The organism is Dinoroseobacter sp. PD6, from assembly GCF_028807315.1.
GTDB lineage: Bacteria > Pseudomonadota > Alphaproteobacteria > Rhodobacterales > Rhodobacteraceae > Dinoroseobacter > Dinoroseobacter shibae.
Window position 1 is genome coordinate 110,570 of sequence record NZ_JARAMN010000010.1, and the last position, 56,091, is coordinate 166,660.

Sequence of the window (56,091 nt, forward strand, 5' to 3'; positions counted from 1 at the left end):
CCAGCGGCCCGCGCAGCGCGCAAGCCTCCAGATCCACGGTCATCTGCCGCGCCCCGCGTTCCAGCCCGCGCAGCAGGGCCGCGCCATCCTCGGGCCGCACCTGCACCGGGCAAAGCCCGTTATTCACCGCGTTGGCCGCGAAAATGTCCCCGAAGCTCGGCGCGACCACTGCCCGGATACCAAAATCCATCAGGGCATAGACCGCCGCCTCCCGCGACGAGCCGGACCCGAAATTCCGCCCCGTCACCAGGATCGTGGCACCCGCATTCTCGACCCGGTTCAGGGCGAACTCGGGCCGCGGCACACAGCCATCGCAAAAGCGCAGATCATGCAGCAGGTATCGCCCGTACCCTTCGGCCCGCGGCGTGGACATGAACCGCGCCGGGATCAGTTGGTCGGTATCGACGGCCTCCATCGGCAGGGCCGCCGCGCGCCCGGTGTGCCGGGTCCAGCCGCGCGCGCTCATGCCACCGCCCGCCCGGCCAGAAGGGGCCGCACATCAGTGATCTCGCCGGTGACGGCGGCGGCGGCGACCATGGCGGGCGACATCAGATGCGTCCGCGCCCCCGGCCCCTGCCGCCCCCGGAAATTCCGGTTGGTCGAGGACGCACAGCGTTTGCCCGGCGCCACGAGGTCCCCATTCATGCCCACGCACATGGCACAGCCCGCCTCGGTCCATTCCAGCCCTGCGGCAATGAAGATCTCCGCCAGACCCTCCTGCTCCGCCTGCGCCTTGATCCGCGCGGACCCGGGGGTGACCTGCCCGGGCACCCGTGCGCGCCGCCCGGCCAGCACGGCGGCCGCGGCGCGCAGATCCTCGATCCGGCCATTGGTGCAGGAGCCGATGAACACCTGGTCCACGGGCGTGCCCGCAATCGGCGCGCCGGCCCGTAACCCCATATAAGTTAACGCAGAATTAACCTCGGAACCTTCCCCGCGGGGAAGGTTTTCGGTCACCGGAATGGCCTGGTCAGGCCGCGTGCCCCAGGTCACGACCGGCGCAATCGCCGCACAATCGAGGGTTTCTTCCCGGTCGAACACGGCGTCCTCGTCGCTGCGCAGGGCGGCCCAGTCTTCCACCGCGCGGTCCCAATCGGCCCCGTCGGGCGCATGGGGCCTTCCCCGCAGGTAAGCAAACGTTGTCTCGTCCGGCGCGATCAGGCCCAGCTTCGCTCCGCCTTCGATCGACAGGTTGCAGAGCGTCATCCGCCCCTCCATCGACAGGCGCCGCACCGCCTCGCCGGTGTATTCGATGGCATGGCCGCGCGCGCCGTCCGCGCCCAGGGCCGCGATCCAGGCCAGTGCCATGTCCTTGGCGCCCACCCCCGGCCCGAGCCGCCCGTCAAACCGCAGGCGCAAGGTCTTCGGCCGGGTCTGCCAGATCGTCTGGGTCGCCAGCACATGGGCCACCTCGGTCGCCCCGATCCCGAAGGCCAGCGCCCCGAACGCCCCATGGGTCGAGGTATGGCTGTCGCCGCAATTGATCGTCAGCCCCGGCAAGGTCAGCCCCTGCTCCGGTCCGATCACATGGACGATCCCCTGATCGCGGTCGAAAAGATCGAAAAGCCGAATTTGGTGAACTTCCGCGTTCTCGCGCAGCCGGGCGATCATCGCCCGGATCTCCGGCGTCGCCCCCTCCGCCGCCCGATCCCGGGTCGGCGCGTAGTGATCCATCACCGCAAAGGTCTGCGCCGGGGCGGCCACGGACAGGCCCCGCTCGGCCAGCTTGGCAAAGGCATGGTGCGACCCCTCGTGCAGCAGGTGCCGGTCCACCCACAGAAGCGACGCGGCATCTTCCCGGCGGGTAACCTCATGGGCCGTCCAGAGCTTTTCCAGAAGGGTCCGCGGCGTGCTCATGGGTCGGTCTCCGGCGGCGCGCCAATCACCGGCTGCCAATGGCGATCCTCCCCCGCGCCGACCCGGCTCAGGGTCATGTCCAACCGGTAAAGGTCCGGCCGGTAAAGCGCCGAGAGGTACTCCACCCACTGCCCCTGATCATCGGTCACGATCCGGGTCAGCGCCGTCAGGGCCGACCCGACGCTCACATCGAGCGCCGCGGCCACCTCCGGCGTGGCCAAGGTCGCGGTCACGGACTGGCGCGCGGACGCGATCCGCACCCCGCTGCGCTCCAGCAGGCGAAAGAGCGGCGTTGTCGCGAGATCCGCCTCGGAATAGTTCGTCGCGATCTCGGCGGGCACATGGGTCGTCAGGTGCGAGAACGGCACCCCGCGCAGCAGGCGCACGCGGACCGCGGTCTGCACCGTGACCGCCTCCGCCAGCCCCAGCGCCCGGACCACCGCCGCCGGCGCGGCCCCATAGGAGAAGGCCAGCAGCCGCGCCTCGGTGCGCTGGCCCATCTCCACCAGCTGCGGCATGAGCGAGGCGAGGTTGCCCGCCAGCGGCGTGTCCTGGGCGGCCTCGCGCACGGTGCTGCCCGCGCCCGCGCGCTTGTCGATCAACCCGTCATCGGCCAGGGCCTCCAGCGCGCGGCGGATCGTGACCCGGCTGACACCGTACTGGGCGGCCATCTTCTGCTCGCCCGGCAGGGTATCGCCCGGGCGCAACGCGCCACGGCTGAGCATGTCCCGCAGCTGCAGGTAGACCCGCCGGGCCTTGCCGCCTTCGGGCAGATGGGTGCCGCTGCCACCGTCCACTGAAACCCCTCCTTCTCCACGGTGAAGATTAGCCCGGTCCGCGCAAAGCGCAAGAAATGGCACGACACAGACTACACTTTTGCGGTTTTTGAGATACCATGACCTGTATTGCAAAGCAGACAGGTCACGATCTGCAAGAGGGGGAGGGACGACGCATATGCCGGTTATCGAGGTACATCTGATCGCGGGATACGGGGACGAGGTGAAGACCCGGCTGGGCAAGGCCCTGACCGATGGCGCACGGCTGGTCATCCCGGCCGACCCCGACGGGATCACCGTGCTGACCCATGAGGTCGCGGCCTCTGGCTACATGCGCGGCGGGCAGAACCGCTTCCCCGCGCCGCCCCTGCCCGACCCGGCCGAGACCGTGCAGGCGTACCTCGCGGCGATGGAGGCGCGCGATCTCGACACCGCCGCGGGGTATCTGGGCGCGGAGTTCGAGATGATCTTTCCGGGCGGGGTCCGCATGACCGATCTCGACGCGCTCGTGGCCTGGTCCGCCGAGCGTTACAAGCGGGTCACCAAGACCTTCGAGGGCATCGACACCGCCCCGTCCGAGACCGGCGCGGTGGTCCATTGCCACGGCACCCTGTCGGGCCTCTGGCCGGACGACACGCCGTTCGAGGGCATCCGCTTCATCGACCGGTTCGAGTTGACCGACAGCAAGATCACCCGCCAGGAGGTCTGGAACGACATGGCCGCCGCGATGCAGGCCCGGAAAGACCCTGCATGACCACGCCCGAGATCGACCCGATCACCCTGGCCGTGCTCGCCGGGCGGATGGAGCAGATCGCCGACGAGATGGACGCGACGCTCTTCCGCGCGGCGTTCAACCCGATCATCGCAGAGGCGCATGATGCCTCCCACGGGCTTTACCATGCGGAAACCGGCGACACGCTGGTGCAGGGCAAGTCCGGCCTGCCGATCTTCGTGGGTGTGATGGCCTTTGCGGTGAAGGCGGTGATCGACAAGGCCGCGCGCGACGGCGACCTGGCCGAGGGCGATGTCTATATCTTCAACGACGCCCATATCGGCGGCACCCACCTGAGCGACATGCGGCTGGTGCGGCCGTTCTTCCGGGATGGCAAGCTGGTCTGCTACCTCGCTTCGGTCGGCCATTGGCACGATGTGGGCGGGGCGGTGCCGGGCAACTACAACCCCGCGGCCACGGAGGTCTTCCAGGAGGCCTTCGTCCTGCCGCCGGTGAAACTGGTGCGCGCGGGTGTGCTGCAACAGGACATCGTCGATATCCTGCTGCGCAACACCCGCCTGCCCGCCTCGGCCCAGGGCGATCTGAACGGGCAGTTGAGCGCACTGGATCTGGGCGCAAAACGGCTCGACGCCCTGCTGAACGACTATGGCACGGACACCGTGCAGGCGGCCCTGACCGCCCTGACCGACCGGGCCGAGACCCTGATGCGGGCCGAGATCGAAGCCCTGCCCGATGGGCGGTGGGAGGCGGAGGATTTCCTCGACAATGACGGGATCGACCCGGAGGCGCTGCCGATCCGGGTCGCGCTGGAGGTCATGGGCGACCGGCTGACCCTCGATTTCACCGGCACGGCGGGCGCGGTGAAGGGGCCGGTCAACATCGCCCTGTCCACGGCGATTGCGACGGCCTACGTGGCGATCAAGCACATCTTTCCGAACCTGCCCGCCAATGCCGGGGTGATGCACCCGATCACGGTGACGGTGCCCGAGGGATCGCTGCTGGCCGCAGAGTTTCCGCGGCCCACGGGGGGCTATACCGAGACCATCCTGCGCATGATCGACGTGATCTTTTCCGCCGCCGCCCAGGCCGCGCCAGAGCGGGTGGTTGCCAATGCCTATGGCACGATCAACGCGCTGTCGATTGCCGGGACGCGGGCCAACGGGGCGCGCTGGGTGATGTTTTCCTTCTACGGCGGCGGGCATGGTGGCAGCCTCGAGAGCAACGGGCTGAACCACGGCAATGCACCGATTTCCACCGCCACGATCCCTCCTGCGGAGATCCTGGAGGCGGCCTATCCCGTGATGTTCCGGCAATGGGCGCTGCGCCCCGACAGCGCGGGCGCGGGGGCGCAACGTGGGGGCCTCGGCGCGGTTTACGAGATCGAGTTGCTGGAGGAGGAGGCCGAGGCGTTCCTGTTTGGCGAGCGCGGGCGGTTCGCGCCGCAAGGGGTCGCGGGCGGCGGGGCGGCGGCGCTCAATGTGTTCGCCCATGAGACCGACGCAGGCTGGCAAACCCCGGCGCTGGCCTCGAAAGCCGTGGGCATGAAGCTGCGGCGCGGGCAGCGGGTCCGGTTGGAGACGCCGGGCGGCGGGGGCTACGGCCCGGCGGCGGCGCGCGCGCCGGAACGTGTCGCGCGGGACGTGGCGCTTGGCTATCTGAGCCCCGAGGTGGCGACCGAAACCTACGGTCCCGCCTGGCAGGAGCTGCCGGTATGAGCGTTCTGGTGGGCGTGGACGTGGGGGGCACCTTCACCGATGTGTTCGTTCTCGACGAGGCGGCGGGCACCGCGCGGGTGGCCAAGGTGCCGACCTCGCGGCCCGACCAGTCGGGCGGGTTCCTCGACGGGATCGGCGTGCATGTGGCGGATTTCGGCGCCCTGGGCGCGGTGGTCCATGGCACGACTGCCGGGACCAATGCCCTGCTGGAGCGCAAGGGCGCGAAGGTGGGCGTGATCACCACGCAAGGGTTCCGCGACGTGTTGGAGATGCGGCGCCGGGACCGGCGGCAGACCTGGGGGCTGCGGGGCGATTTCACGCCCGTGGTGCCCCGCGACCTGCGCCTGGAGGTGCCCGAGCGGGTGCTGGCCGATGGCACGGTGCACACGCCCGTGGATCTGGACGCGGTGCGGGCGGCGGCGTTGGAGTTGCGCGAAGCAGGCTGCGATGCCATCGCGGTGCTGTTCGTCAACAGCTATGCCAACCCGGCCAACGAGGCGGCGGCGCTGGAGGCGGTGCGCGCCCTCTGGCCCACGCCCCATGTCAGCGGCTCGGCCGAGATCCTGCCGGAATTGCGGGAGTTCGAGCGGTTCTCGACCACCGCTTTGAACGCGTACCTGCAGCCGGAAGTGGCGGGGTATCTCGACCGGCTGGGCGGGGCGTTGGGGCGCGGCGGCTTTGGCGGCGAGTTCCTGATCGTGCAGTCCAATGGCGGAGTGATGAGCGTCGAGACGGCGTGTGCCCGGCCCGTGCGCACGGCGCTGTCGGGGCCCGCGGCGGGGGTGACGGCGGCGGCCTATATCGCTGAAAGCGCCGGGTTTCCGGACGTGATCACGGGCGACATGGGCGGGACGAGCTTCGACGTGGCGCTGGTCACCGACGGCACTCCGGCGCTGAGCCCGCAGACGGCGATCGATTTCGGCATGGTCGTGCGCACCCCGATGATCGAGATCGCGACCATCGGCGCGGGCGGTGGCTCCATCGCCTGGGTCGACAAGGGCGGGCTGTTGCAGATCGGGCCGGAGAGCGCGGGCTCGACCCCCGGCCCGGTGGCTTACGGGCAAGGCAACACGCGGCCCACGGTGACGGACGCCAACGTGGTGTTGGGGCGGATCGACCCGGATAATCCCATCGGCGGCGCGCTGGACCGGCTGGACGTGGCGGCGGCGCGATCGGCCATCGCGGCCCATGTGGGCGCTCCGCTGGGTCTCGACCCGTTGGCGGCGGCCGAAGCGATCCTGACCGTGGCGAATGCGCGGATGGCGGGGGCGATCCGGCTGGTGAGCATCGAGCGCGGGCATGACCCCAAGGATTTCGCCTTCATGCCGTTCGGCGGGGGCGGCGCGCTCCATGCCGGGGCGCTGCTGCGCGAGGTGGGGCTGGGGCGCGCGATCATCCCGCGCTATCCGGGCGTGACCTCGGCCATGGGCTGCGTGATCGCGGATATGCGGCAGGATTTCGTGCAGACCGTGGGCGGGATGCTGGGGCCGGAGACACCGGGGGTGCTGGCGCCGCTGCTGGAGGCCCATGTGGCCGACGGGATGGCGACCCTCGACGCCGCGCGGAGCCGGTTCGCCCGGCGCGAGGTGGAGGTCAGCCTCGACATGGCCTATCTCGGCCAGACGCATACGGTGGCGGTGCCGATCCCGGTGCGCCATGGTGCGGACGGTGTGGAGCCGCCCACGGTCGACGAGATCGCCGCGGCCTTCGATGCGGCCTATGGCGCGGCCTTCGGACGGCTCTTGCCCGGGGGCGTGCGGCGGGTGCTGAACTTGCGGACCTCGGTGATCGGGCGGCGACCCAAGTTCGACCTCGCCTCCCTCGCCCCGACGAACGCGGCCCCCGCGACCCCGCGCGCCACCCGACCCGTGCATTTCGGCGACCGCTGGCACGAGACGGCCCTTTACGCCCGCCTCGCCCTGCCCGTGGGCACGGTGATCCGGGGCCCGGCCATCCTGGAGCAACCCGACACCACGATCCTGATCGAGCCCGGCCAGACGGGCACGGTGGACAGGTTCGGCAATCTCATCCTGACCTTCTCGCAGCCTGCGGAGCCCGCCCCATGAGCGCCCCCCTCGACCCCAAACGCACCGCCCTGCTGACCATCGATCTGCAGAACGACTTCCTTCACCCAGAGGGCGCCTACGGGCGCGCGGGCCAGACCGCGCCGCACCTGGTGGCCCTGCCCGACCGGATCGCCCCCCTGCGCGACCGGCTGCGCGAAAAGGGCGGAACCTTCATCTCGGCCCAGTTCACCCTGGTGCCCGACCGGGACGGAAATCCGCTGATCGCCGAGCATCTGCAACGCCTGCGCCCCTTCCTCGGGCGCGGGGATTTCCGCCCCGGTGGCTGGGGGCACGGCCTTGTGGACACGCTCGCGCCTGCGGATTTCACCATCGAGAAGGTCGCCTATTCCGCCTTCTACCAGACCCGTCTGGAATACATCCTGCGCGCGCTGGAGATCGATACGCTGATCATCGGCGGGATCGTGACCAATGGCGGCGTCGCCTCCACCGTGCGAGACGCCCATCTGCGCAACATCCATACCGTCCTGCTCGGCGATGGCAGCGGCGCCTTCGACCCGGCGGTGCACGACGCCACCCTGACCTCCCTCGGTACGGTCACCGAGATCCGCAGCTGCGCCGAGGCGGAGGCGATGCTGTGAGCGGCCCGGCCACCCCGAGCTGGGATTTCACCCGCCCCGGCATCGTGATGGCGCCCGGGGTCTATGACGCCCTGACCGCCTCGCTGGCCGAGGCCGCGGGGTTCCCCGCGCTCTACCTGTCGGGCGCGGCGGTCTCCTACACACGGCTCGGGCGGCCCGATATCGGCCTGACCTCGGTGACCGAGATGACCGAGACCCTGTCGCTGATCCGCGACCGGGTCAGCACGCCGATCATCATCGATGCGGACACGGGCTTCGGCAATGCGCTCAATGCCCAGCGCACCATGCGGCTCTATGAGCGCGCCGGGGCCAATGCGCTCCAGATCGAGGATCAGGCCTACCCCAAGCGCTGCGGGCATCTGGCCGACAAGACGCTGATCCCGGCGCAGGAAATGGCCGGCAAGATCCGCGCCATGGCCGATGCCCGCCACGTGGCGCAAACCCTGATCATCGCGCGCACCGACGCGGTGGCGGTGGAGGGGTTCGAGGCCGCGCAGGAGCGGGCCGAGACCTACCTGGAGGCCGGGGCCGACATCCTGTTCATCGAGGCCCCGCAATCGGAAGCGCAACTGACCGCCATCGCCGAACGGTTCCGGGGTCGGGTACCCCTGCTTGCCAACATGGTGGAGGGCGGCGAGACCCCGATGAAATCCGCCCGGGAACTCGAAGCGCTGGGATATGCGCTGGTCATCTTTCCCGGCGGGATCGTCCGGGCCCTCGCCCGCACGGCGGAAGCCTACTATCTGAGCCTGTCGGAGACCGGATCGAACGCGGCCTTCCGCGACCGGATGTTCGACTTCCAGGACCTGAACGCGCGGCTGGGCACGGCGGAGATGCTGGCGCGCGGAAAGGCCTATGAAGGACCGGGCACATGACCGTGACGGCCCCGCCCGAGGACGGGTTTTCGGTCACGGTGGACACGGTGATCGTGGGCGGCGGCGCGGCGGGCATGACCGCGGCCCTCGCCTGCCAGGAGGCCCGGCGCGCCTGCGTGATCCTGGAGCGGGACGCTGTGCAGACCGGGTCGACCGCGCTCTCGGCCGGGCTGATCCCGGCGGCGGGGAGCGCCCTGCAGGCCGAGGCGGGGATCGACGACAGCGCAGAGCGTTTTGCCGCCGATATCCAGCGCAAGGCCGGGGGTGAGGCCGATCCGGAGGTGGTCGCGGCCCTGACCGCAGCCTCGGGTCCGACGCTCGACTGGCTGGCCGGGACCCACGGGATGCCGTTCTCGGTGGTGTCGGATTTCGACTACCCGGGCCATTCGCGCCGCCGGATGCACGGTCTGCCCAGCCGGGCGGGGCGGGAACTGGTGGACCGGTTGCGCAACACCTGCACCGCGCGCGGCATCGACATCCTGACCGGCGCCCATGTCACCACGCTCTTTGCCGATGCTGCGGGCCGGGTGCAGGGTGTCGGCTACGCGCGTCCCGATGGCGGGCTGGAAACCGTGGGCTGCGACCGGCTGATCCTGGCCTGCAACGGGTTCGGCGGCAATCCCGAGATGGTGGCCGCATACACGCCCGAGATCCGCGACGCGCTTTATTTCGGCCATGCGGGCAATACCGGCGACGCGATTCGCTGGGGGGAGGCGCTGGGCGCGCGGATGCGCCATCTGGGCGCCTATCAGGGCCATGGCAACGTCGCGCATCCCCATGGGGTCCTCGTGACCTGGGCGGTGCTTTCGGAGGGCGGCATCCAGGTCAACCGTGACGGCCGCCGGTTCTGGAACGAGCTGCAGGGCTATTCCGAGGCCGCGCGCACCGTGATCGCCCAGCCAGGGGGCGAGGCCTATGCCATCTTCGACAGCCGCATTGCCAGCATCGCGCGCCAGTTCGAGGATTTTCGCGCCGCCGAGGCCGCGGGCGCGATCGTGACCGCGGACACGCCCGAAGCATTGGCCGCGCGGCTCGATCTGCCCGGGGGCGCGCTGGTGGAGACGATGGTGGAGATCGAAGGCACGACGACCTGCAACTTCGGGCGGGTGTTCGACCCGACCAAACGGCTGCGCCCGCCCTATCACGGGGTGCGGGTGACCGGCGCGCTGTTTCACACCCAGGGCGGGCTCGACGTGACCGGCACGGGCCGTGTCAGGCGGGCGTCCGGCGGGCTGCTGCCGAACCTCTATGCGGTGGGCGGGGCCGCCTGCGGCGTGTCGGGGTCGGGCGATGACGGGTATCTGTCGGGCAACGGGCTGCTGAGTGCGGTGGTGCTGGGTCGGCTGGCCGGGGCGGCCTGAGCGCGCCCGGCGGTGCGCCTGTTCGACATTACCCAGCGCAAGACCACCCCACCTTTCCCCGACGCCCGCAATTCTCAAGTCTTCAAATATCCGCGCCGCAGGCAGGCCGGACCGCAGGTCCGGCCCCCGGCGATGGCCGCAGGCCAGCGCAAAACCTCGTGTCCGGGGGCACCAACGGAAACTCAGGCCGGGGTCTGCACCCGCCGCCACTTGCGCGCCCGCGCCTCCCAGGGTTGGACCAGCGCGTATTCCAGCGCCAGCATCACCGCCACGAAACTCAGGGCATAGGCCAGCACGTAGCCAGTCTCGAAGAGCTGGAAATAGAGGTGGATCTGGAAGCCCACCCCGTTGGACCGGCCGAGGAATTCCACCACCAGCACGATCTTCCAGATGACCGCCAGCCCGTTGCGCACGGCGGTGGAGATGAAGGGCGCGAGCTGCGGGATCAGCACGTGGCGCAGGCGTTTCCAGGCCGAAAACCGATAGACCCGCGCCATTTCCGCCACGTCCGGGTCGAGCGAGCGGACCCCTTCGCGCATGATCACGATCACCATGGCGGTCTTGTTCAGCGCCACCGCCACGATCGCCGCGGTCTCGTTCAGCCCGATCCACAGGTAGCACAGCACGATCACCACCAGCGCGGGCAGGTTCAGGAAGAACACCACCCAGGGGTCGAGCCATCGGTCCAGCGCGGGCATCTTGCCCAGCACCACGCCAATCACGCTGCCGATGCCCATGGCGAGGAAAAACGCGGCCGCGACCCGTTTCAGGGTCTGGGTGATGTGGAACACCAGCTCGCCGGAGCGCCACTCGCCCACCAGGATCGCCCAGACTTCCGCCGGGGGGGGCAGGACCGAGGAATCCGCCAGCCCCAACGCCGCGAGTTGCCAGGCGATGCCCAGCATCACCAGCGAGATCAGGGTCGTGCGCGTCTTCTCCGTCTTGGCCTTGATGTCCATGGGCGCAGTCTGGCACCTCGGCGGGCGCAGTCAAACCCTTGTGAGACATCCGGCTTTGCGACCTTGGTCCAATTCGCCCGCGCCGGGCGGGCTCCTAGGGTCGCGGAATGATGTCGGTTCTGATGCGTCTGGCCCTCGTGGCGCTCCTGCTCCTGCCCCTTGCCGGGCGGGCCGAGCCCCTGAGCCGCGAGGAGATGGCCGCGCAGATCCTGCCGCCCTTCACGCTTGGCGAGCCGCTGGGCGAGAACGAGGTGTGGTCGTTGCTCAATGCTGGCGGCACCCAGGCAGGCTACGTGTTCGAGACCGAACCCATGGCGCCCCTGCCGGGCTTTTCCGGCGCGCCGATCAACCTGCTGGTGCTGCTCGATCTGGAGGGGCGGTTCGAACACGTGGTGCTGCTGGAGCATAACGAGCCGATCTTCGTCTCGGGGCTCGGCGAGGCGCCGTTCCATGCGTTTTTCGAGCAGTACCGGGGGCGGTCGATTTCCGACAGCCTCGTGGTCGGCACGCCTTACGGGGGCGGCGATGCGGGGGGCGGGTTGATCTATCTCGACGGGGTGACCAAGGCCACGGCGAGCGTGCGGATCGCCCACGAGTCGATCCTCGCCGCGACGTTGCAGGTCGCACGACAGAAGATGCAGGGCGTGGCCACAGGCCCGCCCGCCTATCCGGACCCAAACAACGCCGAGATCCTGAGCTTTCAGGATCTGATCGATCAGGGCCTGCTGACGCGCACAGTGGTGAGCAACGCCGAGGTACAGGCGCAGTTCGCGGACACGATCTGGGAAGATGACGACCCCGCGGCGCTGGACGAACCCGAGGCGCCCTATCTCGACCTGTGGATCGCGGATCTCGGCCCGCCCGCCGTGGCGCGCGCGCTGCTGTCGGAGGACGGCTATGCGGAGTTGCAGGATTTCCTTGAAATCTCGGGCTCCGACGAGCCGATCCTGATGATCGAGACCGGGCGCCACGGCCTTGTCTCGGAAGATTTCGTGCGCAACACCGCGCCTGCCTGGCTGTCGGTCACGCAAGACGGGTTGCCCGTGGCCCTGCGCGACAGCGATATCCTGGTGGAGCTTCACCCGGATCTGCCCGACGCCCTGCAGGACGGGGTGGCGATGATTCTGCGCACGGACCGGCGGCTGGGCTTCGATCCGACCCGCGAATGGACCCTGGGAGTGGAGGCCGTGCGCAGCCACGGCATGCTGCAGCCCGAAATCGGCAGTGTGACCCTGACCGCCACCTATGCCTCGGACCCGCGCTTCTTCCTGCGGCCCGAGATCACCGGCCCCCTGCCGCCCTGGCAGGAGGCGTTGCTGAACCGCCAGACCGACCTGATCGTGCTGGCGGTGTTCCTGGCGGGGCTGCTGGCGCTCTTGGCGGCGCGGATGAACTGGCTGGCGGGGCTGGCGCAGTTCACGCCTGTCCGGCTGGGGATCCTCGCCTTCGTGACGGTGTTCATCGGCTGGTGGGGACAGGGGCAACTGTCCATCGTCACGGTGCTGGGGGTGCTGCGCACGGCGCTGGAGGGGGCGAGTTTCGCCTTCCTGCTTTATGACCCGTTCTCGCTGGTCATCTGGGGGGTGACGATCCTGGGCTTCGTGCTCTGGGGGCGGGGGCTGTTCTGCGGCTGGCTCTGCCCGTTCGGGGCGCTGCAGGAGTTTGCCCACCATGTCGGACGCAAGCTGCGCCTGCCCCGGATCGAGCCGACAGAGGCCTGGGACCGCCGCCTCAAGGGGCTGAAATACGTGGTGCTCGCCGGGCTGGTCGCCACGGTCCTGATCGCGCCGCAGCATGTGGACACGGTCGCCGAGGTGGAGCCGTTCAAGACCGCGATCACGGTCTTCTTCGTGCGCGAATGGTATTACGTCGCCTATGCGGTGCTGTGGCTGGGGCTCGCCCTGGTGCTGTTCAAGGGGTTTTGCCGCTATGTCTGCCCGCTGGGGGCTGTAATGGCACTAGGCGGGCTGCTACGCGGGCGCGACTGGATCGCCCGGCGGGCGGAGTGCGGCTCCCCCTGTCAGCTGTGCCGGGTCAAATGCGAGTACGGCGCCATCCAGCCCACGGGCGAGATCGCCTATTCCGAATGTTTCCAATGCCTCGATTGCGTGACGATCCATGACAGCAAGCAAATGTGCGTGCCTTTGATCCTGGAGGCGCGCAAGGACCAGCGTGTGAAGGGGGTGGCCGCGAAATGAACCTGCATCGGCGTCGGTTTCTCAGCATCAGCGCGGCGGCCATGGCCGCGGGCCCGGTCGCGGCGGCGGGCGCGGGCTTCACCCGTTGGCGCGGCGAGGCGCTGGGGGCGGAATGCGAGATCACCCTGCACGCCCCCCCGGGCAAGGCGCAGCCAGCCTTGGACGCGGCGCGCGCCGCCCTGCGCGCGGTGGAGGCGCAATTCAACCTCTATGATCCCACCTCAGCGCTGGCGCGGCTGAACGCGACCGGGCGGCTGGAGGCGCCGGAGCCGATGTTCCTGGCGCTGATGGAGTTGTCGCGGCAGATGTACGAGGCCACGGAAGGGCGCTTCGACCCGAGCATCCAGCCGCTCTGGTCCGCATTGGCCCGGGGCCTCGATCCCGAGACTGCACAGGCGCAGGTGGGCTGGTCGCGGGTGCGCTGGGACGCGGGGGCGGTGCGGCTCGCCCCCGGTCAGGCACTCAGTTTCAACGGGGTCGGACAGGGCTTTGCCACGGACCGTGTGGCCGAGACGCTGGCCGCCCATGGCATGGGCCGGTTGCTGGTCAATATCGGGGAGTTCCGCGGCGCGGGCGGGCCCTGGCGCGTGGGGCTGTCGGACCCGGCGCATGGGCTCGTCGGCACGCGGCAGATCACCGATGGGGCGATTGCCACCTCCAGCCCCCGGGCGCTGTCCCTCGGCGGGACGGCACATATTCTGGACCCGCTGGGGCGGCGCGTGCCGCGCTGGTCGACGGTATCGGTGGAGGCAGAGACCGCGGCGGTGGCGGATGCGCTCTCCACGGCGCTGTGCCTGATGCGGCGTGAAGAGATTGGCGCGGTGCGGGCACGGGTGCCCGCCCTGCGGCGGGTCACCCTGATCGATCATGCAGGCGATCTGGTCACCCTGTGAGCGTCGCTCAGTGGACGTGGACCGGCGACATCTCGTTCTGGCGCGCGAGCAGGAAGGCCGCGTCGCGGTCCGTCACCAGCGCTAGCCGCGCGCCGGAGGCGTCGTGCACGGCGTAGAGTTCGGACACATCTTCGAGCTGGGCGCGCACATTGGCGGGCAGCTCGCTCTGATCGACGGGGCGGACATAGACGATCGGGGCCGCCCCGGGGGTGTCGATATCGAAGTCATGGGTCATTTCGCACGTTCCTTCTTCTGGGGGTCCCGGGAAGGGGTGATCTGGATGGTCTGCACGACCGGCTCGGGCACGTCGCGCTTGAGGTCCACATGGAGCAGGCCGTTCTCCATGGTAGCCCCGCTGACATCGACGCCATCGGCCAGCACGAAGCTGCGCTGGAACTGGCGGGTGGCAATGCCGCGGTGCAGGAAGATCCGACCGTCGGTCTCATCGCGCTGACGGCCGCGGATCACCAGTTGCCGGTCCTCGACGGTGATCGAAAGGTCGTCTTCGTGAAAACCCGCGAGAGCGAGCGTGATCCGGTAGCGGTTCTCGGAGGCCTGTTCGATATTGTAGGGCGGATAGCCGTCATTGCCGGTCTTGGCGGTCCGCTCCACCAGGCGTTCGAGTTGATCGAAGCCCAGCAGGAAGGGGTGCGCGCCCAGGGTCATCTTCGTCATGGTCTATGTCCTTCGAAAAGCGACGTGGCGCCCCGGGCCCCGAAAGGCGACCCGGGGGCTGCATCTGAATATGGGGAGGCGCGGCGCGGGCTGCAAGGGTTTGACGCAGGCGCCCGGCGGGGCTTCCCCGGGCCCTGCAAACGCAGTAGACCTTGGAGCGTGGGCGAGAGGGAGTGATGGGCATGAATGGCACCGGCGCGATGAGCCGTGAAGAAGTGCTCAAATACGAGCTGGAGGTGCTGCGGCGCGAGCATCGCGATCTGGATGAGGCGATCGAGGCCCTGGGCGAACGCCCGGCCCCGGATCAGCTGACCCTCAAGCGACTGAAGAAGCGCAAACTGGCCCTGAAGGACCAGATCGCGCGGATCGAGGACGAGCTTTTTCCCGACATCATCGCCTGAGCCGGACGCCCGTGCCTCGCGATTGCCAATGGGGCGGGCATGGGTATAGTGCCGCTTCCCGAAGATGGAGAGGGATATGACCGTACCTGTCGGTATCATCATGGGCAGCCAGTCGGACTGGGCCACCATGCGCGAGGCCGCCGCCCTGCTCGACGAGCTGGGCATCGCCTACGAGACGAAGATCGTCAGCGCGCATCGCACGCCGGACCGGCTGTGGGAGTATGGCAAGACCGCGGCAGGCCGCGGGCTGAAGGCGATCATCGCCGGGGCCGGGGGGGCGGCGCATCTGCCGGGGATGATGGCCTCCAAGACCCGGGTGCCGGTGATCGGCGTGCCGGTGCAGACCAGGGCGCTGTCGGGGGTCGACAGCCTCTATTCCATCGTGCAGATGCCCAAGGGCTTTCCGGTGGCGACCATGGCGATCGGCGCGGCGGGCGCGGCCAATGGGGCGCTGATGGCGGCGGCGATTCTCGCCACCTCGGACGAGGCGGTGGCGGCCCGGCTGGAGGATTGGCGCGCGGCCCTTTCGGCGGCGATCCCCGAGGAGCCCAGCGATGACTGAGCCGCTGGCCCCCGGGGCGGTGATCGGGATCCTGGGCGGCGGGCAGTTGGGGCGGATGCTGTCCATGGCCGCGGCGCGGCTGGGATTTCGATGCCATATCTTCGAGCCGGGGGCCGCCCCGCCCGCGGGCCAGGTGGCCGAGGCGGTGACCACCGCCGGCTATGACGATCTGGACGCGCTGCGCCGGTTCGCCGAGGGCGTGGACGTGATCACCTACGAGTTCGAGAACATCCCCACCGCCGCGCTCGACGTGCTGGAGGCGCTGCGCCCGATCCATCCCGGCCGACGCGCCCTGGCCGTGAGCCAGGACCGGCTGACGGAGAAGGAATTCCTGCGCGGGCTCGGTCTGCAAACCACGCCCTTCGCGCCCGTCGACGACGCCGCGGGGCTGGAGGCCGCCCTTGCCGCCATCGGCACGCCCGCGATCCTCAAGACCCGGCGACTGGGCTATGACGGCAAGGGCCAGGCGCGGCTGACTGCGCCCGGCGACGCGGCGGAGGCGCTCGCGGCCATGGCCGGGGCGCCCGCGATCCTGGAAGGGTTCGTGGAGTTCTCCCACGAGGTGTCGGTGATCGCGGCGCGCGGGCAGGACGGGGCCGTGGCCTGTTTCGATCCCGGCGAGAACGTGCACCGGGACGGCATTCTGGCCACGACCACGGTGCCCGCGCGCCTCAGCCATGCCCAGCGCACGGATGCGGTGCTGCTGGCGGGGCGGATCCTGAACGCGCTCGACTATGTCGGCGTGATGGGGGTAGAGCTGTTCGTGACCCGCGGCGGGCTGATCGTGAACGAGATCGCGCCGCGGGTGCACAATTCCGGCCACTGGACCCAGACCGGCTGCGTCATAGACCAGTTCGAGCAGCATATCCGCGCCGTGGCGGGCTGGCCCCTCGGCGACGGGCAGCGCCATGCGGATGTGGTGATGGAGAACCTCATCGGGTCGGACATGGACCGGGTGCCGGAACTGGCCGCGGAGCGCGACGTGGCCCTGCATCTCTACGGCAAGGCCGAGACCCGGGCGGGCCGCAAGATGGGCCACGCCAACCGGATCATGCGCCCGGGCTGAGCCGGGCCCAAGATCCTTCTAAGGATCTTCGCCCCCCTCGCGCATCCGCCCCGCCCCGGGCGCAAAAGTCTTGAACAAGACTTTTGCCAAAATCCTTGCTCAAGGATTTTGGTCCCGATCAGGCGGGCGGGTTCAGCATCCGCCCCAGGGGACGGCCCGACAGGATATGGACATGCAGGTGCGGCACCTCCTGCACACCGAGCTCGCCCGCATTCGAGATCAGCCGGAACCCCTTCTCGCCCACCTCCAGCATCTCGCAGACCTTCGCGATGGTGCGGGTGTAATCCAGCACCTCTGCATCGGTCGCCGCGGCGGCGAAATGATCATAGCTGACATAGGGGCCCTTGGGGATCACCAGCACATGCACCGGCGCCTGCGGATAGATGTCGTGGAAGGCCAGGGTATGCGCGGTCTCCAGCACCGTCTTGTTCGGCAGCTCGCCGCGCAGGATCTTGGCGAAGATGTTCTCGGGATCGTAGGTATGGGCCATGGGCGTCCTCAGTCGGTGAAAAGATGGTCGGTGCGGGCAAGGCTCTCGGCCCGTATCTCCGGCACGCCGAAGAAGCCTGCAAGGGCCACGGCGTTGGTTTCGGCGGAATGGCTCTCGGACATGCGGTAGACCTCCGGGAAGCCCGCGTCGCGGATCCGCTCCCGCTCGAACGCGATCTCGGCGCGGATCGTGGGCACAAGCTCGCGCAGCACCGTGTCCGGGCTGTGATCGCTGGCCAGGCCCACGCGGCGGGCATGCCCGATCAGGTAGCTGTCGGAAAAGCCGCACTCGATCTCCAGCAGCTTGGTCCGCGACCGGTCGGTGAAGAAGTCCTGCATCAGGTCGATCGCACTGGGATCGATGCAGAGCGCCAGCCGGTCGGTCTGGTAATAGTCGAACAGCATCCGCACCAGGGCGCGGCGATGGCGCGCGCGCTTTTGCAGGGTTTTCTCGATCCCGCCCAGGTCCGGCAGCACGCAATCCTCTTCGTGAAAGGCGAAAGCCACGCCCTGAACGTCCAGCTCTTCCTGCGCGCGGGCGAGCACTCGCTTGGCCACGTGCCATTTCTTGCACGCGATCAGCAGCAGCTCCCGCTCCCGGCCCAGACTGCCCTCGGCCTCCCAGAAGCGCGGGACGTAGCGCCGCCCGACCCGGCCCTGCCCGGTCAGGAAGGCATGGAGCCGCTTGCCTTCCCCCGAGATCGCGAAGCTGCGGCCGGTCTCGGCCCAGAGCGCGCCGAGCCGGTCCTTGAGCTCCTGCGCCTCGGCGGAAATCTTGCGGGCGAAAAGGAAATCCTGCCCCAGCAGCAGGTCGTAGTGGTCGTTGTAGAAGGTCACCGGCATCCCGTAATCGGAGAACATCAGGAAGGTCGGCGTGCGGCTTTCGATCTCCGCCTCGGGGATCAGGTGACGCACAAGGGTCTGGAAGAAGGTTTCGTCCGGAATCCAGGTGGTCGAGAAGAAGCGCACCACATCCGGACGCTCGGCGCAGAAGGCCAGCAGGGTTTCGACCGTGGCGCGGCGCAGGCACCACCATTGCGAGCCGATATGCACCTTGATCCCCTCGGGCACCTCGCGGGCAAGCTTGAGCGCGCGCTGCACCCCGAGGGAGGCGTAGAAGAGCCTCTTTTGCTCGCGTTCGTTGAACCAGTGACGATAGTAGAGCCGGTCTTCCTGCATCCCCGTCCGGATCCAGCCGGAGGTGAAGAAATCAACCGCCTCGATATAGTCGCAGTCGCGCTTGTCCAGAAAGGCGTGGGCATATTCCGCGGTCTTGATCGGCATGCAGTCGCCGGAGACCATGTAGAAATGGGTGGCGTCGGGCCAGGTGGTCACGGCGGCACGCAGAGCCTCCAGCGTCGCGGCCACGAGCGACCATTCCCCCCAACCACATTTGATCCGTCGCCTGGCGAAGACCACGTTGGGCGCGTCCTGCAAGGCCGCGTGAATGGCGGTGAAATCGACCTCCGGGGCGCGCGCGTCGAAATGGATCGCCACGTAGTCGCCGGCCGAGACCAGGCGCCGGGCCTGGGCGATGACCGCGTCCGGGTCCTTGTGACAGAGAAGGATGAAGGCAATTCTTGCCAAGCGCGCGACCTCGGGTTCGCTGTTTTTCCGCTTTCATAGACCGCAAGAGTCCTTGATAAATCAATGATACATTCACGGTTTTCTGCAACCGTGGCGCGCAGAGCGGAGGCAAGATGGGATTTCCCGGGACCTGGATGACCGAAAGCGGCACCCTGATCTACAGGGTGGTGCCGAAATGCGCCTGCTCGACCATCGGGCAGATCATGTATTACTCCGACAATGGCGCGTTTTTCGATGGCGACATCCATGACAGCAAGGACAAGCTGCACAAATGGGGCCAGGAGGACAGCCGCCCGGTGATCGAGGCGGGCATCCGCGCCCATGAGGCGCGCATCTTCACCTGCGTGCGCAACCCCTACACCCGCATCCTGTCGGCGTTTTTCGACAAGATCGCGGGGATACAGCGCAACGGCAACCGATACCGCGGCAAGCTGGTGCCGATGCTGACCCAGAAATATGGTGTCCAGGTGGAGGGCGATTTCGACCAGATCGCGAGTTTCCGGCGATTTCTGCTCTTTGCCCGGGACACGATCCAGTATCGCCGCCCGATGGACCCGGATATCCACTGGTCGGCCATGTCGGGGCATGTCTCGACCCTGGTGACCAATGGCGGGCGCTACGACCAGATTTTCTTCACCGAGAGGTTCCAGGACGGGATGGGCCGCGTGCTGGAAGGGATCGAGACGCCCCATCCGGTCGACCTGCCCCGGATCCCGCGGTTCAACGAATCCGAAGGGCACGGGCCCAAGCGGCTTCATCCGGTGGAGGATTACTTCGACGATCTGTCGATGCACCTGATGCTGGAGATGTACAAACAGGATTTCGAGTTGTTCCGCTACGATTTCGACACCCCCGCGAACAAGATGCCCACGGGAGAGATCGACCTCGACGAAGTGCACGCCAAGCTCGGGCCGCGCGCGGTGGCCTGAGCCGCGCTCAGCCTATTGCGGGGTCAGGGCGTTCTGATAGGCCCGCTGCAAAAGGGCGCGGGCGCTGCCGGGTCCGCCATCGGCGTCCACGTCGGAATTCAGGAACAGCACACCGACCATGGCCGGACCTGCCCCGTTGCCCGCCCCGCCCAGGAAGATCGCCGCCGAGGTACCGGTCTGGCCGCAGCCATTGTCGTTGCACCCGCCCCAGGCGCCGTTCTTTTCCATCCAGAAGCTATTGGAATTGTCGATGCCGAGGCCGCGCATCTGCATCTGTTGCGCCATGGGCGGCGTGATGTCCTCGCGCAGGATCCGCCCGTCCCGTTGCAGCACCGAGGTCAGCACCGCCGCCATGTCCGCCGCCGACACGTACCAGCCCGCGGCTCCGCACGCGTCACGCACATCGCCCCAGTCCATGCCGCCACCGGTCTCGCCGCGATTGTAGCCGAAGGCGTGATCCCCCGTGCCCTGCGGGCGGCAGCCTGTGCCGGTGGCCCCGACGGGCCGGAACACGAAAGTGTTGATCAAGTCCTCGTAGGCGGTGTCATAGGCCCCGGGTGCCGCGATGCCGGTCACCGCCCCGGCCACCCGCGGCAGAAGCACGCGCATGAGCGCGGTGTTGTAGTTGGAATAGCAGGGCATCTGTGCAGTGTTCACCGGGTTCGGCGGGTTCTGCACGTTCGCGGGCTGGCAGGCGGTGGTCCAGCCTGGATCGACCTGCTGCTCCATGAAGGCGCGCAGGGCGGCGAAGTCCTGCTTGATATTGCCGTAATCCATGATGCCCGAGCGTTGGCCGAGCAGGTCGTCGAAGGTCAGGCCCTGGAAATACGGGTCCACGTCCCAGTCGGGCGGAAAGAACGGGCCGATCTGGTCGAAGATGTCCATCCCGTTATCGGCCAGCACCGCGAGGGTGCCGAGCGCCGTGATCCATTTGCTGACACTGGCCACGGTGATCTTGGTCTCGCCGGTGAAGGGCAGACGCCCATCCTCCGACCGCCGCGCCAGCCCGCCGCCACCCGAATGGGGGTACTGACCCAGCGCGAAGCCGTAACCCTGCACCCGCCCGTTCGTGAGCCTGCGCAGCTCTTTCTCCACCGCGCAGCTGGAGGTGCATTGCCCGCCGCTGCACTCGCGGCGATTGGGCGGGATCAGGGCCACGTTCTGCCAGGCGGCCGGCACCAGTGGCGTGATCCGGGTGGGCGAGATCGGGCTCTGGCTGGCGGGGCCTTTCCAGTCCAGCTGCACCCGCAGTTCGGCCCCGCACATCTGCCCGTGGCGCGCCCGCCATGTGCGCACCTGCTGGCGCGCGGGCAGTTGGCTCTCGGCCGGGGGCAGGATCGCGTGCAGCCGAACTTCGCGGACCGTGGCATCGCCGGGCTTGAGCACGGGGATCTCGACCACCTGCTGCTGACGGTAGAGCAGGCTGTTGTCCTGCACGCGCAGGAACATCGGGTCGGTAGGCTGGGAGCCGGCGTTTTCCGCACGGATCGTGACGTCCATATGGGTGTTGTAGAGCTGGGTCAGGCGGATCTGCCCGATACTCTCGGTCTTGCGTTCCAGCGTGACCGTGGGAAACACCGCGCCCGCGCCGAAATCCGTGGGCGGCGCGATGTTGTCCGGGCTGAGCTGGGTGATCCGCACCGGACTGGCGCCGCCACCGATCCTGGCCCCCTGTCCGTCCAGCGGCCAGAGGCGGATCTCGAACTCCACGTTCTGTGCAGGCGGGCTGGGCAACAGGAAGGTGTTTGCGGCAAGGGTGAAGCTGCGCGTGCGGCCCTCGTCGGGAACCGGGGTGAGGATGCCGCTGGCCACCAGTGCGGCGGTATCGCTGCGCGTCACCTCCCAGCGGGCAGAGACGGCGGTGTCGACCCGGACGCCCCATTCGAACCGCAGGGCTTGCGGGGCCGTGACCGACAGGTCCTTGCGCAGCTGGACGAATTCGCCCGAGCCGACGATCAGGTCGAGATCCGCCGACAGCAGGGCGATCGGCCGGTCCGGCAAAAGATCAGGGCGAATTTGCAGGCCCGGTTGCAGTTGCAGGTTCGATTGGGCTTGGACCGGGACGGCGCAGACAATACCAAGACACACGGTCAGAATGCGAAAAATACGCATGACGGTCTCCATCAGAATAAATTGGGCGGGTACGAAAAGTACCCTGGAAATCACTTCTTCAATGCAAGCATCATAGCATGAAAAAGCCCCGGACGCATCCTTGCGGCGCCCGGGGCATTGGCAGTGGCGCGGCTTTGCCTACTGGCCGAGCGCGATGCCTTCGCGGCGCGGGTCGGCGCCGCCGATCAGGGTCTCGCCCACCGCGATGGCGTGCAGACCGGAGGTCAGGCCCCGGGCATTGACCTCGAACCCCAGCTCGGTGAGCGGGGTGGCGAGATCCTCGGCGGTTGTGCCTTCTTCCACATCATAGGTGCCGAAGCGGTTGACCAGGTGCGGCAGCGCCACGGCGGCCTGCGGGTCCATGCCCCAGTCGAGATGGGCGATGATCGTCTTGGCCACGTAGCCGATGATGCGGCTGCCGCCCGGCGAGCCCACGACCAGCACCGGCGCGCCGTCCTGCATCACGATGGTCGGCGCCATGGAGGACCGCGGCCGCTTGCCCGGCTCCAGCCGGTTGGCGATGGGGACACCGTCGCTGTGGGTGCGGAAGGAGAAATCCGTCAACTCATTGTTGAGCAGGAACCCCCGCACCATCAGCCGCGAGCCAAAGCCGTTCTCGATGGTGGTGGTCATGGACAGGGCGTTGCCGTGGCTGTCCACGATGGAGATATGGGAGGTCGAGGGCAGCTCGATACTCTTGTCATCGGCCCAGTTCAGCGCATGGTCGAACTCCGGCGCGCCCGGGGCGACCTCTGCCAGGGCCGCGTCGGTGTCGAGCAGGGCCGCGCGCTCCGCCAGGTAGGCGGGGGCGACGAGCCCCTCGGTCGGGACGGGGACGAAGTCGCTGTCGGCCATGTAGCGACCCCTGTCGGCGAAGGCGAGCCGCGAGGCATCCCCGATCAGGCGCCAGGCCTCCGGGCTGTCGGCGCCCAGCGCGGCCAGGTCATAGCTGTCGAGCATCCCGAGGATCTGCCCCACGGTCAGCGCCCCGGAGGACGGCGGGCCCATGCCACAGACATCATGCGCGCGGTAGACCACGCAGACGGCGGGGCGTTCCTTGACCTCGTAGATGCCGAGATCGGTCATCGACAGGACGCCGGGATTGCCCGGCGCGGTGCGGACCGTGGCGACGATGTCGCGGGCGATCTCGCCGGTATAGAACGGAGCCACGCCCAGGGCCGCGATCTGGCGCAGGGTGTCGGCATAGGCCGGGTTGGTCAGGGTATCGCCCTCGGCCAGCGGGGTGCCGCCGGGCAGGAAGTAATCGCGCGTGGTCTTGAAACGCGACAGCCGCTCGGCGTCGTTGGCCACCAGCGTCGCCAGGCGTGGCGAGACCGGAAAGCCGCCCTCGGCCAGGTCGATCGCCTCGGAAAACAGGCTCGCCCAGTCCTGGTTGCCCCATTTCGCATGGGCCTCGGCCATCAGCGCGGGCGTGCCCGGCGTGCCCACCGAGAGCCCGCCGACCACCGCGTCGAAGAACTGAAGCGGCTCGCCCGCCTCGTCCTGGAACAGGGTCGGCGTGGCCGCCAGGGGCGCGGTTTCGCGCCCGTCGAGCGTGGTGATCTCGCCCGAGGCGCCATCGTACCAAACGAGGAACGCACCGCCGCCGAGGCCGGAGGATTGCGGCTCCACCAGCCCCAGAACGGCCTGCACCGCGACCATGGCGTCGGCGGCGGTCCCGCCCGCGGCCAGAACCCGCGCCCCGGCCTCAACCGCATGGGGGTTGGCGGCGGCGACCATCCAGTCCTGCGCTTGGGTCGGCGTGCCTGCCGCCTTGGCGTCCAGCGCGGCCCGGGCCGCGTCCGAGACCGTGGCGAAAGGCCCGGTGGCCGCAGCCCCCTCGGGGGCGACGGCATCGGCGGCCTCCTGGGCGGAGACCGCGGTCGCGCCAAGGATCAGCGCGGCGATCACTGCTGTCAGATGTGTCATGGTTCCCTCCCGTTTCGACGCAAAGGTACGCGCGGAAGGGTCTTGTGCCAACCGGGATTACCCCGGCGTTAACCAGTTCTTTGCCTTTTGCCGCGAGGCTCGGGCCGAGTTGAGCCCGGGAGTCATCGTGCCACGCGCAAACCTTCGTCGCCGGTTATGGCCATTTCGCTTCGGGCGGCAGGCTCATGAGCACGGCCGTGGCGTCATGCCCGGTCTCAAGCCCGAACTTGGTGCCCCGGTCATAGACCAGGTTATACTCGGCATAGAGGCCGCGATGGACCAGCTGCGCCTCCTTGTCGGCGTCGGTCCAGGGCAGGTTGCGATTGCGCTCGGTCACCGGCAGGAAGGCCGGCAGGAAGGCGCGGCCCACGTCCTGGGTGAAGGCGAAATCCGCCTCCCAGTCGCCGGTATTCCGGTCGTCGTAGAAAATGCCGCCTACGCCGCGCGCGCGCCCGCGATGGGGCACGAAGAAATACTCGTCCGCCCAGGCCTTATACTTGGGGTAAAGCGCCGGGTCATGCTTGTCGCAATAGTCCTGCAACACCTTGTGGAAATCCGCCGTATCCTCGGGTTTCTCGATACAGGGGTTGAGGTCCGAGCCGCCGCCGAACCACCAGGTCTGCGGGGTCCAGAACATCCGCGTGTTCATGTGGACCGCCGGGGCATGGGGGTTGCGCATATGGGCGACAAGGCTGATGCCCGATGCCCAGAAGCGCGGGTCGGTGTCCATGCCCGGCACGCCCTTGCGCGCGGCCATTGCGGCCTGGGCACGCGGGGCCAGCGCGCCATAGACGGTGGAGATGTTGACGCCGACCTTCTCGAACACGCGCCCGCCGCGCATCACGCTCATCAGGCCGCCGCCCGCATCCGAGCCATCGTCCGAGGCGCGGGTCGTTTCCGTGACTTCGAACCGGCCCGGCGCAAGATCGGCGAAGGGGCCCTCGGTCTGGGTGTCCTCCAGCGCTTCGAAAGCGGCCACGATCTCGTCCCGCAGGGTGCGGAACCACGCAGAAGCGCGGGCTTTGCGCTCGGTGAAGTCTTCGGTCATCTCGGTCTCCTTGGTCTGGCTCTTTGGCTAGCAGATTCAAAAATCGGTGTCAGGTGGAAATGACAGCACGAATTTTCCTGCTCGCGCCCCTGCTCGCGGCCTGCACGGTGCCGGTCGAAGACGCCTGTTTCGCGCAAGCCACGCGGGAGCTGGCGACGGTTCACGCGCTGATCGCGCAGGCCGAGGATGCCGCTGCGCGGGGCTACCGCCGGGTGGACGAGACCTGGGTCGATCTGGACGTGTCGGATTGCTATGCGACCCTGTCGCCGCGCAGCATCTGCACCACGCAATACGAGACCCGGCGCGGGCGGGCCGTGGCGGTGGATGTGGCCGCGGAGGAACGGATCGCGGCCGACCTGCGCGCCCGGCTGCCCGGGCTGAAGGCGCGGGCGCGCACGGACTATGACGCCTGCATGGCTAGTGCGCAGGCTCCGTGACCGGGTCGAGCAAGGTGCGCCCGCCGTCGATGGTGATGACCTGCCCGGTGACGAAGCCCGACCCGGCGGAGGCGAGGTATTGCACCGCGTCGGCCACTTCAGACGACTTGGCGATCCGCGACATGGGTGTGCAATCCACGATCTCGCCGCGCAGGGACTTGTTGTCTTTCAGAACGTCCTTGAGGCTGGCACTCATCACACTGCCGAAGGCCACGGCGTTCACCCGGATGCGGTGCCCGGCCAGCGCCACCGCCATGGAGCGCGTCATCTGGTCCAGGGCCGCCGAGGCGATGGAGTAGCCCAGCAGTTGCGCATGGGTCTGGCGCGCAGCGATGGAGGACAGGTTGACGATGGCGCCCGCGGGCTGTTCCTCGTCCTCGTCCTCGGACTGCTTGATCATCCGTTTCGACACCAGCTGGCTGAGCCGCAGGGCAGTCATCAGGTTCTGCTCCAGCATCTCCTCGACATTGTCGTGGTCCGGGTCGAGCGGGTCCGAACTCATCATCTGGCGACTGGCATTCACCAGGATATCGACCCGGTCGAAGGCGTCGATCGTGGCCGAGAGCAGGTTGGCCTGGGTCAGCCGTTCCCGCAGATCCCCGGCATAGTAGCGCGCGCTGCCGCTGTCCTCGCCCATCTTGCCGACCTCGTCCTTCAGCCGCGTCTCGTCGCGATCCGCGAACATCACGTTCGCCCCGTGATCCACGAATTGCCGCGCGATGGCGAGGCCCACCCCGTTCGCCGCCCCGGTCACGATGGCGGTTTTTCCGGAAATAGAGAAGGACATCGGTCGTCTCCAAGCAGGGTGTGAGGGGGGTCAGGAGGCGCGCGCGGCGCCGGTCTGGCGCGGCTTGCGCGCATGGAAGATCTTGTAGCCCTGCGCCTCGGTCACGGGCTGGGCTTCGCCGAAACATTCGGCGAGGGTGTGCTCATAGGGCAAATGCCGGTTTGCGACAAGCCCGAGCACGCCGGAGGGCTTCAAGAGCCGCGCGGCCGTGCGCAGAAACATGTGGCCGATCGCCGGGTCGGCCTTGCGCGAGGTGTGGAAGGGCGGGTTGCACAGGATCGCGTCATAGCGTTTGCCGGGGGCGAAGACCGCCGCGTCCTCCCAAAGAAACCTTGCGCGCGGATCGTCGACATTGCGGCGCGCGGCCTCCAGCGCGTCGAACTCGGCCTCCACCAGATCCATGCCGGTGACCTGCCCCGAGGCAAGCGCGGCCTTGGCCAGATACCCCCACCCGGCCCCGAGATCGAGCACGTCGCCCTGCAACCGCGCGGGCAGATGGGCCGCCAGCAGCGCCGAGCCCGCATCCACCGCCCCGGCGGAAAACCCCGCGCGCGCGGTCACCCAGCCCTCGGGCGATGTCAGCGGCGGGGTCAGCGGCGCCAGATCGGGCAAGGGGTCCGGCACCCGCCCCCAGAGCAGTTTGCCATGGGCCTTGGCATAGACCTCGACCCCCGTCAGCAGGGATTTCGCGAGCTTCACCAGGCTGTCGACGCCGTCGGTCTTCTGCCCGTCCAGAACGATCAGCCCGCCGGGCCCGACCCGGCCGATCGCCTCGGCCAGCAGCGCGCGGGCATGGTCCTTGGCCCGGGGCACGCAAACGAGGGCCGTCGCGAACGCGCCGTCGGCCTGCGGCTGCACAAGGGCGCCGCGGCGTTCCCAGGCGGTAACATCGGGACGAAATCCGTGGACGATCTGGACCCGGTCCTCCGGCAGCCCTTCGAGCCCGGGCGGCGGGCGCAGGGCGAGTACCGGGCCGTCTGGCCACTTCAGAAGACCCGCGTCCAGGGCCAGCCGTAATCGTTGTGCTGTCATGGGCTGCGCCGGGGCGCTATTCCTTTTCCATCGTGCACTGCAGCGGATGCTGGTGCCGGCGGGCGAAATCCATCACCTGGGCGACCTTGGTCTCGGCGATCTCGTAGGAAAACACCCCCACCACCGCCACGCCTTTCTTGTGCACGGTGAGCATCAGCTCGACCGCCTGGCCGTGGGTCATGCCGAAGAACCGCTCCAGCACATGCACGACGAATTCCATGGGCGTGTAATCATCGTTCAGGATCAGAACCTTGTAGAGCGGAGGTTTCTCCGTCTTGGTTCTGGTCTTGGTGATGACGCTGGTATCGTCATTGGGCGTGCCGGGTTCATCAGACATCTGGATCGGGGTGTTTCCTGTCATTCGCAGCCACTCTGGTGTTGCGTGTCAAACTGGCAATATAAGTGTAGAGGCCCGTGTGAAAAGAGCAACCCGGGCTCAAGCCGAACAAAACCGCCCCCGTGCTGCGCTTTGACCAACCGAGGCCCACGATTGTCCACCCCGATCACGACCATCGGCTTCGATGCCGATGACACGCTCTGGCAGAACGAGCAGTTCTTCCAGCTTACCCAGGAACGATTCGCGGAGCTTCTGGCCGAGTTCGCCGAGCCCGACCACCTGATGGAGCGGCTGCTGGCGGCCGAGCGGCGCAACCTCGGCCATTACGGGTTCGGGATCAAGGGGTTCGTGTTGTCGATGATCGAGACGGCGCTGGAGGTGACCGAGCACAAGGTGCCGGGCGAGGTCATAGCAGAGCTGCTCGCCGCAGGGCAGGAGATGCTGCAGCACCCGATCCACCTGCTGCCCCATGTGGGCGAGACGGTGGCGACGCTGGCCGCGGAGTTCGAGCTGGTGCTCATCACCAAGGGCGACCTGCTGGACCAGGAGCGCAAGCTGGCGCAATCGGGGCTGGGGGAGTTCTTCGACGCGGTGGAAATCGTGTCCGACAAGACGCCCGCCACCTATGCCCGCGCCTTTGCCAAGGCCCCCCATGGGCCGGCCGGCGCGATGATGGTCGGCAACTCGCTGAAGTCCGACGTGTTGCCCGCGCTGGCGGCGGGGGCCTTCGCCGTGCATGTGCCCCATGACCTGACCTGGGTGCTGGAACAGGCCGAGTCGCCCAAGGGGGCCCATCGGTTTTTCGAGTTGCCCGATCTCGGGGGGCTGCCCGGGCTGATCGAAGGGCTGCGCCGCTAGATGCTTGCGCCTTGTGGCGCGCGGGCCCCAAGATATGGGTTTCAAGGCGCGAATTATCCGGATTCAGACCAGGATAAACCGTTTCTTCACGAAGATTTGCGTGCTATCCTTCATGTAATAAACGCGGTGCGTCCAACGAGGCGCGCCCAGAGGCAGAATAGGATCGAGTTGACATGGCACGTCCGTGGCTGGAAGGATTCCGAATAATTGCAATTGTGTGTGTGTGCCTGGGGATGCAAATCTCGGCACACCCCGTACAGGCCGCGCCCTACGCGGCGATGGTGATCGATGCCCGCACCGGCGAGGTGCTGCATTCGCGCAATGCCGACACACGCCTGCACCCTGCATCCCTGACCAAGATGATGACCCTCTACATCGCCTTCGAGGCGGTGCGGATGGGCGAGATCGGCCTGGACACGAAGGTCCGCATCTCGAAAAAGGCCGCCGCCGAGCCGCCCTCGAAACTGGGATTGCGACCGGGGCAGCAAATCGCCCTGCGGTACCTGATCCGGGCCTCGGCCGTGCGGTCGGCCAATGACGCGGCCACGGCCATCGGGGAGGCGATCTCCGGCTCCGAGGCGGCGTTCGCGCGGCGCATGAACCGGACCGCCAAGGCGCTGGGGATGAACAGCACGACCTTCAAGAACGCCCATGGCCTGACCGAATCCGGCCATTTGTCCACGGCGCGCGACATGACCACCCTGGGGCGGCACCTGTTCTACGACTACCCCGAATACTACAACCTGTTCTCCCGCCGCTCGACCGACACCACCATGGGCACCGTGGCCAACACCAACCGGCGGCTTCTGAACGCCTATCGCGGCGCGGACGGGATCAAGACCGGCTATACCCGTGCCGCGGGCTTCAACCTCGTGGCCTCCGCCGAGCGCGGACAGGAACGGATCATCGCCACGGTGTTCGGCGGACGGTCCTCGGCGACCCGCAACCAGCGCGTGGCCGAACTGCTCGACCTCGGCTTCCAGCGGGCCCCGAGCGTGGCCAGCGTGCGCAAGCCCGCCCCGCCCCGCTATGACCGGGCCTTTGCCCAGGCGACCCGCACGGACCTGGCGCTGGCCAAGAGCCCGCGTCCGGCGGCCCGGCCGCAGCCGGTGGCGACCCTGGTCGCGGAAACCGTCGCCCCCCAGGTGGACAGTGCCGAAGAGCTGATCGCGATGCTGGCGCCCTCGGTGTCCGACGCGGTCAAGACAACGACCGAACAGCTCGCCGCCGAGGACGGATCGGCCGAGGTGGCCAATGCGCCCGAGCCAGAGGCAGGCTTTGCCGAGATCCCGGTCGCCCAAGGGGCCGCAGCCCCGGTGATGCCGCGCCCCCTGCCCGTGCCCGAGCCGCGGCGTTTTGCCGATGTGGACCCGGATGTGCAGCCCGAAGTGGTCACGCGGATCTCGACCTCGGGCGGGCGCCAATGGGGCATCCATATCGGCTCCTACACCACCCGCTACCAGGCCGAGCGCGTTCTGCTGAAGATCGCGCTGAAGGAGACCGGCACGCTGGACGAGGCGCTGCGCAAGGTCGCGCGCAAGGGCGGCATGTTCGATGCGAATTTCGTCGGGATGAGCGCCGAAAGCGCGGAGCTGGCCTGCAAGCGCCTGACCGCGCAGAACATTCCCTGCGCGCCCATGAGCCCGACTTCCTGATACGCACTGCCACTCACGGAGCGTACCGCCCCGTCGGGACCGAGGTCCTGGCGGGGCTTTTTTCTGCCTGGGCGTCGGGTGGGCGGATCAGTGCTTGGGGCGGTCGTCGAATTCGTCCGACAGGATGCGGTTGGCATCCCCGTCCGGGTCGTCGAACTGCCGCGACTTCACCATCCAGTAGAAGCCTGCAAGCCCGATCCCCCCCAGGGTGAGCGAGATCGGAATGAGATAGCTGAGAACTTCCATGGGCTCAGCGTACACGCAATGCGTTCAGACTGACAGTGATGGATGAGACCGACATGGCCAGCGCCGCGATCAGGGGCGTGGCGAGCCCCGCGATGGCCAGCGGCACGGCCACCACATTGTAGACGGTCGAAATGGTGAAATTCTCGCGGATCAGCTTGGTGGACTTGCGCGCGGTCTGCAGCATGTCGGCCAGCGGCGACAGGTCCTGGCCCAGCAGCACGATGTCCGACGCGACCCGGGCGGCGTCCAGCGCGCTGGCCGGCGAGACCGACGCATGGGCCGCGGCCAGGGCGGCGGTGTCGTTCAGCCCGTCGCCCACCATCAGCACCTTGTGCCCGGCCTCGCCGCGGGCGGTGACATGGGCGGCCTTTTCCTCGGGGCGGCACTCGGCGCGGTAGTCGGTGATCCCGAGCTCCCGGGCGACCCGCGCCACGGCCCCGGGCGCATCCCCGGACAGCAGGCTGACCTTCAGCCCGCGCGCCTGCAGGGCCGCCACGGCCTCCGCCGCGCCGGGGCGCAGGGCATCCTTGAACTCGAAGGCCACCGGCGCCGCCTGCCCGATCCGGAGCCAGGTCGCGGTCACGTCCCCCTGCGCGGCCCCGACCCAGTCGGCCCGCCCGAGGCGCACCGGCTGATCCTGCCAACGCCCCTCGACCCCGTAGCCGGGCACTTCGCGCAACTCGGTGACCTCTGCGCTGGCCCCACCTGCGTCGGTGGCGGCAATCGCCCGCGCCAGCGGGTGCGCGGACCCTTGCGCGAGCGCCCGGGCAACCGCAAGGTCCCGGGCCGCGATCCGGTCGGCATTCTCCAGAATCGGCTGGCCCAGGGTCAGGGTGCCGGTCTTGTCGAACACGACCTCGTCGACCTCGGCCAGACGCTCCAGCGCCGTGCCGCTCTTGATCAGCAGCCCGCGCCGGAACAGACGCCCGGAGGCCGCCGTGACCACCGCGGGCACCGCGAGGCCCAGCGCGCAGGGGCAGGTGATGATCAGAACCGCACTGGCGATGTTGAGCGACAGGCGCAGATCCATGGAATAGAGCATCCAGCCCAGCCCGGTCAGCGCCGCCAGGATATGCACGCCGGGCGCATAGAGCCCCGCCGCCTTGTCCGCGAGGGAGGTGTATTTCGACCGGGCGTTCTCGGCCACGGCCACGAGTTCGGCCATCCGGTGCAGGGAGCTGTCCTGCCCCGCCGCCGTCACCCGCAGGGTCAGTACCCCGGTCAGGTTCATCTCGCCCGCCGACACCGGCGTGTCGGGCGCCGCGTGAACCGGCAGGCTCTCTCCGGTCAGAAGCGACCGGTCCAGCTCGGACACCCCGTCCACGACCAGGCCATCGGCGGGCACGCGGGAGCCGGGCGTCACCCGGATCAGGTCGCCCACCGTCAGATCGGCCACCACGGTCTTCACCTCGGTGCCGCCCACCAGCTTGATCGCCCGGGGCACTTCCAGCGCGGCAAGCTCCTGCGCGGCCGAGCGGGCCGAGGCTCGGGTGCGGAAATCGAGATAGCGCCCCGCGAGCAGGAAGAAGGTCAGCGAGACCGCCGCGTCGAAATAGGCGTGCGCGCCGGAATTGGCGGTCTCGTAGAGCGACATGCCCACCGCCAGCAGGATCGCCAGCGAGATCGGCACATCCATGTTGAGCCGCCCGGCCTTCAGCGCGCGCCAGGAATTGGAAAAGAACGGCTGGGCGCAGAACCCGATGGTCGGGATCGCGATGGCGGCGGAGATCCAGTGGAACATGTCCCGGGTCGCGGCCTCGGCGCCGGACCAGACAGCCACCGACAGCAGCATGATGTTCATCATGGCAAAGCCGGACACCGCCAGCCGCATCAGCAGGTCACGGGCCGGACGGTCGGCCTCGGCATTGCCGAGTTGGCCGGGGTCGAGCTCGTAGGCCTCGAACCCCTTGTCGGTCAGAAGCTGCGCGAGCGCTTCGGGGGTGATCCCTTCCTCGGCGTCGATCAGAACCCGTTTGCGGGTCAGGTTGACCCGGGCCCCGACCACGCCGGGGGTTGCGTCCAGCAGGCGCTCGACCCCCGAGATACAGGACGCGCAATGGATCCCCGGCAGGCTGAGCACGATGCCCCCGCGCACGGGGCGCTTGCTCAGCTGCTCGGCCAGCGGCGCGGCCGCGCAGGCCGGGCAGGCGGAGTTGGCCGAGGGGCCGAGGCTATGCGCGCTCAGATCCGACATCTCATCCCTTCACGTAAAAGACCATGCGCTGCCTGAACTGCGTGCCGTCCTCGGCCTGGGCCACGAGACGGATGTTCCAGTTGCCCCCGTCCAGGTCGACCGGCGCGGTGAAGTCGCGGCCGGTCCAGCGGAAGGGCGGCGTCTGGTCGTCGCGGACATGGGTGGACCGGCCGAGCGTGACGCTGAGCAGCTCCGCGCGCACGGGCTGGCCCTGCCTGTCGGTGAAGACCAGGTGCAGCACCCCGTCGTCGAGCCGCACATCGGTGGTCCAGCCCAATGCCTGTTGAGAGGCGCGGTTCTTGTCGAAATTCTGGCTGGCGACGTAGCTGTTCTTGACCTCCAGGCCGGGGAAGGTGCCGATCGCGTTATAGGCCATGGTCAGGTTGACGGTGATGATCACCCCGAACGCGCCCAGCATGACCATCAGCATGTGACGCCCGGTGAATTCCTTTTCCTGCGACTTGCTCATTGGCTGCCCTTTCCGTTGAATACAGTGTCCTTGTAGGCGCGCTCGCCCGTCGAGAGGTCCTCCACCCAGAGGCGGAATTCCGTGCGGTGGTTTTCGACCGCGTCCGAGCCGCGCGGGCCGATCACGTAGACGCGCGACAACTGGGTGCTGTCGGCGGGGACCATGACCCAGTTGGTGTCCGACCCCTCGATGTCGAGCATCAGCTCCGCGGCGGCGGGATCCTGCGCCTCGACGGTCAGGTCGAAACGCCGGTCCTCGCCATGCTTGTTGAGCAGGCGCACCTCGTAGGTGTTGCGGATGTCGCCATTGGCGAGGGTCACGAAGGTCGGGTTGCGCACGGGGGCGACGGTCATCTCGATATCCGAGCGCAAGAAGAGCGCGACGACCAGACCGACGCCCACCCCGGCCCAGAGCACGGTATAGAGGAGGGTGCGCGGGCGCAGGATGTGCTGCCACGGGCGCCGCCCGGTCTTGCCCGACCTCTCCAGGGTTTCGTCGGACAGGGCGAGGTAATCGATCAGGCCCCGGGGCTTGCCGATCTTCTCCATGATGTCGTCGCAGGCGTCGATGCACAGGCCGCAGGTGATGCACTCCATCTGCTGGCCGTTGCGGATGTCGATCCCCATGGGACAGACATTCACGCAGGCCATGCAGTCGATGCAGTCGCCCTTTTCCTCCGCGCCCTCGGCCTTGCGATGCTTGCCGCGCGGCTCCCCGCGCCAGTCGCGATAGCCGATGGTGAGGGTGTCCTCGTCCATCATCGCGGCCTGGATGCGCGGCCAAGGGCAGGCATAGATGCAGATCTGCTCCCGCGCGAAGCCGCCGAACACGAAGGTCGTCGCCGTCAGGATGGCGATGGTGGTATAGGCCACCGGGTGCGCGCTGAAGGTCACAAGGTCGCGCAGCAGGGTCGGCGCATCGGTGAAATAGAACACCCAGGCGCCGCCCGTGGCCACGGCAATGACCAACCAGATGGTCCACTTGGTCAGCCTCAGCCGCAGCTTGCGCGCGCTCATGGGCGCGCGGTGCAGGCGCAGCCGGTTGTTGCGATCGCCCTCGATCCAGCGCTCCACCGCGATGAACAGGTCCGTCCAGACCGTCTGCGGGCAGGCATAGCCGCACCAGACGCGGCCCATGGCCGAGGTGAACAGGAACAGCCCCAGCCCGGCCATGATCAGCAAGCCGGCCACGAAATAGAATTCGTGCGGCCAGATCTCGATCACGAAGAAATAGAAACGGCGGTTCGCCAGGTCGACCAGCACCGCCTGGTCCGGCAGGTTCGGCCCCCGGTCCCAGCGGATCCACGGGGTGATGTAGTACACCCCGAGCGTGACCAGCATGATCCACCACTTCAAACTGCGGAACGTGCCTTTCACCCGGCGCGGAAAGATCGGCTCGCGCGGAGCATAGAGCGACTTCGGCTCTTCAACGGATGACACAGTGCGACTCCTGAACGTAAAGCTTAGTATAGCATTTGGCTTTTTTGCCGGGCCTCTACATTGACCTGAGTCAAACGGGGCGCAGTCTGCGGGTCCATCGGGCACTGTGACGCGCGGTCCGGAAAACAAGGGCTCTCCGCGCTGCGACACAGTGCGCGCCGGGCCCGTCTGACCCCCGGTGCGCGCGTGGGGCCGGCCGCGGCGGACCGCGCTCCCCGGAAAAGGCACACCGCCCCTCGAATATGCGCGAACAGGTCGAGGAGCGGCGCCGGGACCAGACCGCCTCAGGGCGATCCGGGTGTTTGTTCGGAGGGGTTACTCCCCGCCGCCCAACTGGTGGACATAGGTGGCCACGGCGGCCACATCGGCCTCGGAGAGCCGGTCGATCCAGCTCGGCATCACGCCGAAGCGGGAGTAGCGCACGGTCTCCTCGATGGTGGCCGCGTCCCCGCCATAGAGCCAGATCGCGTCCGTGAGGTTCGGCGCCCCGCCATAGATGTCGCCGGTGCCGTCCTCCATGTGACAGGCCGCGCAATTGTCGAGATAGACCGGCTCGCCCGCCGCCACCAGGGTGGCATCGGTTTCCGTGCCCGACAGGCTCATGACATACTGCACCACCGATGCGATCTCTTCATCCGACAGGATCTCGTCGAACGCCGTCATCTCGGACCAGCGGGCATCCGGATCGTTCTCGTTCCGGATCCCGTGGGCGATCGTGTGACGGATATCCTCGATCGACCCACCCCAGAGCCAGGCATTGTCCAGCAGGTTGGGATAGCCGACCGCCCCCGCAGCCCCCGAGCCGTGGCACTGTGCGCACCAGGTCCGGAACACCGCAGCCCCGCCGGAGACCGCGTAGCTGTAAAGCTCTTCGTTCTCGGGCAGCGTGGTCAGGTCCGCCGAGGCCAGCTGCGTGTCGAGCTCCGCATTCGCGGCCTCGAACAGGGCAATCTCCTGGGCGACCTCGGCCCGGGTGGAATACCCCAGAAGCCCGGGCGTCGCGCCCTTGATCAGGGGCCAGGCCGGATAGGCGATGGTGTAGAGGATCGCCCACACGATGGTGGCGTAGAAGGTCCACAACCACCAGCGCGGCATCGGGTTGTCGTATTCTTCGATCCCGTCCCACGAATGTCCCGTGGTGGGTGGTTCCTTCTGGTGGTCGTCGGGTTTGTTACTCATAGCCGCGCCTCCTTGAACTGGGCGATCCGCTCGCTGACCTCTGGCAGGCCGGAAGGGCGGTCCGTGGCGGGTTTATCCTCGTGACGGAATGGGATGTTGGCCACATCCTTGTGTGTCGCCTTGCTGCCCGGCCGGAGGGCCCAGAGGACCACTCCGACGAACACGCTGAACAGGAACACCAGGGTGAAGTTGTCCTTGACCTGTTGAAGGATCGTAACTGTCTCTTCCATGAGGCGTCCTCCTTAGCGACTTGCATCGGCCTGGAAGGTCGAGAAATCGACCAGCGTGCCAAGCATCTGCAGATAGGCGATGAGCGCATCCATTTCGGTCAACTCGGGCTGACCGTCGAAGTTCCGCGTCTGGGCCTTGGGATAGCGGGCGACCAGGTCGTCCCAGTCCCCGTCCGGATCGGCCTGCACCAGGAAGTCGGCCCGGGCGGAGGCGATCATCTCGTCCGTGTAGGGCACGCCCACCATGCGGTGGGTTTCCAGCAGGTCCTGGATGTATTTTCCATCCAGTTCCCGATCCATCAGGAAGGCGTATTTCGGCATCACCGACTCCGGCACGACCGACTGCGGATCGATCAGGTGATCCACATGCCAGTCATCCGAGTACCGGCCGCCCACCCGGGCCAGGTCCGGCCCCGTCCGCTTGGACCCCCACTGGAACGGGTGGTCGTACATCGACTCCGCCGCCAGCGAGTAGTGGCCGTAACGCTCCACCTCGTCCCGCATGGGCCGGATCATCTGCGAATGGCAGACATAGCAGCCCTCGCGGATGTAGATCTCCCGGCCCGTCAGCTCCAGCGGGGAGTAGGGGCGCATGCCCTCCACATCCTCGATGGTATTCTCCAGGTAGAACAGCGGCGCGATTTCGACGATCCCGCCGACCGTCACGACGAGGAAGCTGAACACCAGCAACAGCGTCGCGTTCTTTTCGAGGACCTTGTGCTTGTCAAGAATTGCCATTTTCTGGTCCCTCCTTATTCAGCGGGGGTCGCGACAGCCGCGGGAGACTTCTTCTCCGAGCCGCGGGTGACGGTCCACCACAGGTTGAGACACATGATGATTGCACCGGCCAGGTAGAGCACCCCGCCCAGACCGCGCACCACATACATCGGGAACTTGGCGGAGACGGTGTCGGCGAAGGAGTTCACGAGGAAGCCCTGCGCATCCACTTCGCGCCACATCAGGCCCTCCATGATGCCCGTGACCCACATGGCCGAGGCATAGAGGACGATCCCGATGGTCGCGAGCCAGAAGTGCCAGCTGACCAGGGTCAGGCTGTAGAGCTTCTCGCGGTTCCACAGGCGCGGCACCAGGAAGTAGAGCGCGCCGAAGGTGATCATGCCGTTCCAGCCCAGCGCCCCGGAGTGCACGTGACCGATGGTCCAGTCCGTGTAGTGGCTCAGGGAGTTGACCGCGCGGATCGACATCATCGGGCCTTCAAAGGTCGACATGCCGTAGAAGCCGATCGAGATCACCATCATCCGGATCACCGGGTCGGTGCGCAGCTTGTCCCAGGCGCCAGAGAGCGTCATCAGCCCGTTGATCATGCCACCCCAGCTGGGCATCCACAGCACGATCGAGAATACCATGCCGAGGGTCGAGGCCCAGTCCGGCAGCGCGGTGTAATGCAGGTGGTGCGGACCGGCCCAGATATACAGGAAGATCAGCGCCCAGAAGTGGATGATCGACAGCTTGTAGCTGAAGACCGGCCGCTCGGCCTGCTTGGGCACGAAGTAGTACATCATGCCCAGGAAACCCGCGGTCAGGAAGAAGCCCACCGCGTTATGGCCGTACCACCACTGCATCATCGCGTCCTGCACACCCGAGAACAGCTGCACAGAGCGCGAGCCGAAGATCGACACCGGGATCGACAGGTTGTTGCCGAGATGGAGCATCGCCACCGTGACGATGAAGCTCAGCAAGAACCAGTTGGCCACGTAGATGTGCTTTTCCTTGCGGTTCATGATCGTGCCGAGGAACACCGCCAGGTAGGCCACCCAGACAACGGTCAGCCAGATATCCACGTACCACTCGGGCTCGGCGTATTCCTTGGACTGGGTCGCGCCCAGCAGGTAGCCCGTCGCCGCCAGGACGATGAACAGGTTGTAGCCCCAGAAAACGAACCAGGCGAGATTGCCACCCCAGAGACGTGCCGCAGAGGTGCGCTGCACGATGTAGAAAGATGTGCAAATCAGGGCGTTGCCCCCAAACGCGAAAATCACCGCACTGGTGTGCAGCGGTCTCAGGCGCCCGAAATTTGCATATCCTTCCGCCCAGGCGAAGTTGAGTTGCGGGTAGGCGAGCTGGAACGCGATGAACGTGCCCGCGAGGAACCCCACAACCCCCCAGAAGGCGGTCGCCACGACGCCGTACCGCACGACATCGTCCATGTATTCACTGGTATTGACTGTCTTTGGTTCGTCGACCTTGCGCACCTGCCAGAGGAACATCCCCCCGGCGATGAGCATGATCAAGACAGCGTGGACCTGATAGGCCAGATCGCGGGCATAGTTGGCAGCGATTGCAGCTGCCAGAGCGACCAGACCAAGCAGTACGATTTTAACGTAATCCCACATTGATCGTCCCTTCGTTTTCCGTACGTGTGACCGACTCGCGGGACACCTCGGCGTTAATTATGGGGTTTTCATGCGGGTTTCCGGGAAGAGGCTCATTGATCCATGTCAAAGAGCGCGGCGGGGACCGAAAAAGACCTGCGCACAGACATGCGTACTTTAGTCGTAGAAACGGAATTCGGTTGTTTTTCAGGGGTTTTGAAGGGTCGCCCCCACCCCGCGATGCAACGCGATCGCCCAAGGCGCCCCGAACGCGCAGCGTGCCACAGATGCAGCCGGGCCGCATGACGCTACGGGAACAAACAGGGAATCAGCGGAGCGACACGCCCCCTCCGGCCGGTCAGACCAGCGGGCCACCATCGGCGTCATCGCCGGTTTCGTCCATCAGCCGGAAGAAATCCGGAATGGTCACTTCGCGCTTGCCGCGCAGCTCGATCACGCCGTCGCGCTTGAGCGCCGAGACCTGCCGCGACACGGTCTCCAGCGTCAGGCCGAGGTAATCGGCCATGGCCTCCCGGGTCATCGGCAACTCGAAGGTGAAGGCACTTCTGTGGTCGTGCTGGGCAATGGCGGCGTTGCGCCGGGCGATGATCGCGATCAGGCTGGCGATCTTCTCGCGCGCGGTCTTGCGCCCCAGCAGCAGCATCCACTCCCGCGCCGCGTCCAGCTCGTCGAGGGTCATTTCCAGCAATCGCTGGGCGATATGGGGCGTGGTGTTCATCATCTGCTCGAACGGACCGCGGCGGAAACAGCACAAGGTCACGGCCGTGCTCGCAGTCACGTCGTAGCTTGCGATGGTACGCCCGGGCCGACCCAGGAAATCCGAAGGCAGCAGAAGCCCGACCATCTGGCGCCGCCCGTCCTCCATGGTCTGGCTGAGCGAGGCGATCCCGTCGACCACGGAGGCCACGAAATTCAACTCATCCCCCGCCCAGACGATGGTCTGTCCCGCCTCGAAATCGCGGTAGTACTTCATGCTTTCCAGCAATTCCATCTCGTCGGTCTCGCACCGCGCGCAGACAGCACGGTAGCGGATCGGGCAATCGCTACAGTCTTTACTGATTTGAATGGCTTGGCTGGTGGCCGGCATTGGATTGATCTGGGTCAAGGACGCGTATGCGCAGATACCTCACCGTAGTCGCATGACACCCAAAACGCAACTTGCGCGCTACGGGCTTTTTGACGCTCGCGTTCCACGGTACACGAGCTATCCCACGGCGACCCATTTCTCGCAGGCCACCCGGCCAAGGGATTTCACGGCCTGGATCCAGGCGATCCCCCCGGGGAGCGAGATTTCCCTCTACGCGCATGTGCCGTTTTGTCGCCGCCTGTGCTGGTTCTGCGCCTGCCGCACCCAAGGCACCCAGAGCGACGCACCGGTGCGCGCCTATGTCGATACCCTGCTGGCCGAGATCGCCCTGCTGCGCGCGGCGCTGCCCGAAGGCGTCCGCCTGTCGCGCATCCATTGGGGGGGCGGCACACCGACCCTGCTCGCGCCGGACCTGGTGACGCGGCTGGCCGAGGCGATGTTCGCCCTAGCGCCCACCACCGACCGGGCGGAATTCTCGGTCGAGATCGACCCGAACGAGATCGACACCGCCCGCCTCGACGCGCTGGCCGCCGCGGGCATGAACCGCGCCTCGATCGGGGTGCAGGATTTCGACCCGGACATCCAGAAGGCGATCGGACGCGAACAGCGATTCGAAGTGACCGAGGCGGTGGTGATGGACCTGCGCGACCGCGGCATCCGAAGCCTGAACACCGACATCCTTTATGGCCTGCCCTTCCAGACACCGGTGAAGATCACCGAGTCGGTACAGAAGCTGCTGTCGCTGCAACCGGACCGGGTCGCCCTCTATGGCTACGCCCATGTGCCCTGGATGGCCCGGCGCCAGAACCTGATCCCGAACGAGGCGCTGCCCACCCCGGAGGCCCGGCTCGACCTGTTCGAAACCGCCCGCCGCCTGTTCCGCTGGGACAACTACGCCGAGATCGGTATCGACCATTTCGCGCACCAGGGAGACGGGCTCGCCGTGGCCGCCGCCGAACGGCGCCTGCATCGGAATTTCCAGGGCTACACGGACGATTCCGCAACCGTTCTGATCGGCCTCGGCGCCTCGGCGATCTCGCGCTTCCCGCAAGGCTACGCCCAGAACGCCAGCGGCACCGCCCAGTACCAGAAGGCCATCCGCGCAGGCGGCTTCGCCACGGTGCGGGGCCACGACTTTGCCGGGGACGATGCGATGCGGGCGCGAATGATCGAGATGATCATGTGCGATTTCGCCGTGGATGGCCGGGAACTGGTCCGCGTGTTCAAGGTGCCCGAGGCCCGGATCACCGCCCTGTTCCGCGCCGCACAAGAGCAATTCGGCGGTATGGTCGAGCTCGACAGCGGGGCACTCAGCTTCCGTATCCCCCCCGATGCACGCCCCCTGACCCGGATGATTGCAAGGGCCTTCGACCGCTACGAGGCCCCGGCAGGCAGCCACTCGGTCGCCACCTGACCGCAGCTGACGCGCGCCTCAGTTGCGTCCCGCGCATCGGGGATGCGCCCGAACCTTTCTCAAGTCTGGAAATATCCGGGGGAGAGCGCGAGAGGGGCTGGCCCCTCTCGCCCCGGGCGACGTGCGCAGCACGGCGCAAAACCTCCCCGCCCCGCCCGCAAAGTCACGCGTGCCGCCTCAGGCCGCACCACGATCCATGAACGCCGCCGCCAGCAACTGCTTGGTATAGTCCGACCGGGGCCGCTCGAAGATCTGCCGGCCCTCGCCCATCTCCACCACGTCACCCTGGCGCATCACGATCACCTTGTGGCTCAGCGCGCGCACCACCTTCAGGTCGTGAGAGATGAAGATATAGGCCAGCCCGTATTTCCGCTGCAACGCGCGCAGAAGCTCCACGATCTGGACCTGCACCGTCATGTCGAGCGCCGAGGTCGGCTCGTCCAGAACCACCAGCTTGGGCCGCAGGATCATGGCGCGCGCAATCGCGATCCGCTGCCGCTGCCCGCCGGAAAACTCGTGCGGATAGCGGTCCATCATGGCCGGGTCGAGGCCCACTTCCACCAGGATCTCCGCCACCATCCGGCGCGGGTCGGCCCCCGGCTCCAGCCCGTGCACCCCCAGCCCCTCGGCGATGATCTGGGCGATGGTCATGCGCGGGCTGAGGCTCCCGTAAGGGTCCTGGAACACCACCTGCATGTCCTTGCGCAACCGGCGCAGGTCGCGGGATTTCCAGCCCTGGATGTTCTCGCCCGCATAGACGATCCGCCCCTCCGACGAGATCAGCCGCAGGATGGCGAGCGCCAGCGTGGTCTTGCCCGACCCGCTCTCGCCGACCACGCCCAGGGTCTCGCCCGCGCGCACGTTCAGCGTCGCGTTGTTGACCGCCTTCACATGGCCCACCGTGCGCCGCAGGATGCCGCGCTGGATCGGAAACCACACCTTCAGGCTGTCGGTCTCGGCCACCACGGGCGCGTCCTCGGGCACCGGGTCGGGCTGGCCCGACGGCTCCGCCGCCAGTAGCTTGCGGGTATAGGGATGCTGCGGGTTGGCGAAGATCTCCGCCGTGGGGCCGGTCTCGACGATCTCGCCGCCCTGCATCACGCAGACCCGGTCCGCGATCCGCCGCACGATGGTCAGGTCATGGGTGATGAACAGCAGGCTCATCCCCTCTGCCTCTTTCAGATCCGCCAGCAGATCGAGGATCTGCGCCTGGATCGTCACGTCGAGCGCCGTGGTCGGCTCGTCCGCGATCAGCAAATCCGGCCCGTTGGCCAGCGCCATGGCGATCATCACCCGCTGGCGCTGCCCACCGGAGAGCTGGTGCGGATACGCCCCCAACCGGCTTTCGGCATCGCGGATCCCGACCTTTTCCAGCAACTCGATCACTCGCGCCCGGGCCGCGTCCCCGGTGAGCCCCTGATGGAGCGTCAGGCTCTCGGTGATCTGCTTCTCCAGAGGGTGCAGCGGGTTGAGCGAGGTCATCGGCTCCTGGAAGATGAAGCTGACATCGTTGCCGCGCACCCGGCGCAAGTCCCGCTCCGGCGCGCCGACCATCTCGGTCCCGGCATAGGTGATGGATCCCGACACCTCCGCCGAATCCGGCAGCAGCGACACGGTGCTGAGCGCGGTCACCGACTTTCCCGACCCGCTCTCGCCCACCAGGGCCACGGTCTCGCCCTGGGCCACGTCGAAGCTCACGCCCTTCACGGCCTCGGTGACTTGCCCGTCCTGGCGGAAGCCCACGCGCAGGTTGCGCACCTGCAGAACCGCATCGCTCATGAGAAGGTCTTTCTGGGGTCGAACGCGTCGCGGATGCCCTCGAAGACGAAGACCATGAGCGACAGCATGATCGCGAAGGTGAAGAACGCCGTGAAGCCCAGCCAGGGCGCCTGCAGGTTCTGTTTCGCCTGGAGCGTCAGCTCGCCCAGCGACGGCGCTGAAGACGGCAGGCCGAAGCCCAGAAAGTCGAGCGTGGCCAGCGAGGCGACCGTGCCCGTGACGATGAAGGGCAGCATGGTGACCGTGGCCACCATCGCGTTGGGCAGCACATGGCGGAACATGATCACCACGTTCGAAACGCCCAGCGCTCGCGCCGCGCGCACGTATTCGAAGTTCCGCGCCCGCAGGAATTCCGCCCGCACCACGCCGACAAGGGCCGTCCAGCCGAACAGCACCATCAGGAACACCAAGAGCCAGAAGTTCATCTGGAAGATCGCGGCGACGATGATGATGATATAAAGGCTCGGCGTCGCGCCCCACAGCTCGATGATCCGCTGGAACAAGAGGTCCGTGAGCCCGCCGAAATACCCCTGCACCGCCCCCGCCGCGATCCCGATCACCGAGGTCAGGAACGTCACCACCAGCGCGAAGGCCACCGACAACCGAAAGCCGTAGATCACCCGCGCCAGCACATCGCGCGCGGTGTCGTCCGTGCCGAGCCAGTGATTGGCATCGGGCGCGGACGGTGCCGTGCCCTGGATGTCGTTGATCGTGTCGAAGCTGTAGGGGATCAGCGGCCAGAGCAGCCAGCCCATCTCGATCTCCTGCCCCAGCACCTCGCCGTCCTGCGCATCCTCGATGATCCCCTCCGGGTCGTCGAAGCAGTCCTCGAGCCCGCCCGATATGATCAGGCATTGCACTTCCGCATCGCGGTAGACGGCCTCGGTGCGGAAATCTCCGCCGAACGCGGTCTCGGGATAGAATTGCGCTACAGGGAAGTGCCACTCACCCTGGTAGCTGACGATGATCGGCTTGTCGTTGGCGATCAGTTCCGCAAACAGCGACAAAACGAACAGCGTCCCGAAAATGATCAGCGACCAGTAGGCCCGCCGGTTCGCCTTGAAATTCCGCCAGCGCCGCTGGCCCAGGGGCGACAGGCCGAAGCGCTTCTTCTCTTCGGGCACATAGACCGGCGGGGCGGCCGGATCGGGGCGGGTCTCTTCGGCCAGTGCCATCTCAGGTCTCCCGCGTCGCGAAGTCGATGCGCGGATCGATCCACACATACATCAGGTCCGACACCAGCCCCATCAACAGCCCGATCAACCCGAACACGAACAGCGTGCCGAAGATCACCGGGTAATCCCGCGCCACCGCCGCCTCGAACCCGAGCCGCCCGAGCCCGTCGAGGCTGAAGATCGTCTCGATGATCAGCGAGCCGCCGAAGAACACCGACACGAACACCGCCGGGAAGCCCGCGATCACGATCAGCATCGCGTTGCGGAACACATGGCCGTAAAGCACCTGGCGCTCGCCCAGCCCCTTGGCCTTTGCGGTGATCACGTATTGCTTCTTGATCTCGTCCAGAAAGCTGTTCTTGGTCAGCAAGGTCAGCGTCGCGAAGGCCGAGATGGTCGAGGCCAGCACCGGCAGCGTGATGTGCCACAGGTAATCGCCGACCTTGCCCAGCGCGCTGAGTTCGTCGAAATTGTCCGAGGTCAGGCCGCGCAGCGGGAAGATCTGGAAATACGACCCACCCGCGAACAACACCAGCAACAGGATCGCGAACAGGAACCCGGGGATCGCATAGGCCACGATAATCAGCCCGGAGGTCCAGGTATCGAAGCTCGACCCGTCGCGTACCGCCTTGCGAATGCCCAGCGGGATCGACACGAGATACGCGATCAGCGTCGACCACAGGCCCAGCGTGATCGACACAGGCATCTTCTCGATCACCAGATCGACAACGCTGATCGAGCGGAAATAGCTCTCACCGAAGTCGAACCGCATGTAGTCCCACATCATGTTGAAGAACCGGATATGGGGCGGCTTGTCGAAGCCGAACTGCGCCTCTAGCTCTGCGATGAACTCCGGTGGCAGGCCACGCGACCCGAGATAGCGGTCGTCGCCTGCCGAGGCCGCACCCGCACCCACATCCCCGCCTGCATCCCCGCCCCCGGCGATGTTCTGGAACACATCCCCGCCGCCGTCGAGTTGCGCCAGAACCTGTTCCACCGGGCCGCCGGGGACGAACTGGGTCAGCGCGAAGTTGATCAGCATGATGCCGAACAACGTGGGGATGATCAGCGCCAGGCGGCGCAGGATATAGGCGCCCATGGGTTAGAGCGCGCCCTTCGCGCGCAGGGCCTCGGCCTTTTCGGCGTTGAACCACCAGAAATCCAGATTGCCGAGCGCATAGGGCGGCAGGGTCTCGGGATGCTCGTACATGTCGTAGTAAGCCACCGTATGGGTGTTCTTGTTCCACTGCGGCACCCAAAACTTCTCGGCCCGCAACACCCGGTCCAGCGCATGGACCGATGTCGTCAACTCCTCGTTGCTCTCGGCGCCAAGCACCACCTCGATCAGCCGGTCCACGGCCTCCGATTGCAGGCCCATCTTGTTGAAGGTCGAGGTATCCGCCGTCTCGGACCCGAAATACTGCCGCAGGCTGCTGCCGGGGATGTACTGGGTTGCCATGATCGTGGTCACCAGGTCGAAATCATAGGAGGGGGGGCGCTCGCGCAGGGTCATCTGCGCATTGTCGATCCGGGTGTGGCGGGCATCGACGCCCAGCCGCTTGAGGTTCTCGACATACGGATTGATCACCCGGTCGAAGGTCTGGCTGTCATTGAGGAACTCGACGCTCAGCGTCTGGCCATTCTTGCGGCGCAACCCGTCATCGCCCACTTCCCAGCCCGCCTCGTCCAGCAAGGCCGACGCCGCCCGCAGGTTGCCCCGATCCAGCTGCCGCGTGCCCGAGCGCGGGAAGCTGAACGGCTCGGAGGTCAGAATCTCCGGCGCGAGCAGCCCCTCGTCCACCAGCGGTTGCAGGATCGCGATCTCCGCCTCGGTCGGCAGGCCCGTCGCCTCCAGCTCGGAATTGTCCCAGAAACTGTCCACATAGTCGTAGATGCCGTAAAACAGCGTCTCGTTGGACCACTCGAAGTTGAACATCATGCCCAGCGCCTCGCGGACGCGGGGGTCCTGAAACTGCGGGCGGCGCAGGTTGAACACCCAGGCCTGCCCCGTGGCCTTGGACCCGTTGGGCAATTCCGCCTTGATGACCGACCCTTCCTGGATCGCGGGGAAGTCATAGCCCGTCGCCCAGATCTTGGACGACGCCTCGTTCCGGAAAGTATAGGTGCCGCCCTTGAACCCCTCGAAGGCCGCGTTGTAATCGGCATAATACTCGATCCGGATCGCGTCGAAATTGTTCCGGCCCAGGTTGATCGGCAATTCCGCGCCCCAGTAGTCCGGGTTGCGCTCATAGACCACCGTCTGGCCCACATCCATCCGGCCCAGCACATACGGGCCCGAGCCCACCAGCGGCTCCAGGGATGTCTCTTCGAAGTCCCGGTCGTTCGCGGTGTAGAAATCCTCGGAAAACACCGGCAGCGCGCCCACGTCCGAGATCAGGTCGCGGGTGGGAATGCCCTCCTTGAACACGAAGCGAACCGTGCGGTCGTCCAAGGCCTCGGCGCTCTCGACCTTCTGGGCCAGCTGCGCCCGGAAGGACGGCAGGCCCTTGGTCAGCAGGATCTCGTAGGAAAACACCACGTCTTGCGCGGTCAGGGGCGTGCCGTCGGAAAACGTGATGCCCTCGCGCAAGGTGAAGGTCACTTCCGAGCGGTCCTCGGGATAGGTCAGGCTCTCACACAGCAGGCAATAGGCCGCGCCGATCTCGTCCGCCGTGCCGGTGAGCAGGCTTTCGAAGAACACGTTGGACAGGCCCGCCGCGCGGCCCTTGAGCGTGTAGGGGTTCATCGAATCGAACGACCCGAAGGCCCAGACCGACATCTCGCCGCCCTTGGGCGCGTCCGGGTTCACATAGTCCAGATGCGGAAAATCGGCAGGGTATTTCAGTTCGCCGAAGGTCGAGATGCCGTGGGAGGTGATCATGTCCGCCCGCACGGGCAGCGCCGCCAGCGCAAGCGCCATGCCGAGCGCCAGACCGCTCAGGGTCGGGCCGTATCGGCGGGTGATCCAGGGTCTGTCGGCTGCTCGCACCTGTGGCTTTCGCATGAATGTCCTCCTGAACCTCTTGGGTAACCCGGCGCGCGACGCGGCCACGCGCCCAGTGCTTCAAGCTAAAGAGCGACCGCCCCGTCTTTCAAGCCTGCATCACTCCATTTCACGAGGAAGTATGCCGCCGCGAGCAAAAAACAAAAAATCAGCCCCGTGTCGGAGCCGAAATCGACGCGACCGGGCGCGCGGACCACCCATGAAAAAGGCCGCCCGAAGGCGGCCCCGAATTGCGATCCGACAGATCCGCTTACTGGTAGGTCGCCAGATAGGCGATCAGGTTCGCGCGGTCCTCGACATCGGGCATGCCGCGATAGGCCATCTTGGTGCCCGGCGCATATTCGCGCGGGTTCTCGAGAAACGCGCTGATGTTCTCGGGCGTCCATGCACCGTCCTGGGACAGCAGCGCGTCGGAATAGGCATAGCCATCGGCCGCGTGCTTGGGCCGGTCGACGATACCGTGCAGGTAGGGGCCCACGCCATTGGCGCCCGCCTCCAGCTTGTGGCAGGCCTGGCACTGACGCCACAGGCGCTCGCCCGCGCCCGCATCGGCGGCGGCGTAAACTTCGGCGAATGGCAGTTCGACGACCTCTTCGGCTTCGGCGGCAGCCTCTTCTTCTTCGCCCGTGTCGATCACGTAGGCCTGGTTCTCACCGGCTTTCGGACCGCCATAGGTGCCGTACAGGATGCTGGACGCCCACGTGCCCAACAGGAACACGAGGAGTGCTCCACAAAAGCCACCCACAATCTTCGTCATCGTCATTGTGTCGAACATGTTGCTTCCACTCGCTGCAAGTTTGAGGCGGTAACTATGGCTTCCCCTCCCCGAGGGCAAGGTATAGAAACCGCGACCAAACGCCCGACCGTTCAGAGGTCAAACGTCGAGCAGAGGCCCGCCATGACATTGAAAATCGCGTTCCAGGGAGAACCGGGCGCCTACTCGCACCAGGCCTGCCACGACGCCCGCCCCGATGCAGAGGCCGTGCCCTGCCGCACCTTCGAGGATGTGTTCGCCGCCGTGCATGACGGCAGTTGCGATCTGGGCATGCTCCCGGTGGAGAACTCGACCTATGGCCGCGTGGCCGATATCCACCGGCTGCTGCCCGAAAGCGGCCTGCATATCATCGAGGAAGCCTTCGTGCGCGTGCATATCAACCTGCTCGCCGTGCCAGGCGCCAAGCTCGGCGATATCCGCACCGCCCAGAGCCACACGGTCCTGCTGGGCCAGTGCCGGTCCTTCCTGCGCGCCCATGACATCCAGCCCGTGACCGGCGCCGATACGGCGGGCTCGGCCATGCATGTCGCGCAGGAGGGCAACCCGGCCCATGCCGCGCTGGCCTCGGAACTGGCCGGCGAGATCTACGGGCTCGACGTGCTGGCCCGCCATATCGAGGACCAGGACAACAACACCACCCGCTTCCTGATCATGACGCCGGAGCTGGACCTCACCCGGCGGGGGCCCGGCAAGATGATCACCTCCTTCGTGTTCCAGGTCCGTAACATCCCCGCCGCCCTCTACAAGGCGATGGGCGGGTTCGCGACCAACGGCGTGAACATGACCAAGCTGGAAAGCTACATGGTCGGCGGGTCCTTCACCGCGACCCAGTTCTACGCCGATATCGAAGGCCACCCGGACGACGCCAATGTCAGGCGGGCGCTCGACGAGCTGGGCTATTTCACCTCGCATCTGGAAATCCTCGGTGTCTACCCGGCCGACCCGCGGCGCGACGAGACCGCCTGAGGCCGCGCCCGCAGGCCGGGGGGGTCACCCCGCCCCGCCCTGCGCATTCACGACGCGTCCGGCCCGCCCTCGGGCGGGGCGTGGATGCGGTCTTCCAACTCGCGCAGGGACTTGCGCACGCGCTTGCGATACTGCTTGGCCAGCGAGGCCCGCGCCAGCTTCATCGATTGCAGGATCACCTTGGCGCTGATCGACTTGGCGCGCAGCTTGGTGGTGATCGTCACCTCCGTGGCGTCCGGGTCGAGCACCCGGCAGTCGAAATCGCTCTCGAAGAACAACCCCTGCACCCGGCCCTCGAACCGCATCCCCGTGGGCGCGGCCAGCTTGACCAGCGCGAACTCCGCCACCCGGTCCCGCCCCTTGGCCCGGAACGGCACCCGCCACTGCATCCCCGGCGCGGGGCGGGGCAGGTTGTCGAGCCGCTCGACCTGCACTCCGCGCGCCAGCGCATCGCGCTCGTAATGGGCCATGTCGCTCAGGCCCGCGAACACCAGATCGATCGGGCCCGTGACCACCTCGGAAGCTCTGAATTGCAAACCGCTCTCTCCTTCGTGCCCTAGCGCGCCTCGTCCCGGAGCCACGCGCTCAGCAGGCTGTGGGCGATGGCGCCCTTTCGGGGCTCGCGCATCTCCGGATGGGTGCCCGCGAACACGTCGATCATCTCTTCCCGGCCCATCCAGCGCGCATCCTCGATCTCCACCGGGTCGACGGTGATCGCGTCGCTGACCGCCTCGCCCGCGCACCCCATCATCAACGACGCCGGATAGGGCCACGGCTGGGACGCGATGTAGCGCACGGGGCCGACGCGGACACCGGCCTCCTCATAGACCTCGCGCCGCACGGCCCCCTCCAGGGTCTCGCCCGGCTCCACGAACCCCGCCAGCAACGAATACATCCGCTCCGGCCAGCCGGGCGAGCGGCCCACCAGTACCTTGTTGCCCCGGGTGATCAGCATGATGACAACCGGGTCCGTGCGCGGGAAATGCCGCCGCCCGCAGGACGGGCAAAGCCGCTGCCAACCGGCATCGGCCAGATCGCTCTTGACCCCGCACATGGAACAGAACCCGTGGGTGCGGTGCCATTCCAGCAGCTGCCGCGCCGCCGCCGCCAGTTCCGCCTCGCGCCGGGTGAGCAGGGTCATCACCCCGCGCAGTTCCTTGAACAGATGCCCCTCGGGCAGATCGGGATGCTGCTGCTCGGAGCGGTCGAGAAAACTGTCCAGCTCCCCCACCTCTTCGACCGGCTGCCAGCCCGACAGGTCATAGGCGAACCGCGGACCCGCCTCGTCCAGGCCCAGGAAAATGGGCGCCTCCGTCGCCGCGTCCAGGACCGGATGGTCCAGCGGCAGCTTCACCAACCCCTCCGGCGCGACAGCCGGTTTCGCCCGCCAGAAGGCGATCGCCCGCGCCGCCGGGTCCGCGACCAGCCGCGCCATGGCCTCCGGGTCCATGCGCAGATGCGCCGCGCGCTCCAGACCGGAGCTGCCAAAGGTAATGCTGTCTTCGAATGGCATGGGCCGCGTCCTCCTCCGCGCCCGTGCTTGCCACGAGACGCCCGGAGGCGCAATCGCCGCCCCGCCCTCCTGACAGGCCGGGTCTTGCAGTCGCACGGCAGGATGCGTATATCGCAAATCGAGAGGTTGGCGCGGGCGAGCGCCTCGCCAACCCGGTCAGATCCGGAAGGAAGCAGCCGTAACGAGCCCCGCTTGGGTCGTTGTCCAGCCTCTCACCCCCCCACCCGACGCGTGTTGCGACCTGAATGGCGCGCCGCCGCCCCGCGGCGCTGGACCTTGCCCCTGCGCGGCCCTACCCTGTGGCCCGAGCGAGTCAGATGGGGCGACATGAGCGACACCACCACCACCGGTTACCAGGTGCTGGCGCGGAAATACCGCCCGGCGACCTTTGCGGACCTGATCGGCCAGGACGCCATGGTCCGCACCCTGCGCAACGCGTTTCAAGCCGACCGGATCGCCCAAGCCTTCATGATGACCGGCATCCGCGGCACCGGGAAGACCACCACCGCCCGGATCATCGCCAAGGGCATGAACTGCACCGGCGCCGATGGCGCGGGCGGGCCGACCACGGACCCTTGCGGGCAATGCGACAATTGCCGCGGGATCATGGCGGGCCAGCATGTGGACGTGATCGAGATGGACGGCGCCAGCCAGACCAAGATCGACGACATCCGCGCCAATGTGCTCGACTCGGTCTATTACGCCCCGGCCTCCGCGCGCTACAAGATCTTCATCATCGACGAGGTGCACATGCTCTCGACCAGCGCGTTCAACGCGCTGCTCAAGACCCTCGAAGAGCCCCCCGCCCATGTGAAATTCATCTTCGCCACCACCGAGATCCGCAAGGTGCCCGTCACCGTGCTCAGCCGCTGCCAGCGGTTCGATTTGCGCCGGATCGAGCCGGAGGTGATGATCGCCCATCTGCGCCGCATCGCCGGGCTGGAGCGCGCCGAGATCACCGATGACGCACTGGCACTGATCACGCGGGCCGCCGAGGGGTCGGTGCGCGATGCCATGAGCCTGCTGGATCAGGCGATCAGCCACGGCGCGGGCGAGACCACCGCCGAGCAGGTGCGCGCCATGCTGGGCCTGGCGGACCGGGGCCGGGTGATGGACCTGTTCGACCTGGTGATGCGCGGCGACGCGGCGGGGGCGCTGACCGAACTGTCGGCGCAGTATTCCGACGGGGCCGATCCCATGGCGGTGCTGCGCGATCTCGCCGAGGTGACGCACTGGGTCTCGGTGATCAAGATCACCCCCGATGCCGCCGAGGATCCCACCGTCAGCCCCGATGAACGTGCCCGCGGGCAGGCGGCGGCGGCGGAGTTGCCCATGCGCGCACTGACCCGGATGTGGCAGATGCTGCTCAAGGCGCTGGAGGAGGTCGCGATCAGCCCCAACGCCATGATGGCCGCCGAGATGGCGATCATCCGGCTGACCCATGTGGCCGACCTGCCCTCCCCCGAAGATCTGGTGCGCAAGCTGCAGACCATGACGCCCCCACCCGCCACGCCCGGCGGCGGCGCGGCCCCCGGCGGCCCCGGCACGGGCGTCAGCGCGCGCGGACATGGCGCGGCCCCCGCCCCGCGCGGCGGCGGTGTGCGCGCCTCCGCCGGTCCTGCACTGGCCATGGCCCAGGCCGATCCCGACGCGCTGGCGCGGTTCCGGCGGTTCGACGATGTGGTCGCCCTGATCCGCAGCCACCGGGACGTGAAGCTCCTGGTCGAGGTTGAAGGCTGCCTGCGTCTGGCCGCCTACAGCCCCGGCCGGATCGAGTTCGCGCCGACCGAGAACGCGCCGCGCGACCTCGCCGCCCGCCTCGCCGCCCGCCTGCAAAGCTGGACCGGCGCCCGCTGGGCGGTCTCCGTGGTGGCCGAGGCCGACGCCCCCACCATCGCCGAGACCCGCGACGCCGAAAAACTGGAGATGGAGCGCAACGCGCTGGACCACCCGCTCGTGGCCGCCGTCTTCGCCGCCTTCCCCAAGGCAAGGATCACCGAAATCCGCACCCGCGAGGCCCTGACCCAGGAGGCCGCCATCGAGGCGCTTCCGGAAGTCGAGGATGAATGGGACCCGTTCGAAGACGACTAACCTCCCGAAAGGAAACATCATGCTCAAGGGATTGGGAAATCTGGGCGACATGGCCAAGGTCATGAAGCAGGCCCAGGAAATGCAGGCCAAGATGGCCGAAATGCAGGAAAACCTGAAAACCATCACCGTGACCGGCGAGAGCGGCGCGGGACTGGTCAAGGCCACCGCCACCGCCAAGGGCGAGCTCACGGGGCTGGACATCGACCCGTCGATCTTCAACCCCGAGGAAAAGGAAGTCGCCGAGGACCTGATCCTCGCCGCGATCAAGGACGCCCAGGCCAAGGCGCTCGACAAGGGGCGCGAAGAGATGGCCAAGGTCACCGAGGGGCTGAACCTGCCCGAGGGCATGAAGCTGCCCTTATGAGCCGGGAACACAGGACGTGAGCACCGCGCCCAAGGATATCGAAACGCTGATCGACCTGATGGCGCGGCTGCCCGGACTGGGCCCGCGCTCGGCCCGGCGCGCGGTGCTGTTCCTGCTCGGCAAGAACCGCCGCCTTCTGGCGCCCCTGGGCGAAGCCATGACCGCCGTGGCCCAGACCGCCCGCGATTGCCTGAACTGCGGCAATATCGGCACCAGCGATATCTGCGACATCTGCACATCCGAAAAACGCGCCACCGGCGAGATCTGCGTGGTCGAGGATGTCGCGGACCTCTGGGCGATGGAGCGGGCGGGCGTGTTCAAGGGCCGCTACCACGTGCTCGGCGGCACGCTCTCGGCGCTCGATGCGGTCGGCCCCGAAGAGCTGCGCATCCCCAAGCTGCGCGACCGCGCGGTCAGCGAGGGCGCGACCGAGATCATCCTCGCCCTCGGCGCCACGGTGGACGGCCAGACCACCGCACATTACATCGCCGAAGCGCTGGAAGGCACCGGCGTCGCGGTCACGAGCCTCGCCCAGGGCGTGCCCATCGGCGGCGAGCTCGACTATCTCGACGACGGGACGATCACCGCGGCCCTGCGGGCGCGCAAATCGTTCTGATCCCGAGCGCCCCGAGACCGGGGGCGCCGTAGCCCCTGCCAAGGCTTTGCGCCGTGCTCCGCACGTCGCCGGGGGCGAGAGGGGCCAGCCCCTCTCGCGCTCTCCCCGGGATATTTTCAGACTTGAGCCAGGGCACGCCCGGCCCCCGGTCACAGGTTGACCAGATGCCCGCGCTGCGCCCAGGTCAGGCCGATCTGCGAGACGGTCTTGTTCGGATCGCCCTCGGGATAGAGCCGCCCGTGATTCACCCCGACCATGCCGGTGCCCCAGCCGTTATGGATGAATACATCCGTCAGCCCGTCGATCACCGTGTCCCGGTCGCCCAGCGCGATATCCCGCCCCGTGCGGTGGAAATCCCCCAGCACGAACCGGTCCCGCGCCCCGAGGTTCCAGCGCCCGTTGAAATGGCTGTGGATCGCGTGGACCACCTTCATCTCACCGTCCTGCCAGACCAGCACATAGAGGCCGGTCTTGCCGTAATGGCCCGCCCCGTTCTGGTCCTTGCGGATCAGCACCCCGTCCCGGTCCGTCCGGAACCGGCCCGCATACATCCGGTCCTCGGGGTCCAGCGGCATCCGGCGATCCGCCCGGTCCTCGTGGTGGTTCACATGCTCTTTCGTCATCCATAGCACGCGGAACCGCCCGCCCTGCCATTTCAGCACCCCGATCCAGCCATCGCTGCGGATCACGATCTCGTCCATCCCGTCGCCATCCACATCCGCGATGGCGTGCCAGTCGCCGGGGCCGAGGTTCCAGCCATCGACCCAGTCATGCTGGATCCCGGCACGCACGAGTTTCTGCGCCCGCGCATCCCAGCGCAGCAGGCCGATCCAGTTGTCGCTGCGGATCACGATCTCGTCCCGCTCCTCGGTGGAGAACCGCCCGACATACTCCCGGTCATCGCGCCCGAGATTCCAGTCGTCGATCCAGTCGTGATGGATCTTCTTCAGCCGCAGCCGCCCGCCTTCCAGCTTCATCACCCCGGCCCATTCGGGCGAGCGGATATAGACCTCCGCCGCGCCATCCCCGTCGAGATCGGCCAGAAGCTCCCGATTGTCCGGGCCCAGGTTCCAGCCATCCACCCAGTCATGCTGGACGGTGACACTCTCGAACCGGCTGCGGGTCCATTTCAGCACGCCGATCCACTCGGGCGAGCGGATCAGGATCTCGTCCCGGCCGTCCCCGTCCAGATCGCCGACCGTCTGGCGGTTGTCGGTCCCGAGGTTCCAGCCGCCGATCCAGCCGTCCTGCCGCTTCTCGACATTCCACTGGCCCTCGCCGTGGCTCAGAAGTGCGGCGGCATTGCCGTTGCGGATGAAGATCTCCTCGCCGGAGGTCGCCGAGGCGGGCGTGAACCGGCCCGCCAGCGCGCGGTCCTCGGTGCTGACGGTCCAGCCGATGCTGTGATGCGCGTTGATCTCCAACTCGAAGCGCAGCTGCTCCGCCTCGATCCGGATGCCGGTGATCGACAGCCCGGAATTGCGCGGGCCGTAAAGGTTGCTCGACGGCGCGGTCGCCGGCGTGAAGCTGTTCTGCGCGCCTTGCGGGAAAAGCTTGCCGGTCAGCTCCTTGTGGCCATGCCAGTCCACCACGTTGGGCCCGCCCGCATCGGCGAACTCGGTGTTGAAGAAGGGCGCATCGCGCAACAGCCACGTACTGGGCACGCCGATCCGGTCATTGACATGGGTGATGAGCAACCCCTCTTCCGGCAAGCCCCCATCGGGGCGCCAGACCTCCGCCCCGGTGGATTTGCGGTACTCCAGCAGGAAATATTCATGGGGCGTGAACTCCGGGTCCGGGACGACCTTGATCGCTTCGTGATCGGTCGTATAGGGCCGCAGGGACAGGGTGCGCCGCGACACGTTCGGCCCCTCGATCACCTGCTTGAAGGACAGCCAGCCCATCCGCTCCTTGAAGAGCGAGGAAACCTCGGACATCCGCCCCGGGGGGGAATTGTCGCCCAGCAAGTCCCAATACCCGGTGCATCCCGAGGGGCCGTAGAGGTCCCAGAATTCCAGGAAGTTGTGGGCGTATTCATGGTTCAGCGTGCCCCACCAGGTTCGGCCGACCTTCCCCGGTGCCTCCGGCGGCGCGTAGGTGTCGAGCCCGAAGCGGATATGGGTCACGTCGCCCACGGTATAGGTCGTACCCGAGACGTCGATATCGTAGCCGCCGAACCGCGCGCTGGCATGGGTCCAGTAGTTCTGCACCAGCACCAGCGACGGGATCCAGCGCTTGCCGTTCTTCATCAGACCGCCCGCGGCCTGCCAGATGGCCTGGGCATTGGCCTTGACGCAGCGCCTGATCAGTTCCTCCCAGGCCTGCACATCCCCGCCGGGCGGCGCGATGTCGGGGATCAGCGGCTTGCCCGCACCGTCCCGCGGCGTGTTCAGCCCGAAGGCGAAGGCCCCGTTCGACAGCGCGCCCCAGTACTGGGTCAGGCTCTCGGAGATGCCCGGCGACAGCGCCCCGGGCCCCTCGTCGAGGAAGGTCCTGGCCGTGGCCACCGTGGTGGCGGCATAGTCGTCGGGCCGGTCGGCGGCGGGCATGTCAAGGTTGAAGAACAGCGCCACGGAATTCCACTGGGGCGCATAGCTCGGCAGGTCGGCGCCCGGGCGCGGTGCCGGGCTCGGGATCGGGCGCGGCATCAGCGGAAACTCGAACGCCCCGCGCGGCGGGCGGCGCAGGTCCGGCAGCTCCCCCGCAGGCGGGTGGTAACACGGCGTCAGATGCCGGTCATAGGGCCGGTCCACCTTGCGCAGCTGCGCGATCTTGTCGGGGTCGAGGGACGGCACCGCCGGGCGGTAGGTGACCACGGGCGGGTCGCGCGGATCATGGTGCAGGGTTGGAAAAGGAGCGCGAAAAACGAGACGGTTACCGAGCCGAAATCTGGGCATGGGGTCCTCCTGAAAACGAGTGCCAGACAATGAACCGCAGGACATGCCCGGAATGGGGGCGCTACGGCAGGACCGCTTCTAGACCGGCCCCGTTAGGCAAATGTTAGGCAGATGGTAACACATGCCCGACGTTTGCCCGACACTTGCCCGACACATGCCCGACGGATGTCCGACCGGGTCGGGCGGGGGCCTCACGCGTCGGTCTCGGCCCTCGGCGCCCCGGCCACCGGCACCCCGTCGCGCAGGTTCCACGCCAGCAGCAGCGCCAAGCAGACCACGCCCGCGACATTGGCCCAGATCAGGCCCGGCCACAGGCAGGCCAGCCCCGCCAGCCCGCTCAGAACCCGCGGAAAAAGGCCCAGG

At 67.4% G+C, this 56,091-nt stretch carries 52 protein-coding genes and 1 other RNA gene (2 of these 53 only partly in view); 21 read left to right on the forward strand and 32 right to left on the reverse strand.

Features of this window, described 5'->3' with window-relative positions:
* The 3 genes in view from leuD to PVW48_RS16185 are tightly spaced (each overlapping or abutting the next) and all read right to left on the reverse strand, a layout consistent with a single transcriptional unit that may run on beyond the window.
* Positions 1-466, reverse strand: the 5' portion of a protein-coding gene (gene leuD / locus PVW48_RS16175; protein ID WP_012177374.1) for a 3-isopropylmalate dehydratase small subunit. It extends 194 nt beyond the left edge of the window; only the first 466 of its 660 coding nucleotides appear in the window; its start codon is at positions 464-466; its stop codon lies off the left edge, out of view.
* The gene (gene leuC, locus PVW48_RS16180; RefSeq protein WP_274582060.1) at positions 463-1,857 is read right to left on the reverse strand and encodes a 3-isopropylmalate dehydratase large subunit; all 1,395 of its coding nucleotides are present in this window, start codon (positions 1,855-1,857) and stop codon (positions 463-465) included. The genes leuD and leuC overlap by 4 nt, the downstream gene beginning before the upstream one ends.
* On the reverse strand, positions 1,854-2,654 hold the full coding sequence (locus PVW48_RS16185; RefSeq protein ID WP_274582061.1) for a GntR family transcriptional regulator: 801 nt from the start codon (positions 2,652-2,654) through the stop codon (positions 1,854-1,856). Before PVW48_RS16185 ends, leuC begins: the two co-directional genes overlap by 4 nt.
* A gap of 157 nt (positions 2,655-2,811) precedes the next feature.
* On the opposite strand from PVW48_RS16185, the gene PVW48_RS16190 reads away from it, so the two are divergent.
* The 6 genes from PVW48_RS16190 to PVW48_RS16215 are packed head-to-tail and all read left to right on the forward strand — an operon-like array spanning position 2,812 to position 9,982.
* Positions 2,812-3,387 carry a nuclear transport factor 2 family protein gene (locus tag PVW48_RS16190; RefSeq protein WP_012177371.1) on the forward strand — a complete coding sequence of 192 codons (576 nt, stop codon included), beginning with the start codon at positions 2,812-2,814 and terminating at the stop codon, positions 3,385-3,387.
* Entirely contained in the window at positions 3,384-5,081 is a 1,698-nt protein-coding gene (locus PVW48_RS16195; RefSeq protein ID WP_274582062.1) for a hydantoinase B/oxoprolinase family protein, read from the forward strand. Before PVW48_RS16190 ends, PVW48_RS16195 begins: the two co-directional genes overlap by 4 nt.
* Positions 5,078-7,147 (forward strand): hydantoinase/oxoprolinase family protein, encoded by a 2,070-nt coding sequence (locus tag PVW48_RS16200; RefSeq protein ID WP_274582063.1) that lies wholly within the window; start codon positions 5,078-5,080, stop codon positions 7,145-7,147. Before PVW48_RS16195 ends, PVW48_RS16200 begins: the two co-directional genes overlap by 4 nt.
* Complete coding sequence (locus PVW48_RS16205; RefSeq protein WP_012177368.1) at positions 7,144-7,746, forward strand: cysteine hydrolase family protein; 603 nt, start codon at positions 7,144-7,146, stop codon at positions 7,744-7,746. The genes PVW48_RS16200 and PVW48_RS16205 overlap by 4 nt, the downstream gene beginning before the upstream one ends.
* Positions 7,747-7,793: 47 nt before the next feature.
* Entirely contained in the window at positions 7,794-8,621 is an 828-nt protein-coding gene (locus PVW48_RS16210; RefSeq protein WP_274582115.1) for an isocitrate lyase/PEP mutase family protein, read from the forward strand.
* The gene (locus PVW48_RS16215) at positions 8,618-9,982 is read left to right on the forward strand and encodes an FAD-dependent oxidoreductase (protein WP_274582064.1); all 1,365 of its coding nucleotides are present in this window, start codon (positions 8,618-8,620) and stop codon (positions 9,980-9,982) included. The genes PVW48_RS16210 and PVW48_RS16215 overlap by 4 nt, the downstream gene beginning before the upstream one ends.
* Before the next feature lie 182 nt (positions 9,983-10,164).
* On the opposite strand, the gene PVW48_RS16220 is transcribed toward PVW48_RS16215, so the two are convergent.
* Positions 10,165-10,941 (reverse strand): ABC transporter permease, encoded by a 777-nt coding sequence (locus PVW48_RS16220; RefSeq protein ID WP_274582065.1) that lies wholly within the window; start codon positions 10,939-10,941, stop codon positions 10,165-10,167.
* A gap of 107 nt (positions 10,942-11,048) precedes the next feature.
* On the opposite strand from PVW48_RS16220, the gene PVW48_RS16225 reads away from it, so the two are divergent.
* Together PVW48_RS16225 and PVW48_RS16230 are read left to right on the forward strand one after the other, a co-directional pair.
* Positions 11,049-13,139 (forward strand): 4Fe-4S binding protein, encoded by a 2,091-nt coding sequence (locus PVW48_RS16225; RefSeq protein WP_274582066.1) that lies wholly within the window; start codon positions 11,049-11,051, stop codon positions 13,137-13,139.
* Positions 13,136-14,032 (forward strand): FAD:protein FMN transferase, encoded by an 897-nt coding sequence (locus PVW48_RS16230; RefSeq protein WP_274582067.1) that lies wholly within the window; start codon positions 13,136-13,138, stop codon positions 14,030-14,032. The genes PVW48_RS16225 and PVW48_RS16230 overlap by 4 nt, the downstream gene beginning before the upstream one ends.
* A 7-nt stretch (positions 14,033-14,039) precedes the next feature.
* On the opposite strand, the gene PVW48_RS16235 is transcribed toward PVW48_RS16230, so the two are convergent.
* Together PVW48_RS16235 and PVW48_RS16240 are read right to left on the reverse strand one after the other, a co-directional pair.
* Positions 14,040-14,267 (reverse strand): DUF1150 family protein, encoded by a 228-nt coding sequence (locus PVW48_RS16235; RefSeq protein WP_012177362.1) that lies wholly within the window; start codon positions 14,265-14,267, stop codon positions 14,040-14,042.
* Positions 14,264-14,707 carry an Hsp20 family protein gene (locus tag PVW48_RS16240; protein ID WP_012177361.1) on the reverse strand — a complete coding sequence of 148 codons (444 nt, stop codon included), beginning with the start codon at positions 14,705-14,707 and terminating at the stop codon, positions 14,264-14,266. Before PVW48_RS16240 ends, PVW48_RS16235 begins: the two co-directional genes overlap by 4 nt.
* Positions 14,708-14,889: 182 nt before the next feature.
* On the opposite strand from PVW48_RS16240, the gene PVW48_RS16245 reads away from it, so the two are divergent.
* The 3 genes from PVW48_RS16245 (at position 14,890) to PVW48_RS16255 (ending at position 16,736) form a co-directional block, all read left to right on the forward strand.
* Positions 14,890-15,108: a YdcH family protein gene (locus PVW48_RS16245; RefSeq protein WP_044028304.1), complete on the forward strand. Its 219-nt coding sequence runs from the start codon at positions 14,890-14,892 to the stop codon at positions 15,106-15,108.
* Positions 15,109-15,184: 76 nt separating this feature from the next.
* On the forward strand, positions 15,185-15,670 hold the full coding sequence (gene purE / locus PVW48_RS16250) for a 5-(carboxyamino)imidazole ribonucleotide mutase (RefSeq protein ID WP_012177359.1): 486 nt from the start codon (positions 15,185-15,187) through the stop codon (positions 15,668-15,670).
* Positions 15,663-16,736 (forward strand): 5-(carboxyamino)imidazole ribonucleotide synthase, encoded by a 1,074-nt coding sequence (locus tag PVW48_RS16255; RefSeq protein ID WP_274582068.1) that lies wholly within the window; start codon positions 15,663-15,665, stop codon positions 16,734-16,736. The genes purE and PVW48_RS16255 overlap by 8 nt, the downstream gene beginning before the upstream one ends.
* Positions 16,737-16,854: 118 nt before the next feature.
* Here the strand turns inward: PVW48_RS16255 and PVW48_RS16260 are convergent, their stop codons facing one another.
* Both PVW48_RS16260 and PVW48_RS16265 read right to left on the reverse strand, forming a co-directional pair.
* Positions 16,855-17,226, reverse strand: a complete 372-nt coding sequence (locus PVW48_RS16260) for an HIT domain-containing protein (RefSeq protein ID WP_274582069.1) — start codon at positions 17,224-17,226, stop codon at positions 16,855-16,857.
* An 8-nt stretch (positions 17,227-17,234) separates the two neighbouring features.
* Positions 17,235-18,812 carry a DUF5928 domain-containing protein gene (locus PVW48_RS16265; RefSeq protein WP_274582070.1) on the reverse strand — a complete coding sequence of 526 codons (1,578 nt, stop codon included), beginning with the start codon at positions 18,810-18,812 and terminating at the stop codon, positions 17,235-17,237.
* A 113-nt stretch (positions 18,813-18,925) separates the two neighbouring features.
* Here PVW48_RS16265 and PVW48_RS16270 point away from each other — a divergent pair, with 113 nt between their 5' ends.
* On the forward strand, positions 18,926-19,741 hold the full coding sequence (locus PVW48_RS16270) for a sulfotransferase family protein (RefSeq protein WP_012177355.1): 816 nt from the start codon (positions 18,926-18,928) through the stop codon (positions 19,739-19,741).
* Positions 19,742-19,753: 12 nt separating this feature from the next.
* Here the strand turns inward: PVW48_RS16270 and PVW48_RS16275 are convergent, their stop codons facing one another.
* The 3 genes from PVW48_RS16275 to hemF form a co-directional block, all read right to left on the reverse strand.
* On the reverse strand, positions 19,754-21,853 hold the full coding sequence (locus PVW48_RS16275; RefSeq protein ID WP_274582071.1) for a serine hydrolase domain-containing protein: 2,100 nt from the start codon (positions 21,851-21,853) through the stop codon (positions 19,754-19,756).
* Positions 21,854-21,991: 138 nt separating this feature from the next.
* Positions 21,992-23,782 (reverse strand): gamma-glutamyltransferase, encoded by a 1,791-nt coding sequence (gene ggt, locus PVW48_RS16280; protein WP_274582072.1) that lies wholly within the window; start codon positions 23,780-23,782, stop codon positions 21,992-21,994.
* A 154-nt stretch (positions 23,783-23,936) separates the two neighbouring features.
* A complete protein-coding gene (gene hemF / locus PVW48_RS16285; RefSeq protein ID WP_012177352.1) occupies positions 23,937-24,830 on the reverse strand; it encodes an oxygen-dependent coproporphyrinogen oxidase in 894 nt (297 codons plus the stop codon).
* Between the two features lie 59 nt (positions 24,831-24,889).
* Here hemF and PVW48_RS16290 point away from each other — a divergent pair, with 59 nt between their 5' ends.
* The gene (locus PVW48_RS16290) at positions 24,890-25,267 is read left to right on the forward strand and encodes a hypothetical protein (RefSeq protein WP_012177351.1); all 378 of its coding nucleotides are present in this window, start codon (positions 24,890-24,892) and stop codon (positions 25,265-25,267) included.
* On the opposite strand, the gene PVW48_RS16295 is transcribed toward PVW48_RS16290, so the two are convergent.
* From PVW48_RS16295 to clpS, 3 genes are read right to left on the reverse strand one after another with little or no spacing between them, the layout of a single operon-like run.
* Entirely contained in the window at positions 25,248-26,054 is an 807-nt protein-coding gene (locus PVW48_RS16295) for an SDR family NAD(P)-dependent oxidoreductase (protein WP_012177350.1), read from the reverse strand. The two genes, PVW48_RS16290 and PVW48_RS16295, sit on opposite strands and share 20 nt — an antisense overlap.
* Before the next feature lie 30 nt (positions 26,055-26,084).
* Entirely contained in the window at positions 26,085-27,086 is a 1,002-nt protein-coding gene (locus tag PVW48_RS16300) for a class I SAM-dependent methyltransferase (protein ID WP_274582073.1), read from the reverse strand.
* Between the two features lie 16 nt (positions 27,087-27,102).
* Positions 27,103-27,423 carry an ATP-dependent Clp protease adapter ClpS gene (gene clpS, locus PVW48_RS16305; RefSeq protein ID WP_044028302.1) on the reverse strand — a complete coding sequence of 107 codons (321 nt, stop codon included), beginning with the start codon at positions 27,421-27,423 and terminating at the stop codon, positions 27,103-27,105.
* Between the two features lie 153 nt (positions 27,424-27,576).
* Between clpS and PVW48_RS16310 the strand changes: the two genes are divergently transcribed.
* Together PVW48_RS16310 and PVW48_RS16315 are read left to right on the forward strand one after the other, a co-directional pair.
* Positions 27,577-28,281, forward strand: a complete 705-nt coding sequence (locus PVW48_RS16310; protein WP_274582074.1) for an HAD family hydrolase — start codon at positions 27,577-27,579, stop codon at positions 28,279-28,281.
* Positions 28,282-28,454: 173 nt separating this feature from the next.
* Positions 28,455-29,936, forward strand: coding sequence for a serine hydrolase (locus PVW48_RS16315; protein ID WP_443112683.1), 1,482 nt, complete (start codon positions 28,455-28,457; stop codon positions 29,934-29,936).
* Between the two features lie 87 nt (positions 29,937-30,023).
* On the opposite strand, the gene ccoS is transcribed toward PVW48_RS16315, so the two are convergent.
* The 9 genes from ccoS to fnrL form a co-directional block, all read right to left on the reverse strand.
* Positions 30,024-30,182 carry a cbb3-type cytochrome oxidase assembly protein CcoS gene (ccoS, locus tag PVW48_RS16320; protein ID WP_012177346.1) on the reverse strand — a complete coding sequence of 53 codons (159 nt, stop codon included), beginning with the start codon at positions 30,180-30,182 and terminating at the stop codon, positions 30,024-30,026.
* A 4-nt stretch (positions 30,183-30,186) separates the two neighbouring features.
* Complete coding sequence (locus PVW48_RS16325) at positions 30,187-32,376, reverse strand: heavy metal translocating P-type ATPase (RefSeq protein WP_274582076.1); 2,190 nt, start codon at positions 32,374-32,376, stop codon at positions 30,187-30,189.
* Position 32,377: 1 nt separating this feature from the next.
* The gene (locus tag PVW48_RS16330; RefSeq protein WP_274582077.1) at positions 32,378-32,845 is read right to left on the reverse strand and encodes a FixH family protein; all 468 of its coding nucleotides are present in this window, start codon (positions 32,843-32,845) and stop codon (positions 32,378-32,380) included.
* Positions 32,842-34,284 carry a cytochrome c oxidase accessory protein CcoG gene (ccoG, locus tag PVW48_RS16335; protein ID WP_274582078.1) on the reverse strand — a complete coding sequence of 481 codons (1,443 nt, stop codon included), beginning with the start codon at positions 34,282-34,284 and terminating at the stop codon, positions 32,842-32,844. Before ccoG ends, PVW48_RS16330 begins: the two co-directional genes overlap by 4 nt.
* 315 nt (positions 34,285-34,599) lie before the next feature.
* Positions 34,600-35,463, reverse strand: coding sequence for a cytochrome-c oxidase, cbb3-type subunit III (ccoP, locus tag PVW48_RS16340; RefSeq protein WP_274582079.1), 864 nt, complete (start codon positions 35,461-35,463; stop codon positions 34,600-34,602).
* Positions 35,460-35,693, reverse strand: a complete 234-nt coding sequence (locus tag PVW48_RS16345) for a cbb3-type cytochrome c oxidase subunit 3 (RefSeq protein ID WP_012177341.1) — start codon at positions 35,691-35,693, stop codon at positions 35,460-35,462. Before PVW48_RS16345 ends, ccoP begins: the two co-directional genes overlap by 4 nt.
* Positions 35,694-35,705: 12 nt before the next feature.
* On the reverse strand, positions 35,706-36,431 hold the full coding sequence (ccoO, locus tag PVW48_RS16350; protein WP_012177340.1) for a cytochrome-c oxidase, cbb3-type subunit II: 726 nt from the start codon (positions 36,429-36,431) through the stop codon (positions 35,706-35,708).
* Positions 36,432-36,445: 14 nt separating this feature from the next.
* A complete protein-coding gene (gene ccoN / locus PVW48_RS16355; RefSeq protein ID WP_012177339.1) occupies positions 36,446-38,047 on the reverse strand; it encodes a cytochrome-c oxidase, cbb3-type subunit I in 1,602 nt (533 codons plus the stop codon).
* Positions 38,048-38,384: 337 nt separating this feature from the next.
* Entirely contained in the window at positions 38,385-39,134 is a 750-nt protein-coding gene (gene fnrL, locus PVW48_RS16360) for a transcriptional regulator FnrL (RefSeq protein ID WP_012177338.1), read from the reverse strand.
* Between the two features lie 52 nt (positions 39,135-39,186).
* On the opposite strand from fnrL, the gene hemN reads away from it, so the two are divergent.
* Positions 39,187-40,548, forward strand: a complete 1,362-nt coding sequence (gene hemN, locus PVW48_RS16365; protein ID WP_274582080.1) for an oxygen-independent coproporphyrinogen III oxidase — start codon at positions 39,187-39,189, stop codon at positions 40,546-40,548.
* A 177-nt stretch (positions 40,549-40,725) separates the two neighbouring features.
* Here hemN and PVW48_RS16370 read toward each other — a convergent pair whose 3' ends face one another.
* The 5 genes from PVW48_RS16370 to PVW48_RS16390 form a co-directional block, all read right to left on the reverse strand.
* On the reverse strand, positions 40,726-42,327 hold the full coding sequence (locus PVW48_RS16370; RefSeq protein WP_012177336.1) for an ABC transporter ATP-binding protein: 1,602 nt from the start codon (positions 42,325-42,327) through the stop codon (positions 40,726-40,728).
* The gene (locus tag PVW48_RS16375) at positions 42,324-43,502 is read right to left on the reverse strand and encodes an ABC transporter permease (protein WP_274582081.1); all 1,179 of its coding nucleotides are present in this window, start codon (positions 43,500-43,502) and stop codon (positions 42,324-42,326) included. Before PVW48_RS16375 ends, PVW48_RS16370 begins: the two co-directional genes overlap by 4 nt.
* Position 43,503: 1 nt before the next feature.
* Positions 43,504-44,601, reverse strand: a complete 1,098-nt coding sequence (locus PVW48_RS16380) for a microcin C ABC transporter permease YejB (RefSeq protein ID WP_274582083.1) — start codon at positions 44,599-44,601, stop codon at positions 43,504-43,506.
* A gap of 3 nt (positions 44,602-44,604) precedes the next feature.
* Complete coding sequence (locus tag PVW48_RS16385; protein WP_274582084.1) at positions 44,605-46,506, reverse strand: extracellular solute-binding protein; 1,902 nt, start codon at positions 46,504-46,506, stop codon at positions 44,605-44,607.
* A gap of 250 nt (positions 46,507-46,756) precedes the next feature.
* Positions 46,757-47,281 carry a c-type cytochrome gene (locus PVW48_RS16390; RefSeq protein WP_274582085.1) on the reverse strand — a complete coding sequence of 175 codons (525 nt, stop codon included), beginning with the start codon at positions 47,279-47,281 and terminating at the stop codon, positions 46,757-46,759.
* A gap of 123 nt (positions 47,282-47,404) precedes the next feature.
* Between PVW48_RS16390 and PVW48_RS16395 the strand changes: the two genes are divergently transcribed.
* The gene (locus PVW48_RS16395; protein WP_274582086.1) at positions 47,405-48,247 is read left to right on the forward strand and encodes a prephenate dehydratase; all 843 of its coding nucleotides are present in this window, start codon (positions 47,405-47,407) and stop codon (positions 48,245-48,247) included.
* A 47-nt stretch (positions 48,248-48,294) separates the two neighbouring features.
* On the opposite strand, the gene PVW48_RS16400 is transcribed toward PVW48_RS16395, so the two are convergent.
* Complete coding sequence (locus tag PVW48_RS16400) at positions 48,295-48,783, reverse strand: SRPBCC family protein (RefSeq protein ID WP_274582087.1); 489 nt, start codon at positions 48,781-48,783, stop codon at positions 48,295-48,297.
* Positions 48,784-48,803: 20 nt separating this feature from the next.
* Positions 48,804-49,760: an NAD(+) diphosphatase gene (nudC, locus tag PVW48_RS16405; protein WP_274582088.1), complete on the reverse strand. Its 957-nt coding sequence runs from the start codon at positions 49,758-49,760 to the stop codon at positions 48,804-48,806.
* Positions 49,761-49,880: 120 nt separating this feature from the next.
* On the opposite strand from nudC, the gene ffs reads away from it, so the two are divergent.
* The 4 genes from ffs to recR all read left to right on the forward strand — a co-directional run bounded on the left by ffs (position 49,881) and on the right by recR (position 52,831).
* Positions 49,881-49,977: signal recognition particle sRNA small type (gene ffs, locus PVW48_RS16410), an RNA gene on the forward strand.
* A gap of 110 nt (positions 49,978-50,087) precedes the next feature.
* Positions 50,088-51,851, forward strand: coding sequence for a DNA polymerase III subunit gamma/tau (locus PVW48_RS16415; RefSeq protein ID WP_012177328.1), 1,764 nt, complete (start codon positions 50,088-50,090; stop codon positions 51,849-51,851).
* 19 nt (positions 51,852-51,870) lie between these two features.
* Positions 51,871-52,215, forward strand: a complete 345-nt coding sequence (locus PVW48_RS16420) for a YbaB/EbfC family nucleoid-associated protein (RefSeq protein WP_274582089.1) — start codon at positions 51,871-51,873, stop codon at positions 52,213-52,215.
* Between the two features lie 16 nt (positions 52,216-52,231).
* Positions 52,232-52,831: a recombination mediator RecR gene (gene recR, locus PVW48_RS16425; protein WP_012177326.1), complete on the forward strand. Its 600-nt coding sequence runs from the start codon at positions 52,232-52,234 to the stop codon at positions 52,829-52,831.
* A gap of 149 nt (positions 52,832-52,980) precedes the next feature.
* Here the strand turns inward: recR and PVW48_RS16430 are convergent, their stop codons facing one another.
* On the reverse strand, positions 52,981-55,728 hold the full coding sequence (locus PVW48_RS16430; protein ID WP_274582090.1) for a VCBS repeat-containing protein: 2,748 nt from the start codon (positions 55,726-55,728) through the stop codon (positions 52,981-52,983).
* A 191-nt stretch (positions 55,729-55,919) separates the two neighbouring features.
* Positions 55,920-56,091, reverse strand: partial view of a TRAP transporter permease gene (locus tag PVW48_RS16435; protein WP_274582091.1) — the 3' end only. 1,931 nt of this gene lie beyond the right edge of the window; 172 of the gene's 2,103 nt are visible here — the last part of the coding sequence; the start codon falls outside the window, past its right edge; its stop codon occupies positions 55,920-55,922.

Excerpts from the sequence above, each read along its gene's own strand:
- leuC (WP_274582060.1), bottom strand. The coding sequence starts at position 1,857 with ATGAGCACGCCGCGGACCCTTCTGGAAAAGCTCTGGACGGCCCATGAG.
- PVW48_RS16190 (WP_012177371.1), top strand. The coding sequence starts at position 2,812 with ATGCCGGTTATCGAGGTACATCTGATCGCGGGATACGGGGACGAGGTG.
- PVW48_RS16195 (WP_274582062.1), top strand. The coding sequence starts at position 3,384 with ATGACCACGCCCGAGATCGACCCGATCACCCTGGCCGTGCTCGCCGGG.
- PVW48_RS16200 (WP_274582063.1), top strand. The coding sequence starts at position 5,078 with ATGAGCGTTCTGGTGGGCGTGGACGTGGGGGGCACCTTCACCGATGTG.
- PVW48_RS16205 (WP_012177368.1), top strand. The coding sequence starts at position 7,144 with ATGAGCGCCCCCCTCGACCCCAAACGCACCGCCCTGCTGACCATCGAT.
- PVW48_RS16210 (WP_274582115.1), top strand. The coding sequence starts at position 7,794 with ATGGCGCCCGGGGTCTATGACGCCCTGACCGCCTCGCTGGCCGAGGCC.
- PVW48_RS16215 (WP_274582064.1), top strand. The coding sequence starts at position 8,618 with ATGACCGTGACGGCCCCGCCCGAGGACGGGTTTTCGGTCACGGTGGAC.
- PVW48_RS16220 (WP_274582065.1), bottom strand. The coding sequence starts at position 10,941 with ATGGACATCAAGGCCAAGACGGAGAAGACGCGCACGACCCTGATCTCG.
- PVW48_RS16225 (WP_274582066.1), top strand. The coding sequence starts at position 11,049 with ATGATGTCGGTTCTGATGCGTCTGGCCCTCGTGGCGCTCCTGCTCCTG.
- PVW48_RS16230 (WP_274582067.1), top strand. The coding sequence starts at position 13,136 with ATGAACCTGCATCGGCGTCGGTTTCTCAGCATCAGCGCGGCGGCCATG.
- PVW48_RS16235 (WP_012177362.1), bottom strand. The coding sequence starts at position 14,267 with ATGACCCATGACTTCGATATCGACACCCCCGGGGCGGCCCCGATCGTC.
- PVW48_RS16240 (WP_012177361.1), bottom strand. The coding sequence starts at position 14,707 with ATGACGAAGATGACCCTGGGCGCGCACCCCTTCCTGCTGGGCTTCGAT.
- PVW48_RS16245 (WP_044028304.1), top strand. The coding sequence starts at position 14,890 with ATGAATGGCACCGGCGCGATGAGCCGTGAAGAAGTGCTCAAATACGAG.
- purE (WP_012177359.1), top strand. The coding sequence starts at position 15,185 with ATGACCGTACCTGTCGGTATCATCATGGGCAGCCAGTCGGACTGGGCC.
- PVW48_RS16255 (WP_274582068.1), top strand. The coding sequence starts at position 15,663 with ATGACTGAGCCGCTGGCCCCCGGGGCGGTGATCGGGATCCTGGGCGGC.
- PVW48_RS16260 (WP_274582069.1), bottom strand. The coding sequence starts at position 17,226 with ATGGCCCATACCTACGATCCCGAGAACATCTTCGCCAAGATCCTGCGC.
- PVW48_RS16270 (WP_012177355.1), top strand. The coding sequence starts at position 18,926 with ATGGGATTTCCCGGGACCTGGATGACCGAAAGCGGCACCCTGATCTAC.
- PVW48_RS16275 (WP_274582071.1), bottom strand. The coding sequence starts at position 21,853 with ATGCGTATTTTTCGCATTCTGACCGTGTGTCTTGGTATTGTCTGCGCC.
- ggt (WP_274582072.1), bottom strand. The coding sequence starts at position 23,782 with ATGACACATCTGACAGCAGTGATCGCCGCGCTGATCCTTGGCGCGACC.
- hemF (WP_012177352.1), bottom strand. The coding sequence starts at position 24,830 with ATGACCGAAGACTTCACCGAGCGCAAAGCCCGCGCTTCTGCGTGGTTC.
- PVW48_RS16290 (WP_012177351.1), top strand. The coding sequence starts at position 24,890 with ATGACAGCACGAATTTTCCTGCTCGCGCCCCTGCTCGCGGCCTGCACG.
- PVW48_RS16295 (WP_012177350.1), bottom strand. The coding sequence starts at position 26,054 with ATGTCCTTCTCTATTTCCGGAAAAACCGCCATCGTGACCGGGGCGGCG.
- PVW48_RS16300 (WP_274582073.1), bottom strand. The coding sequence starts at position 27,086 with ATGACAGCACAACGATTACGGCTGGCCCTGGACGCGGGTCTTCTGAAG.
- clpS (WP_044028302.1), bottom strand. The coding sequence starts at position 27,423 with ATGTCTGATGAACCCGGCACGCCCAATGACGATACCAGCGTCATCACC.
- PVW48_RS16315 (WP_443112683.1), top strand. The coding sequence starts at position 28,455 with ATGGCACGTCCGTGGCTGGAAGGATTCCGAATAATTGCAATTGTGTGT.
- ccoS (WP_012177346.1), bottom strand. The coding sequence starts at position 30,182 with ATGGAAGTTCTCAGCTATCTCATTCCGATCTCGCTCACCCTGGGGGGG.
- PVW48_RS16325 (WP_274582076.1), bottom strand. The coding sequence starts at position 32,376 with ATGTCGGATCTGAGCGCGCATAGCCTCGGCCCCTCGGCCAACTCCGCC.
- PVW48_RS16330 (WP_274582077.1), bottom strand. The coding sequence starts at position 32,845 with ATGAGCAAGTCGCAGGAAAAGGAATTCACCGGGCGTCACATGCTGATG.
- ccoP (WP_274582079.1), bottom strand. The coding sequence starts at position 35,463 with ATGAGTAACAAACCCGACGACCACCAGAAGGAACCACCCACCACGGGA.
- PVW48_RS16345 (WP_012177341.1), bottom strand. The coding sequence starts at position 35,693 with ATGGAAGAGACAGTTACGATCCTTCAACAGGTCAAGGACAACTTCACC.
- ccoO (WP_012177340.1), bottom strand. The coding sequence starts at position 36,431 with ATGGCAATTCTTGACAAGCACAAGGTCCTCGAAAAGAACGCGACGCTG.
- ccoN (WP_012177339.1), bottom strand. The coding sequence starts at position 38,047 with ATGTGGGATTACGTTAAAATCGTACTGCTTGGTCTGGTCGCTCTGGCA.
- fnrL (WP_012177338.1), bottom strand. The coding sequence starts at position 39,134 with ATGCCGGCCACCAGCCAAGCCATTCAAATCAGTAAAGACTGTAGCGAT.
- hemN (WP_274582080.1), top strand. The coding sequence starts at position 39,187 with ATGACACCCAAAACGCAACTTGCGCGCTACGGGCTTTTTGACGCTCGC.
- PVW48_RS16370 (WP_012177336.1), bottom strand. The coding sequence starts at position 42,327 with ATGAGCGATGCGGTTCTGCAGGTGCGCAACCTGCGCGTGGGCTTCCGC.
- PVW48_RS16375 (WP_274582081.1), bottom strand. The coding sequence starts at position 43,502 with ATGGCACTGGCCGAAGAGACCCGCCCCGATCCGGCCGCCCCGCCGGTC.
- PVW48_RS16380 (WP_274582083.1), bottom strand. The coding sequence starts at position 44,601 with ATGGGCGCCTATATCCTGCGCCGCCTGGCGCTGATCATCCCCACGTTG.
- PVW48_RS16385 (WP_274582084.1), bottom strand. The coding sequence starts at position 46,506 with ATGCGAAAGCCACAGGTGCGAGCAGCCGACAGACCCTGGATCACCCGC.
- PVW48_RS16390 (WP_274582085.1), bottom strand. The coding sequence starts at position 47,281 with ATGTTCGACACAATGACGATGACGAAGATTGTGGGTGGCTTTTGTGGA.
- PVW48_RS16395 (WP_274582086.1), top strand. The coding sequence starts at position 47,405 with ATGACATTGAAAATCGCGTTCCAGGGAGAACCGGGCGCCTACTCGCAC.
- nudC (WP_274582088.1), bottom strand. The coding sequence starts at position 49,760 with ATGCCATTCGAAGACAGCATTACCTTTGGCAGCTCCGGTCTGGAGCGC.
- PVW48_RS16415 (WP_012177328.1), top strand. The coding sequence starts at position 50,088 with ATGAGCGACACCACCACCACCGGTTACCAGGTGCTGGCGCGGAAATAC.
- PVW48_RS16420 (WP_274582089.1), top strand. The coding sequence starts at position 51,871 with ATGCTCAAGGGATTGGGAAATCTGGGCGACATGGCCAAGGTCATGAAG.
- PVW48_RS16430 (WP_274582090.1), bottom strand. The coding sequence starts at position 55,728 with ATGCCCAGATTTCGGCTCGGTAACCGTCTCGTTTTTCGCGCTCCTTTT.